Source organism: Chromobacterium sp. FG89 (genome assembly GCF_057808735.1).
Genome location: NZ_JBMDIQ010000014.1, coordinates 1 through 57,671, shown reverse-complemented (window position 1 = coordinate 57,671; position 57,671 = coordinate 1). Strand labels below are relative to the sequence as shown.

Annotated in this window: 44 protein-coding genes and 1 tRNA gene (1 of these 45 running past the window's edge); 32 read left to right on the top strand and 13 right to left on the bottom strand. The window is 67.0% G+C overall.

Annotation, left to right across the window (positions count from 1 at the left end):
* The 9 genes in view from ACODRW_RS14885 to ACODRW_RS14845 are tightly spaced (at most 49 nt apart) and all read left to right on the top strand, a layout consistent with a single transcriptional unit that may run on beyond the window.
* Positions 1-787, top strand: partial view of an SDR family NAD(P)-dependent oxidoreductase gene (locus tag ACODRW_RS14885; protein ID WP_488906077.1) — the 3' portion only. The gene continues 3,881 nt to the left of window position 1, outside the view; only the last 787 of its 4,668 coding nucleotides appear in the window; its start codon lies off the left edge, out of view; its stop codon occupies positions 785-787.
* Positions 784-4,332: a type I polyketide synthase gene (locus tag ACODRW_RS14880; RefSeq protein WP_488906076.1), complete on the top strand. Its 3,549-nt coding sequence runs from the start codon at positions 784-786 to the stop codon at positions 4,330-4,332. Before ACODRW_RS14885 ends, ACODRW_RS14880 begins: the two co-directional genes overlap by 4 nt.
* Positions 4,333-4,346: 14 nt before the next feature.
* Complete coding sequence (locus ACODRW_RS14875; protein WP_488906075.1) at positions 4,347-13,496, top strand: amino acid adenylation domain-containing protein; 9,150 nt, start codon at positions 4,347-4,349, stop codon at positions 13,494-13,496.
* On the top strand, positions 13,493-19,213 hold the full coding sequence (locus tag ACODRW_RS14870) for an amino acid adenylation domain-containing protein (RefSeq protein ID WP_488906074.1): 5,721 nt from the start codon (positions 13,493-13,495) through the stop codon (positions 19,211-19,213). Before ACODRW_RS14875 ends, ACODRW_RS14870 begins: the two co-directional genes overlap by 4 nt.
* Complete coding sequence (locus tag ACODRW_RS14865; protein ID WP_107798537.1) at positions 19,210-20,382, top strand: acyl-CoA dehydrogenase family protein; 1,173 nt, start codon at positions 19,210-19,212, stop codon at positions 20,380-20,382. The genes ACODRW_RS14870 and ACODRW_RS14865 overlap by 4 nt, the downstream gene beginning before the upstream one ends.
* On the top strand, positions 20,379-21,344 hold the full coding sequence (locus ACODRW_RS14860) for a phosphotransferase family protein (protein ID WP_107798538.1): 966 nt from the start codon (positions 20,379-20,381) through the stop codon (positions 21,342-21,344). The genes ACODRW_RS14865 and ACODRW_RS14860 overlap by 4 nt, the downstream gene beginning before the upstream one ends.
* 47 nt (positions 21,345-21,391) lie before the next feature.
* Positions 21,392-22,297, top strand: coding sequence for an NAD(P)/FAD-dependent oxidoreductase (locus ACODRW_RS14855; RefSeq protein ID WP_235087339.1), 906 nt, complete (start codon positions 21,392-21,394; stop codon positions 22,295-22,297).
* A 49-nt stretch (positions 22,298-22,346) separates the two neighbouring features.
* Positions 22,347-23,261: an alpha/beta hydrolase gene (locus tag ACODRW_RS14850; protein WP_235087341.1), complete on the top strand. Its 915-nt coding sequence runs from the start codon at positions 22,347-22,349 to the stop codon at positions 23,259-23,261.
* Entirely contained in the window at positions 23,258-23,998 is a 741-nt protein-coding gene (locus ACODRW_RS14845; RefSeq protein ID WP_488878390.1) for a thioesterase II family protein, read from the top strand. Before ACODRW_RS14850 ends, ACODRW_RS14845 begins: the two co-directional genes overlap by 4 nt.
* A gap of 19 nt (positions 23,999-24,017) precedes the next feature.
* Here the strand turns inward: ACODRW_RS14845 and ACODRW_RS14840 are convergent, their stop codons facing one another.
* From ACODRW_RS14840 to minC, 5 genes are all read right to left on the bottom strand, one after another.
* Positions 24,018-24,383, bottom strand: a complete 366-nt coding sequence (locus ACODRW_RS14840) for a VOC family protein (RefSeq protein WP_227104384.1) — start codon at positions 24,381-24,383, stop codon at positions 24,018-24,020.
* Positions 24,384-24,469: 86 nt separating this feature from the next.
* Positions 24,470-25,408 (bottom strand): LysR substrate-binding domain-containing protein, encoded by a 939-nt coding sequence (locus ACODRW_RS14835; RefSeq protein ID WP_107798540.1) that lies wholly within the window; start codon positions 25,406-25,408, stop codon positions 24,470-24,472.
* Between the two features lie 3 nt (positions 25,409-25,411).
* A complete protein-coding gene (gene minE, locus ACODRW_RS14830; protein WP_019104116.1) occupies positions 25,412-25,669 on the bottom strand; it encodes a cell division topological specificity factor MinE in 258 nt (85 codons plus the stop codon).
* A 3-nt stretch (positions 25,670-25,672) separates the two neighbouring features.
* Positions 25,673-26,485 carry a septum site-determining protein MinD gene (gene minD, locus ACODRW_RS14825; protein ID WP_048409059.1) on the bottom strand — a complete coding sequence of 271 codons (813 nt, stop codon included), beginning with the start codon at positions 26,483-26,485 and terminating at the stop codon, positions 25,673-25,675.
* Positions 26,486-26,511: 26 nt separating this feature from the next.
* Entirely contained in the window at positions 26,512-27,228 is a 717-nt protein-coding gene (gene minC / locus ACODRW_RS14820; protein ID WP_107798541.1) for a septum site-determining protein MinC, read from the bottom strand.
* Positions 27,229-27,260: 32 nt separating this feature from the next.
* Here minC and ACODRW_RS14815 point away from each other — a divergent pair, with 32 nt between their 5' ends.
* Both ACODRW_RS14815 and ACODRW_RS14810 read left to right on the top strand, forming a co-directional pair.
* Complete coding sequence (locus ACODRW_RS14815) at positions 27,261-27,602, top strand: hypothetical protein (RefSeq protein ID WP_227104382.1); 342 nt, start codon at positions 27,261-27,263, stop codon at positions 27,600-27,602.
* Between the two features lie 8 nt (positions 27,603-27,610).
* Positions 27,611-28,177 carry a phasin family protein gene (locus tag ACODRW_RS14810; protein WP_107798542.1) on the top strand — a complete coding sequence of 189 codons (567 nt, stop codon included), beginning with the start codon at positions 27,611-27,613 and terminating at the stop codon, positions 28,175-28,177.
* Between the two features lie 44 nt (positions 28,178-28,221).
* On the opposite strand, the gene ACODRW_RS14805 is transcribed toward ACODRW_RS14810, so the two are convergent.
* Together ACODRW_RS14805 and ppa are read right to left on the bottom strand one after the other, a co-directional pair.
* Positions 28,222-28,950 carry a hypothetical protein gene (locus tag ACODRW_RS14805; protein WP_107798543.1) on the bottom strand — a complete coding sequence of 243 codons (729 nt, stop codon included), beginning with the start codon at positions 28,948-28,950 and terminating at the stop codon, positions 28,222-28,224.
* Positions 28,951-29,423: 473 nt separating this feature from the next.
* Positions 29,424-29,951, bottom strand: coding sequence for an inorganic diphosphatase (ppa, locus tag ACODRW_RS14800; RefSeq protein ID WP_107798544.1), 528 nt, complete (start codon positions 29,949-29,951; stop codon positions 29,424-29,426).
* A 130-nt stretch (positions 29,952-30,081) separates the two neighbouring features.
* On the opposite strand from ppa, the gene coq7 reads away from it, so the two are divergent.
* Positions 30,082-30,702, top strand: coding sequence for a 2-polyprenyl-3-methyl-6-methoxy-1,4-benzoquinone monooxygenase (gene coq7, locus ACODRW_RS14795; protein WP_488906073.1), 621 nt, complete (start codon positions 30,082-30,084; stop codon positions 30,700-30,702).
* Positions 30,703-30,826: 124 nt separating this feature from the next.
* On the opposite strand, the gene ACODRW_RS14790 is transcribed toward coq7, so the two are convergent.
* The 4 genes from ACODRW_RS14790 to ACODRW_RS14775 all read right to left on the bottom strand — a co-directional run bounded on the left by ACODRW_RS14790 (position 30,827) and on the right by ACODRW_RS14775 (position 34,830).
* A complete protein-coding gene (locus tag ACODRW_RS14790) occupies positions 30,827-31,861 on the bottom strand; it encodes a DUF475 domain-containing protein (protein ID WP_107798546.1) in 1,035 nt (344 codons plus the stop codon).
* A 108-nt stretch (positions 31,862-31,969) separates the two neighbouring features.
* Positions 31,970-33,166: a DUF1615 domain-containing protein gene (locus ACODRW_RS14785; RefSeq protein WP_488906072.1), complete on the bottom strand. Its 1,197-nt coding sequence runs from the start codon at positions 33,164-33,166 to the stop codon at positions 31,970-31,972.
* 82 nt (positions 33,167-33,248) lie between these two features.
* Entirely contained in the window at positions 33,249-33,983 is a 735-nt protein-coding gene (locus ACODRW_RS14780) for a substrate-binding periplasmic protein (RefSeq protein ID WP_158274244.1), read from the bottom strand.
* A gap of 139 nt (positions 33,984-34,122) precedes the next feature.
* The gene (locus ACODRW_RS14775) at positions 34,123-34,830 is read right to left on the bottom strand and encodes a peptidoglycan DD-metalloendopeptidase family protein (protein WP_235087353.1); all 708 of its coding nucleotides are present in this window, start codon (positions 34,828-34,830) and stop codon (positions 34,123-34,125) included.
* Between the two features lie 119 nt (positions 34,831-34,949).
* Here ACODRW_RS14775 and ACODRW_RS14770 point away from each other — a divergent pair, with 119 nt between their 5' ends.
* From ACODRW_RS14770 to tdh, 3 genes are all read left to right on the top strand, one after another.
* The gene (locus tag ACODRW_RS14770; RefSeq protein ID WP_235087355.1) at positions 34,950-35,672 is read left to right on the top strand and encodes a substrate-binding periplasmic protein; all 723 of its coding nucleotides are present in this window, start codon (positions 34,950-34,952) and stop codon (positions 35,670-35,672) included.
* Between the two features lie 198 nt (positions 35,673-35,870).
* Positions 35,871-37,070 (top strand): glycine C-acetyltransferase, encoded by a 1,200-nt coding sequence (locus tag ACODRW_RS14765; RefSeq protein WP_235087358.1) that lies wholly within the window; start codon positions 35,871-35,873, stop codon positions 37,068-37,070.
* Positions 37,071-37,119: 49 nt separating this feature from the next.
* Positions 37,120-38,145, top strand: coding sequence for an L-threonine 3-dehydrogenase (gene tdh / locus ACODRW_RS14760; RefSeq protein ID WP_107798552.1), 1,026 nt, complete (start codon positions 37,120-37,122; stop codon positions 38,143-38,145).
* A gap of 270 nt (positions 38,146-38,415) precedes the next feature.
* Here the strand turns inward: tdh and ACODRW_RS14755 are convergent, their stop codons facing one another.
* The gene (locus ACODRW_RS14755; RefSeq protein ID WP_235087360.1) at positions 38,416-39,213 is read right to left on the bottom strand and encodes an SPOR domain-containing protein; all 798 of its coding nucleotides are present in this window, start codon (positions 39,211-39,213) and stop codon (positions 38,416-38,418) included.
* Between the two features lie 137 nt (positions 39,214-39,350).
* Between ACODRW_RS14755 and ndk the strand changes: the two genes are divergently transcribed.
* The 17 genes from ndk (at position 39,351) to ACODRW_RS14670 (ending at position 57,414) form a co-directional block, all read left to right on the top strand.
* Positions 39,351-39,776 (top strand): nucleoside-diphosphate kinase, encoded by a 426-nt coding sequence (gene ndk / locus ACODRW_RS14750; protein ID WP_107798554.1) that lies wholly within the window; start codon positions 39,351-39,353, stop codon positions 39,774-39,776.
* Positions 39,777-39,877: 101 nt separating this feature from the next.
* Positions 39,878-40,972, top strand: a complete 1,095-nt coding sequence (gene rlmN / locus ACODRW_RS14745; RefSeq protein WP_019104100.1) for a dual-specificity RNA methyltransferase RlmN — start codon at positions 39,878-39,880, stop codon at positions 40,970-40,972.
* Positions 40,969-41,712, top strand: a complete 744-nt coding sequence (pilW, locus tag ACODRW_RS14740; protein WP_227104368.1) for a type IV pilus biogenesis/stability protein PilW — start codon at positions 40,969-40,971, stop codon at positions 41,710-41,712. The genes rlmN and pilW overlap by 4 nt, the downstream gene beginning before the upstream one ends.
* Positions 41,713-41,714: 2 nt before the next feature.
* On the top strand, positions 41,715-42,644 hold the full coding sequence (locus ACODRW_RS14735; RefSeq protein ID WP_488906071.1) for a RodZ domain-containing protein: 930 nt from the start codon (positions 41,715-41,717) through the stop codon (positions 42,642-42,644).
* A gap of 13 nt (positions 42,645-42,657) precedes the next feature.
* Entirely contained in the window at positions 42,658-43,941 is a 1,284-nt protein-coding gene (gene ispG / locus ACODRW_RS14730) for a flavodoxin-dependent (E)-4-hydroxy-3-methylbut-2-enyl-diphosphate synthase (RefSeq protein ID WP_107798556.1), read from the top strand.
* Positions 43,942-43,997: 56 nt separating this feature from the next.
* Positions 43,998-45,269: a histidine--tRNA ligase gene (hisS, locus tag ACODRW_RS14725; RefSeq protein WP_488906070.1), complete on the top strand. Its 1,272-nt coding sequence runs from the start codon at positions 43,998-44,000 to the stop codon at positions 45,267-45,269.
* A gap of 14 nt (positions 45,270-45,283) precedes the next feature.
* Positions 45,284-45,913, top strand: coding sequence for a YfgM family protein (locus ACODRW_RS14720; RefSeq protein WP_488906069.1), 630 nt, complete (start codon positions 45,284-45,286; stop codon positions 45,911-45,913).
* A gap of 4 nt (positions 45,914-45,917) precedes the next feature.
* The gene (gene bamB / locus ACODRW_RS14715) at positions 45,918-47,057 is read left to right on the top strand and encodes an outer membrane protein assembly factor BamB (RefSeq protein ID WP_488906068.1); all 1,140 of its coding nucleotides are present in this window, start codon (positions 45,918-45,920) and stop codon (positions 47,055-47,057) included.
* 13 nt (positions 47,058-47,070) lie between these two features.
* Positions 47,071-48,498: a ribosome biogenesis GTPase Der gene (gene der / locus ACODRW_RS14710; protein ID WP_107798560.1), complete on the top strand. Its 1,428-nt coding sequence runs from the start codon at positions 47,071-47,073 to the stop codon at positions 48,496-48,498.
* Between the two features lie 89 nt (positions 48,499-48,587).
* Positions 48,588-48,845, top strand: a complete 258-nt coding sequence (gene hfq / locus ACODRW_RS14705; protein WP_039756760.1) for an RNA chaperone Hfq — start codon at positions 48,588-48,590, stop codon at positions 48,843-48,845.
* A 97-nt stretch (positions 48,846-48,942) separates the two neighbouring features.
* Complete coding sequence (hflX, locus tag ACODRW_RS14700) at positions 48,943-50,073, top strand: ribosome rescue GTPase HflX (protein ID WP_107798561.1); 1,131 nt, start codon at positions 48,943-48,945, stop codon at positions 50,071-50,073.
* Positions 50,060-51,274, top strand: coding sequence for an FtsH protease activity modulator HflK (hflK, locus tag ACODRW_RS14695; protein WP_227104357.1), 1,215 nt, complete (start codon positions 50,060-50,062; stop codon positions 51,272-51,274). The genes hflX and hflK overlap by 14 nt, the downstream gene beginning before the upstream one ends.
* 3 nt (positions 51,275-51,277) lie before the next feature.
* A complete protein-coding gene (gene hflC / locus ACODRW_RS14690) occupies positions 51,278-52,159 on the top strand; it encodes a protease modulator HflC (protein ID WP_081547400.1) in 882 nt (293 codons plus the stop codon).
* A 126-nt stretch (positions 52,160-52,285) separates the two neighbouring features.
* The gene (locus tag ACODRW_RS14685; protein WP_253315651.1) at positions 52,286-53,437 is read left to right on the top strand and encodes an ATP phosphoribosyltransferase regulatory subunit; all 1,152 of its coding nucleotides are present in this window, start codon (positions 52,286-52,288) and stop codon (positions 53,435-53,437) included.
* A 34-nt stretch (positions 53,438-53,471) separates the two neighbouring features.
* A complete protein-coding gene (locus ACODRW_RS14680) occupies positions 53,472-54,767 on the top strand; it encodes an adenylosuccinate synthase (protein ID WP_488906067.1) in 1,296 nt (431 codons plus the stop codon).
* A 102-nt stretch (positions 54,768-54,869) separates the two neighbouring features.
* Entirely contained in the window at positions 54,870-55,919 is a 1,050-nt protein-coding gene (locus ACODRW_RS14675; protein ID WP_488906066.1) for an oxidoreductase, read from the top strand.
* A 103-nt stretch (positions 55,920-56,022) separates the two neighbouring features.
* Entirely contained in the window at positions 56,023-57,414 is a 1,392-nt protein-coding gene (locus tag ACODRW_RS14670; RefSeq protein ID WP_488906065.1) for an MFS transporter, read from the top strand.
* 51 nt (positions 57,415-57,465) lie between these two features.
* Here ACODRW_RS14670 and ACODRW_RS14665 read toward each other — a convergent pair.
* Positions 57,466-57,552: transfer RNA gene (locus ACODRW_RS14665), tRNA-Leu, on the bottom strand.
* Positions 57,553-57,671 lie beyond the last annotated feature (119 nt).

Sequence of the window (57,671 nt, the reverse complement as noted above, 5' to 3'; positions counted from 1 at the left end):
CGCCGCCGCCGCCTTCGGCGCGCCGGGGCAATCGACCTACGCGATGGCCAACGCCTACCTAGACGCGCTGGCCGCGCGCCGCCGCGCGCAAGGCTTGCCGGCGCTGTCCATCGCCTGGGGGCCGTGGCAGGACGTGGGCATGCTGGCCCGCTCCAGCGCCAACGCCAAGCGGCGGCTCGCGCAGCTGGGCATCGGCCAGATCGAGGCCGAATGCGGCCGCGCCACTTTCGAGATCGCGCTGGGGGCGGACCTGCCGGCCCACCTCGTGCTGCTGCCCATCGATTGGGGGCGCTTGATCGAGCAATGGCCGCCGCATGTGCCGGCCAGCCGCTTCGCCGGCATCGCCACCGCCCAGCCGGGCGCGGGCTCCACCTCCTCGGTCAGCGAGCTGCTGGCGCTGCCGGCGGAGGAAAGACGACATCGTCTGTTCCAATTGCTGGCCGAGGACGCCGCACTGGTGACCGGCACGCCGCTGGCCTCGCTGGACCCCGAGCGCTCGCTGTTCGACTACGACCTGGACTCCTTGCTGATCACCGATCTGCGCGTGCTGCTGGAAAAGCGTTTCGGCCGCGCGATACCGACCACGGTGATTTTCTCGAATCCGACCATAGCCGCCTTGGCGGACCATCTGGCGCGGACGGTGTTCGGCATGGCCGAGGCGGAGGTGACGCCCGCCGCGCCCGCCGCCGAGCCCGACGCGCCGGCGGACGCCGCGATGTCGCAGGAGGAGATCGTGGAAATGCTGTCCGCGAAACTGAAGGAACTGAATAGAAAGGACGCGCGATGAGCCAGATCGACACGACCGCGCTGATGCGGAACGCGCTGCGCGAGATCGAACGCCTGCAGCGCGAACTGGACGGCGCCGAACAGCGCCGGCACGCGCCCATCGCCGTGGTCGGCATGGGCTGCCGTTTCGCCGGCGTCGACTCGCCGGAGGCGCTGTGGCAGCGGCTGCTCGACGGCGCGGACGGCGTGAGCGAGGTGCCGGCCGAGCGTTGGGACGTCGAGCGCTACTTCGACGCCGACCCGGACGCGAGCGGCCGCATCTACTGCCGCACCGGCAGTTTTTTGGACGATATCGCCTCCTTCGACGCCGGCTTCTTCGGCATTTCGGCACGCGAGGCGGCGATGCTGGATCCGCAGCAGCGCATGCTGCTTGAAGTGAGCTGGGAAGCGGTGGAGCGCGCCGGCATGACGGCGGCGGAACTGAAGGGCTCAGCCACCGGAGTGTTCGCCGGCGTCATGCATCAGGACTATGCGCACCGTTTCCGCCGGGCGGATGAGGTCGACCTCTACACCGCCTCGGGCAACGCGCCCAGCGTGCTGGCGGGCCGCGTGTCGCACGCGCTCGGCCTGCACGGGCCGACGCTGACGATAGACACCGCGTGCTCGTCGTCGCTGGTCGCCGTGCACCTGGCTTGCAACGCGCTGCGCGCCGGCGAGTGCGACATCGCCATCGTCGGCGGCGTCAATGTGGTGCTGTCGCCGTTGTCCACCGCCGCCGAATGCCGGGCGCACATGCTGTCGCCCAGCGGCCGCTGCCGCTCCTTCGACGACGGCGCGGACGGCTTCGTGCGCGGCGAGGGCTGCGGCGTGGTGGTGCTGCAGCGGCTCGCCGACGCCGAGGCCGCCGGGCGGACCATAGACGCGCTGATCGCCGGCTCGGCGGTCAATCACGATGGCCGCAGCGCGGGCCTGACGGTGCCTAACGAGCACGCGCAGCGCGAGCTGGTGCGGGCGGCCTTGCGCGCCGCGCGCATCGACGCGGCGCAGGTGAATTATATCGAGGCGCACGGCACCGGCACCGCGCTGGGCGACCCGATAGAGGCGGCGGCGCTGGCCTCCGTGTTCGCCGGCCGCGGCCGCGAGGAGCGCGTGCTGCTGGGCTCGATCAAGAGCAATTTCGGCCATCTGGAAGGCGCGGCGGGGATAGCCGGGCTGATCAAGGCGGCGCTGACGGTGCGCCATGGCGTGGTGCCCGCCACCCTGCATGTGCGCACGCCCAACCGCGGCATCGACTGGGACACGCTGCCGCTGCGCCTCGCGCTCGGCGCGGAACGCATAGACGCCGGCGGCGCGCCCTGCGTCGCCGGGGTCAGCTCCTTCGGCTTCAGCGGCACCAATGCGCACGCGGTGCTGCTCGCGCCGCCGCGCGCGGCCGCCGGCGAAACGGCGGCCGGCGCGGACGAAGGCGCGCAATTGCTGGTCGTTTCCGCGAAATCCGACGCCTCGCTGCGCGGCAACGCGGCGCGGCTGGCCGCCCATCTGGCCGGGCTCGACGCCGCGGCGTGGGCGGCCGCCTGCCACGCGTCGCGGGCGGCGCGCTCGCATTTCCCGCATCGGCTCGCGCTGACGGCCGTCAGCGCGGAAGAGATGGCGCGCGAGCTGAGCCGCTTCGCGCGCGGCGAGGACGCCGCCGTTCACAGCGGCGTGTGCGGCGGGATGCCGCCCAGCCGCGACGCGTCGCCGGAGACGGCGGACGCGGGACGCGAACCGGCCGAGCGGCTGGACGCCTTGGCGCGGCGCTATGTGGCCGGCCTGCCGGTCGACTGGCCGACGCCGGCCGGCGCCGGGCGCCGCGTCGCGCGGCTGCCGAGCTACGCTTTTGATCGCCAGCCTTACTGGGTGGACGAAGGGCGGGCGCAGGCGGAGTCGCCGCTGTACCGCATCGCCTGGCAGCCGCTGCCGGCCCCGGCCGGCGCGCGCCGCTCGGGCGAGCGCATCGTCGCCGGCGATCCGGCCTTGTGCGCGGAAGTGGCGCGCGCGCTGGAAGCCGCCGGCGAGCGCTGCGCGATTGCGCCCGCCGAGATCGACGCCATCCGCCGCGCGGGCGACGCCGGCCTGGTGCTCGCCTTCGACCGCGCGGCCGGAGACGAGGACGCGCTGGCGGCCGTCGCGCGCCGCGGCGCCTTGCTGAGCGCGCTGGCGCGAGAGCGCGCCGCGACGCCGTCGGCGGCGCCGATCACGGTTGTCACGCGCGGCGGGGCGGCCACCGGGCCGGCGGAGGAGCTCGATCCCGTCCTCGCCGCCTTGAGCGCGGCCGTGCGCGTCGCGCGGCGGGAACAGGGCCGGAGCTGGCGCGGCACGATAGATATCGACGGTTCGCCGGCGTCCTTCGACGCGCTGGCGGCCTTGCTCGCCGATGAAGCCGCCGAGGAACAATTGGCGGTGCGCGGCGCCACCGTGCTGGCGCCGCGGCTGCGGCGCGCCGGCGCGGCCGGCGCGCTCCCCGCGCTGGACGGCGACGCCGTCTATGTGGTGACCGGCGGCACCGGCGCCTTGGGCCTCGCCACCGCGCGCTGGCTGGCCGGGCGCGGCGCGCGCCATCTGCTGTTGATCAGCCGCGGCGGCGAAGCCGGCGCGGCGGCGCAGGCCGCTTGCGCCCGTCTGCGCGGCGACGGCGTCGAGGTCCGCGTGGCGGCCGCCGACGTCGCCGACGAGGCCGCCTTGCGCGGGGCGCTCGCCGCGGCCGGCCGGCCGATACGCGGCGTCGCGCACTGCGCGGGCATTGTGCGCGACGCGACGCTGGACGCGCTGGACGCCGCGGCCTTCGCCGAGACCCTGCGCGCCAAGGTGGGCGGCGCGGTCTTGCTGGACCGGCTGACCGAGGCCGAGCCGCTGGACTTCTTCCTGTTGTATTCGTCCATCTCCGCGGCGGTCGGCCGTCACGGCCAGGCCGCCTACGCCGCCGCCAACGGTTATCTCGACGCGCTGGCGCAGCGGCGGCGCTTGCGCGCGCGGCCGGCGCTGTCCATAGGCTGGGGATCGTGGGCGGCCGGCATGGGCGCGGCCGACGCGAAGACGGCGGAACGGATTCGCGCCGGCGGCCTGAACCCGCTGAGCGAGGGCGAGGCCTTCGCCGCGCTGGAACGGGCGTTCACCGGCGAGCCGCATCTGGTGGTGGCCGCGATCGATCTTGCGCGGATCGCGGCGCAGCCCGATCTGCCGCCGCTGATCGAAGGCCTGGTCGGCCGCGCGCCGGCGGCGAATGCGCGGACCCTGTCTTTCGACCAACTGCGCGGCCGTCCCGCCGGCGAGCGCCGCGCGCGGGTCGCCGACTATCTGGACGCGGAATTGCGCGCGGTGCTGTCCAGCCCGGCCGCCTTGCCGCGTCAGACTTCGCTGCTGGATCTGGGCGTGGACTCGCTGACCGGCGCGGAACTGCGCAACGCGCTTGAGCGCGCGCTGGGGGTGTCCGTCGCGATCTCGCACCTGATCGACGGCTCCTCGCTGGACGAGCTGATCGACCAGGTGATGGCGCAACTGGAGCGCAAGCTGGTGACGGAACAACATTCGGCCGCGGGCGCCGACACGGAGGAAATCACGCTATGACCATGGCACGGCTCATGACCGATCTTGCCGACGCGGGCGTCACGCTGCATCGTCGCGGCGACCAGCTTCAGGTACAGGCGCCGCAGGGCGCGCTCGACGCCGCGCTGGTCGCGCGGCTGCGCGAGGCCAAGGAGGCGCTGCTGAGCGTGCTCGACGACGAAGGCGCGCGCGCCGCGCCGCTGGCGCCGGCGCTGCCGGGCGAGGCCGGCGACGCGGCGGCGCTGTCGCCGGGGCAGGCCCGTCTGGTCGCGGCGACGCGGCTGGGCGATCCGGCGATGTACAACGAACAGGCGGCGATCGAACTCGCGGACGCCGTCGACGAAGAGGCCGTCGCCCGCGCCTTCGCGGCGCTCGCGCGCCGGCACGACATCCTGCGCACCGTCTTCAGCGACGGCGAGCCGGAACTGCAGCGGGTGCTGCCCGAGCCGCTCGTCGCCTTGCAAGCGTGGGCGGTGGACGGCGACGACGCCTTGCGCGCGCGCGCCGCGGAACTGGCGCGACAGCCCTTCGCCGCCGGCGCGCCGATGTGGCGCGTCGATCTGTTCTCGACGCCCGAGCGCGCCGCGGTGCTGGTGCTGACCATCCATCACGCCATCTTCGACCGCTGGTCGATGAGCGTGCTGATCCGCGATTTCAGCGCCTATCTCGCGTCGCCGGACGCGGCCGAGCCCTCGGCGCCCCGCCTCAGTTATCGAGACTATGCCGCCTGGCAGCGCCGCTGGATGGCGTCGCCGGACTACGCCGCGCAACTGGACGCCTGGACGGAGGCGCTGGCGGAGGTGGACGAGGTGCCGGCGATACGCGGCGACCGCGCGCGTCCGCCGGCGCTGAGCGGGCGCGGCGGCACCGAGCGCTTCGAGATTCCGGCCGCGTGCATGGACGCGGCGGCCGCGTTCTCCCGCGGCCATAACACCACGCTGTTCACCACCTTGTTCAGCGCCTTCGCGCTGCTGCAGCAGCGTTACACCGGCGAAGCGCGCGGGCTGACGCTGACGCCGGCGGCCAACCGGCCCTTCCAGGCGGCGGAGGACATCGCCGGCTACTTCGTCAACCTGGTGGCGCTGGCCACCGAGGTGGGCGAGGGCGACAGCTTCGGCGCGCTGGTGGACCGGGTCCGCGACGCCAGCGCGCAGGCCTTCGCGCGCCAGGGCGTGCCGCTGGACGCCATCGTGGAGCGGCTGCGCGCGCGCGGCGGCCCCCGGCACGAGCAGCTGGCGCAGACCGTGTTCGCCTTCCAGAACGTCCGCCTGCCGGCGGTGCGCACCGCGAGCGGCGCGGCCGTGCCCTTCGACCTGGACAGCCCGTTCGCGCGCTTCGATCTTTATCTGTCGATCGAGGGTGACGAGCGCGGCACTTTCGCGGTGTGGCAGTACAACACCGATCTGTACGACGCGGCCACCATCCGCCAGCTGGGCGAACATTATCTGGCGCTGCTGCGCGCGGCGCTGGCCGCGCCGGACGCGGACGCGCGCGGCTTGCCCATCCTGTCCGAGGCCGAAGAAGCGCGCCTGCGCGGATGGGGGCGGCATGAGCGGCCGTATCGGGCGGACGCCGCGATCGACGCGTTGTTCCGCGAATGCGCGGCCGCCCATCCCGGACGCGTCGCGCTGGAACAGGGCGGCGAGCGCTGGACTTACGCGGAGCTCGATCAGTGGTCGGACCGTGCGGCCGGCGCGCTGCGCGCGGCCGGCGTCGAGGCCGGCGCGGTGGTGGGCGTGGCGGGCGAGCGTTCGCCGCGGCTGCTGGCCGCCTTCCTCGCGGCGCTGAAGGCGGGCGCCGCCTATCTGCCGCTGGATCCGACTTATCCGGCCGCGCGCCTGAGCGCGATGACGGCCGACGCCGCGCCGGCCTTGATGATCGTCGCCGACGGTCTGGACGCCGGCTGGCTCGGCGATTACGCCGGACCGGTGCTGAGCCTGGCCGACTGCGAGGCCGGCGACGCGCGGCCCGTGTCGTCCGCGGCGCGGCGCGCAGAGGACCTGGCTTATGTGATGTACACCTCGGGCTCCACCGGGCGGCCCAAGGGCGTGGCGGTGCCGCATCGCGCGGTGGTCCGGCTCGCCGTCGGCGGCGGCTACGCGCGCTTGGACGCGTCGACGGTGATGCTGCAGCAATCGCCGCTGGGCTTCGACGCCTCGACCTTCGAAATCTGGGGCTGCTGGCTGAACGGCGGGCGGCTGGTGCTGGCCGAGCCCGGCATGCCCTTCCTGGACGCGGCGTCGCGCGACGGCGTCACCACGATGTGGCTGACCGTCGACCTGTTCCGCATGATGGTGGAAGAGGAGCCGGCCGCGCTCGGCGGCCTGCGCGAACTGCTGACCGGCGGCGACGCGCTGCCGGTGGCGAGCTGCCGCGCCTTTCTCGAGGCCTGCCCGGGCGTCGCGCTGATCAACGGCTACGGCCCGACGGAAAACACCACTTTCACCTGCAGCCATCGGGTGACGGCCGGCGACGTGAAACGCGGCTCGATTCCGATTGGGCGGCCGATAGGCAATACCGAGGTGCGCGTGGTCGACGCCGGCGGCCGGCTGGTGCCGGTCGGCGTGCCCGGCGAATTGTGGGCGGGCGGCGACGGACTCGCGCTCGGCTATCTGGGGCGCGCCGACTTGACGGCGGACCGCTTCGTCGCGGCGCCGCCGCCGGACGGCGGGCGCTGGTATCGCACCGGCGACCGCGTGCGCTGGCGGCGCGACGGGGCGCTGGAGTTCCTCGGCCGAGTGGATGAGCAGATCAAGCTGCGCGGCTACCGGATCGAGCTGGGCGAGATCGAGGCGACGCTGGGCCATCACCCCGGCTTGAGCGGCTGCGCCGTCGCGCTGCGGCGCAGCGCCGCGGACGAGAAGCAATTGGTCGGCTATCTGGTGGCGCGGCAAGATTCGGCCGAAGCCGCGGACGCGGCGGCGGTGCAGGCATGGCTGGAGACGCGGCTGCCGGGCTATATGGTGCCGCGCGCCTGGGTGTGGCTGGACGCCTTGCCGCAGTCCGCCAACGGCAAGGTGGACCGCAAGCGGCTGCCGGAGCCGCAGATCGAGGCGGGAGCGGCGGCGGCGGAGAACGCGGCCGAGGCGGCGCTGGTGGAGATCTGGCAAGGCCTGCTGGGGCTGGAACGCGTGGGGGTGAGGGACAACTTCTTCGCGCTGGGCGGCGACTCCATCCTGAGCATACAGATGGCGTCGCGGGCGGCGGAGCACGGCTTGCGCATCAGCCCGCAGCAAGTATTCCGCTATCCGACCATCGCCGAGCTGGCGGCGGAAAGCGGCGCGGCGGAAGAAACCGGCGCGCCGGCGGAGCAGGGCGAGGTGAGGGGCGAAGTGAGGCCAGGCCCGATCCAGGCCTGGTATCTGGACTGGCCGGGCACGGACTGGCAACAGTTCAGCCAGGGAGCTTATCTGGGCCTGAGCGGCCCACTCGACGCCGAGGTGCTGATCGGCGCGCTGCAGGCGGTGGCACAGCGGCACGACGCGCTGCGGATAGGCTGGCGGCGGGACGGCGAGCGCTGGATTCAGGAAAGCGGCGCCGGCGCGCCGGCGGAAGTGAAGATAGCGGACCTGCGCGGCCTGGCCGACGCCGAGGCCGCGCTGGAGCGCGACGCGGCCGAACTGCAGGCCGGTCTGCGCCTGGACGGCGCCAGCCTGTGGGCGGCGCGGCTGTACCGGCTGGACCAAGGCTGGCGCCTGCTGTGGCTGGCGCATCACGCCTCGGTGGACGGGGTGTCGTGGCGGATTCTGCTGGAAGACCTGTGGCGGGCCTACGCGGCGCTGAGCCGGGGCGAAGCGACGTCGTGGCCGGCCAAGACGGTGTCGTACCAGGCGTGGTCGCAGCGGCTGTGGGCCTGGGCGGACAGCTTGCCGGAATCGACGCTGGACTACTGGCGGGAGATGGACGCGCCGGGGATGTCTCTGCCCGGCGTCGGCGCGGGCGAAGACACGGTGGCGGCGGAATCGCGGGTGTCGCTGCAATGGGACGCGGCGACCACGGAACGCTGGCTGCGGCAGGCGGGCGAGGCCTATCGGATGCGTCCGGAGGAATTGCTGCTGGCCGCGCTGGCGCGGGCCTTGCGCCAATGGACGGGCGCGGAGGAATGCGTGCTGGACCTGGAAGGCCACGGCCGCGACGGACTGGCGGGCGTGGACGTGTCGCGCACCGTGGGCTGGTTCACCAGCTTGTATCCGCTGCGGCTGCCGCTGAGCGGCGACTTGCCGCGGGATCTGAAGTCGGTGAAGGAGCGGATGCGCGGCGTGCCGGACAGCGGCATCGCCTACCAGGCGCTGCGTTACGGCGGCCGTGGATCGGAGCTGGGCGGCCATGCGCGCACGGTGTGCTTCAACTACCTGGGCCAATGGCGGCTGGAAGAAGGCGGCGCGCCGGGCGCGGCTTGGCTGGGCGAGCCGCCGGGCGGCGCGCGCTCGGGCGGGATGAGGCGTCGCTACGCGCTGGACGTGGTGGCGCAGGTGCACGAAGGACGGCTGCGGGTGGACTGGCTGTACAACGCGGCGCTGCAAGCGGCGGACGCGATGACGGCGCTGGCGGAGCGCTTCCGCGCCGAGCTGGACGCGGTGCTGACGCATTGCCTGTCGCCGCAGTCGGGCGGCCTGACGCCGTCAGACCTGCCGCTCGCCCAACTGGAGCAGAGCGATATCGACGCGATCGAGCGCGAGCATCCCGGGCTGGAGGCCTTGTACGGCGTCACGCCGTTGCAGCAGGGCATTCTGTTTCACTCCATCGCGGACGAGGACGCGCCGCTCTATATAGAACAACTGCACTGGAAAATGAGCGGCGTCTTCGACGCGGAACGCTTCCGTCAAGCCTGGTTCGACGTCGCGGCGGCGCACGCCGCGCTGCGCACCACCTTCCGCTGGCGGCAGTTGCAGAGCCCGGTCCAAATCGTCCATCCCCGTCTGGACCCGGACTGGGACACGCTGGATTGGCGAGCGCTGTCCGCCGAGGCCTGCGTCAGCCGCTTCGACGCGCTGCGCGAGCTGGACCGTCAACGCGGCTTCGATCTGGAACGCGGGCCCTTGCTGCGCGGCACCCTGATCCGCGAACCCGGCGACGCCTGGCGCTTCCTGTGGAGCTACCACCATGCGGTGGTCGACGGCTGGTCGGTGCCCTTGATCCTGAAGCAGGTGATCGGCCGCTACGCCGAGCTGGGCGCCGGCGACGTCGCTCCGTTGCTGGGCAGCCGTTTTCTGCCCTTCGTCAATTGGCTGGCGGCGCGGGACGAGAGCGAGCAGGCCGCGTACTGGCAACAGGTGCTGGCCGGCATAGAAGAGCCCACGCCGATAGGCTTCGCCGCGCCGGCGCGCGGCGCGCGAGCGCGGGGCCAGGGCCGGCGCGCCTTCGTGTTCGACGCGGGGCTGAACGAGCAGGTCGACCGCGCCGCGCGGCGGGCCGGCGTCACCCGCGCCAGCCTGTTGACCGGCGCCTGGGCGCTGACCCTGGGCTACGCCGGCGGCGGGCGCGAGGTGGTGTTCGGCACCACGCTGTCCGGCCGGCCGGCGACGCTGCCGGGCGTCGAGCGGATGGTGGGGCTGTTCATCAACACGGTGCCGGTGCGCGTCGGCATCGACGACGACGCGCGCGTGTCGCAATGGCTGCAGCAATTGCATGGACAGCAGAGCGAACGGGCCAGACTGGGCGCCGCCTCGCTGACCGACATCCGGCGCTGGGCGGGCTACGAGGGCGGCGAGCTCTTGAGCAGCCTGTTCGTGGTGGAAAACTATCCGGTGGACCGCCAGTTGGCCCGAGGCGACGCCGGTTTCGACGTCAGCGAGTTCGCGGCGGCCGAGACGCGCACCAATTATCCGCTGGTCGGCCAACTGATTCCGGGCGAGGAGACCGTGCTCTATGTCGATTTCGACGCCTCGCGCTACGACGAGGAGGGCATAGGCCGGCTGGGCGCGAGCTTCCTGCATCTGCTGGCCCAGCTCGCCGCGCAGCCGGACGCGCGGCTGGGCGATCTGAGCCTGGTCGACGACGACGAGGCGCGCCGGCTGATTCACGACTGGAACGCGACGCCGCCGGTCGGCGACGGCTATCTGCTGCACGCCGGCATAGAGCGGCACGCCGAGCTGACGCCGCTGGCGCCGGCGATCATAGGCGTGGACGAGGCGATGAACTACCGCGAACTGGCCGACGAGACGCTGCGCGTCGCCAGGGTGGTGGCGGCGGCGGGCGCGCGGCGCGAACCGGTGGCGGTGCTGCTGCCGAGGAGCGCGCGCGCGGTCGCCGCCTACTCGGGCGTGATGCGCGCCGGCTGCGCCTATGTGCCGGCCGATCCGGCGATGCCGCCGGGACGCTTGCGCGATCTGCTGGCCACGGTCGGCCATGTGCTGACGACGCGTGAGCATCTGCCGCTGCTGGACGGCGTCGCGGCGCGCGCGATCCTGATTGACGAAACGCCGCCGGCCGAGGTCGCGCTGCCGGAGGCGGCGCCCGACGATCTGGCCTATGTGATGTTCACCTCGGGCTCCACCGGCAAGCCCAAGGGCGTGATGATCAGCCACCGCGCGGCGGCGCTGACGATGGAAGTCTTCCTGCGCCGTTATGAGATCGGCGCGTCCGACCGCTTGATGTGCGTGTCGGCGGCGGGCTTCGACCTGTCGGTATTCGATTTCTTCGGCGCGTTCGCGGCGGGCGCCGCCGTCTTGCTGGCGCCGGAGTCGTCGACGATCGCGCCGGCGGCGTGGCTGGATCTGATGGCGCGCGAGGGGGCGACGGTTTGGGAATCCGTGCCGGCGGTGATGGAGCTGCTGTTGCTGGAGTGCCGGCAGAGCGGGCGCGCGCTGCCGCCCTCGCTGAAGCTGGCGATGTTGAGCGGCGACCGCGTGCCGGTGGGGCTGCCCGCGCAGATCCGCGCGGCGGCGACGTCCGATCCGGAGGTGCTGGCGCTGGGCGGCGCCACCGAGGCGGCCATCTGGTCGTGCTGGTACGACACGCGGGGACTGGCGGCCGACGCCGCCTTCGTGCCCTATGGCCGCCATCTGCCGGGGCAGCGGCTCTATGTGCTGTCTTCCTCGCTGCAGGCGGTGCCGGTGGGCGTGCCGGGCGATCTGTGGATCGCCGGCGCGGGCGTGGCGCTGGGCTATCTGGGCCAGCCGGATCTCACTGCTTACCGCTTTGTCGACAATCCCTTTGTGCCGGGCGAACGGATGTACCGGACCGGCGACCGCGCGCGCGCGCTTGCCGACGGCAATCTGGAGTTCCTGGGCCGAGTGGACGATCAGGTCAAGATCGGCGGCTTCCGGATCGAGATCGGCGAAATCGAGGCCGCGCTGGCGGCCGCGCCGGGCGTGGAGCGCGGTGTGGCCTCGGTGGTCGAGCGCGACGGGCGGCGGATCATCGCCGGCTATGTGCTGTTGCTGCCGGGCGCGAGCCTGGATTCCGCCGCGATTCGCGACGCGCTGGCGCGGCGGCTGCCGCCATACATGCTGCCGGCGTCGATCATGGCGCTGGACAGCGTGCCGCTGAGCGCCAACGGCAAGGTGGACCGCAAGCGGCTGCCGGAGCCGCAGATCGAGGCGGGCGCGGCGGCGGCGGAGAACGCGGCCGAGGCGGCGCTGGTGGAGATCTGGCAAGGCCTGCTGGGGCTGGAACGCGTGGGGGTGAGGGACAACTTCTTCGCGCTGGGCGGCGACTCCATCCTGAGCATACAGATGGCGTCGCGGGCGGCGGAGCACGGCTTGCGCATCAGCCCGCAGCAAGTATTCCGCTATCCGACCATCGCCGAGCTGGCGGCGGAAAGCGGCGCGGCGGAAGAAACCGGCGCGCCGGCGGAGCAGGGCGAGGTGAGGGGCGAAGTGAGGCCAGGCCCGATCCAGGCCTGGTATCTGGACTGGCCGGGCACGGACTGGCAACAGTTCAGCCAGGGAGCTTATCTGGGCCTGAGCGGCCCACTCGACGCCGAGGTGCTGATCGGCGCGCTGCAGGCGGTGGCACAGCGGCACGACGCGCTGCGGATAGGCTGGCGGCGGGACGGCGAGCGCTGGATTCAGGAAAGCGGCGCCGGCGCGCCGGCGGAAGTGAAGATAGCGGACCTGCGCGGCCTGGCCGACGCCGAGGCCGCGCTGGAGCGCGACGCGGCCGAACTGCAGGCCGGTCTGCGCCTGGACGGCGCCAGCCTGTGGGCGGCGCGGCTGTACCGGCTGGACCAAGGCTGGCGCCTGCTGTGGCTGGCGCATCACGCCTCGGTGGACGGGGTGTCGTGGCGGATTCTGCTGGAAGACCTGTGGCGGGCCTACGCGGCGCTGAGCCGGGGCGAAGCGACGTCGTGGCCGGCCAAGACGGTGTCGTACCAGGCGTGGTCGCAGCGGCTGTGGGCCTGGGCGGACAGCTTGCCGGAATCGACGCTGGACTACTGGCGGGAGATGGACGCGCCGGGGATGTCTCTGCCCGGCGTCGGCGCGGGCGAAGACACGGTGGCGGCGGAATCGCGGGTGTCGCTGCAATGGGACGCGGCGACCACGGAACGCTGGCTGCGGCAGGCGGGCGAGGCCTATCGGATGCGTCCGGAGGAATTGCTGCTGGCCGCGCTGGCGCGGGCCTTGCGCCAATGGACGGGCGCGGAGGAATGCGTGCTGGACCTGGAAGGCCACGGCCGCGACGGACTGGCGGGCGTGGACGTGTCGCGCACCGTGGGCTGGTTCACCAGCTTGTATCCGCTGCGGCTGCCGCTGAGCGGCGACTTGCCGCGGGATCTGAAGTCGGTGAAGGAGCGGATGCGCGGCGTGCCGGACAGCGGCATCGCCTACCAGGCGCTGCGTTACGGCGGCCGTGGATCGGAGCTGGGCGGCCATGCGCGCACGGTGTGCTTCAACTACCTGGGCCAATGGCGGCTGGAAGAAGGCGGCGCGCCGGGCGCGGCTTGGCTGGGCGAGCCGCCGGGCGGCGCGCGCTCGGGCGGGATGAGGCGTCGCTACGCGCTGGACGTGGTGGCGCAGGTGCACGAAGGACGGCTGCGGGTGGACTGGCTGTACAACGCGGCGCTGCAAGCGGCGGACGCGATGACGGCGCTGGCGGAGCGCTTCCGCGCCGAGCTGGACGCGGTGCTGACGCATTGCCTGTCGCCGCAGTCGGGCGGCCTGACGCCGTCGGACCTGCCGCTCGCCCATCTTGACCAGAACGATATCGACGAAGTGTTACAGCTACTGAACGAACAGCCATGAACAAAACATTATCAAACGCCGCGCAGCAAGCCGGCTCGAAAGTCGAGACCATGCTGCCGTTGACGCCGACGCAGCAGGGCCTGCTGTTTCATACGCTGAAAGCGCCGGAGTCCGGCGTCTATTACGAACAGGTCGCTTGCGCCTTCCAGGTCGCGCTAGACGCGGCCGATTACCGGCGCGCGCTGGAAGCGGTGATCGCGCGCCACGGCGTGCTGCGCACCGGCTTTCTGTGGGACGGGCCGTCCAAGCCGGTGCAGGTGGTCTTCCGCGACGTCGAACTGCCGTGGGTGGAGGAGGACTGGCGGGATTTCGATTCCGAGGAACAGCGGCGGCGTCTCGCCGCCTACCGGGACGCGGACCGGCGTCCGGGCTTTCACCTGAGCCGCGCGCCGCTGATGCGCTGCGCCTTGTTCCGCACCGGCGAAGAACGCTATGAGTTCGTGTGGAGCTATCACCATCTGCTGCTGGACGGCTGGTCGGTGCAGATCGTGCTGGGTGAAGCGCTCGCCTGCTACGACGCCTACCGGCGCGGGGCCGATCCGGCCTTGCCGCCGCCCCAGCCCTACAGCGCTTTTCTGCGCTGGCTGGACCAGCAGGACGGCGCGGCGGCCGAGGCCTTCTGGCGCGAGCGGCTGGGCGATGTGCGTGCGGCCACGCCCTTGCCGCTGGCCGAGGAGGCGGGCCCGGAACGCGAGTGCGGCCACGGCCTGCTGGAACGCGAGCTGGACCCGCGGACGAGCGAGGGCCTGCAGCGGCTGGCGCGCGCCTGCGAGCTGACGCAGAGCACGGTGATCCAGGCCGCCTGGGCCTTGCTGCTGGCGCGAGCGAGCGGCCGCGACGACGTAGTGTTCGGCACCACCGTGTCCGGCCGGCCGGCCGCGCTGCGCGGGGTCGAGCAGATGGTGGGGCTCTTCGTCAACGCGCTGCCGACGCGCGCGACCGTGGACGCCGCGCAGACGCTGGGCGACTGGCTCAGACAGCTGCATCGCCGGCATGTGGGCGCCGAAGCTTACGCCTATACGCCGCTGCACGCGATTCCGGGCTGGAGCGGCGTGGCTCCGGGCGCGCCCTTGTTCGAGAGCCTGGTGGTGTTCGAGAACTATCCGGCGCGCGCGGACGCGACGCGCTATCGGGAACGGCTGGGCGTCGGCGACGTCGAGGTGGTGGAACAGACCAACTATCCGCTGACCGTGGTCGCGATTCCCGGCGAGCGTCTGCGCTTGCGCCTGCATTACGATCGCCAGCGCGTGTCGGAGGCGTCGGCGGAGCGGATCGTCGCGATGCTGGCGCGGCTGCTGGAGCAGTTTGAACGCGGCGGCGCCGCGCTGCGCATCGGCGCGGCGTCGCTGCTGGGCGCGGAGGCGGGCGGCGCGCTGGTCGCGGGCTGGAACGCGGCGGCCCGGCGCGCGGACGAGACGGCGCGCCAGTGCCTGCATCGCCGTTTTGAGGCGCAGGCGCGCGCGCGGCCCGACGCCGTCGCGCTGCAATGCGAGGGCGAGGCGCTGACTTACGCCGAACTGGATCGCCGCGCCAACCGGCTGGCCTGGCGGCTGGACGCCGCCGGCGTGCGCGGCGACACGCCGGTTGCGCTGGCGTTCGGGCGCGGCGTGGACAGCATCGTCGCGATACTGGCGGTGTTGAAGGCGGGCGCCTTCTATGTGCCGCTCGATCTCGACCATCCGCCGGAACGTCTCGCCTGGATACTGGAGGATATCGGCGCCGGCGCGCTGATTTGCGGCGAGGAAGCGCGCGAGCGTTTCGGGGACTTCGGTGGGGTTCTGATCGGGATGGGGGATGCGGCGGAGTCCGGCGAGCGCGAAGACGCGCCGCCGCCGCGCGACACTTCGCCCGCCGACCTGTGCTACGTGATCTACACCTCGGGCTCGACCGGACAGCCCAAGGGCGTGTGCGTGGAGCACCGCAATGTGGACCATCTGTTCGCGGCGACGCGCCGGAGCTACGGCATCGGACCGTCGGACGTGTGGACCCTGTTCCATTCCTACGCCTTCGACTTCTCGGTATGGGAAATCTGGGGCGCCCTGCTGCACGGCGGGCGGCTGGAAATCGTGCCTTACCGCTGCTCGCGCACGCCGGAGGAATTTCTCGCGCTGCTGGAGCGCGAGGGCGTCACGATGCTGAGCCAGACCCCCAGCGCCTTCAAGCAGCTGCTGCGCGCGCTGGGCGACGCGCGGCGGCCCTTGCCGGCCGGCTTGCGCCATGTGTTCTTCGGCGGCGAGGTGCTGATTCCCAGCCAGTTCGCCGCCTGCCTGGGCGAGGAGAGCGGCGTCGCGCTGGTCAATCTCTACGGCATCACCGAAACCACGGTGCACGTGACCGAGCGCGTGCTGGGCGCGGGCGACGCGCTCTCCTCGCGCAGCCCGGTGGGCCGGCCCTTGCCTGGCTACCGTATCTACCTGCTCGACGCCGCCGGGCATCCGGTGCCGCCGGGCGTGCCGGGCGAGATTTACGTGGGCGGGGAGGGCGTGGCGCGCGGTTATCACAAGCGTCCCGAGCTCGACCGCGAACGCTTCATCGCCGACCCCTTCCTGCCCGGCGAGCGGCTTTACCGCAGCGGGGACCTCGGGCGCTGGGACGCGGACGGCGAGCTGGACTATCTGGGCCGCATCGACGAGCAGGTCAAGATCCGCGGCTTCCGCATCGAGCTGGGCGAGGTGGAGGCGGCGCTGGCCCGGCACCCGGACGTCGCCGCCGCGGCGGTGATGGTGGACGAGGCGAGCATAGACGGCCACGCGCAGCTGGCGGGTTTCGCGGCGCCGCGCGAGGGCGCGTCGCTCTCTCCCGCCGCGCTGCGGGACTGGCTGGCGCAGCGCCTGCCGCCGCACGCGATTCCGGCGCGCCTGATCGAGGTGGACGCGATCCCGCTGACCCCTAACGGCAAGCTCGATCGCCGCCGGCTGGCCGACGCGCTGGCGGCGGACGGCGACGTGGCGCGTCCGCATGTCGCGCCGCGCGATGCGGTGGAACAGGCGCTGGTCGGCGTGTTCGAATCCGTGCTCAAGCGCTCGCCGGTCGGCGTCACCGACAACTTCTTCGAGCTGGGCGGGGACTCCATCCTGAGCATCCAGATCCTGTCGGCCGCGCACAAGGTCGGCATCGACTTCACGCTGGACGAGTTGATGCGCTCGCTGACCATAGCAAGCCTGGCGCCGCGGGTCCGGCGCACGGACTCGCCGCCGCCGGCCGCGAGCGCGCCGCCGCCTCCGCCGCTGGACGCCGCCTACGAGGACGCGTATCCGCTCAGCGCGATGCAGATGGCGATGCTGGCCAACGAGATGCGGCACGGCCAGGACTCCGCCTATCACAACGTCAACGATCAGCGGCTGGCCCTGCCCTTCGACGCGGCCGCGCTCGAGGCGGCGTTGCGCGGCGCCTTCGAACGCCATCCGGCGCTGCGCACCGCCTTCGATCTGGCCGCCGACGAGGAGCCGCTGCAGTACGTGCACCGCCAAGTGCCCTTGCCGCTGGCGGTCAGCGACTGGCGTGGCCTGGACGCGGCGCGGCAGGACGCGCGGATTCTGGATTGGCGCGAGGCCGAGCGGCGCCGGCGCTTCGACGTCGAGCATCCGCCGCTGATCCGCTTCGCCGTGCATCGCCTGAGCGAGGCGGAGATGCATATCGGCGTGACCAAGCACCACGCGATTCTGGACGGCTGGAGCTTCAACCTGCTGCTCTCCGAGCTGATCTCGGACTATTCGGCGCGGCTGGCCGGCCGGCCGCTGGCGCTGACGGCGCCCGCCAGCCGCTACCGCGACTTCGTCGAGCGCGAGCGCGAGGCGGCGCGTTCGGACGCGCTGCGCGACTGGTGGCGCGCGCGGCTGCAATCCTTGCCGGCCACGCGGCTGGCGCTGGAGCCGGACGGCGACGCGGCGCCGGCGGAGGTGCCGATTTCGGCCGCTGAGTCCGCCGGCCTGGAAGCGCTCGCCGCGCGCGCGGGCGCCTCGGTGAAGAGCGTGCTGCTGACGGCGCATCTGCTCGCCTTGTCGCGCATCTGCGGCAGGCCGGCGGTGACGAGCGGCGTGGTGTTCAACGGCCGCAGCGAGGGCGCGGACGGCGACCGGGTGCTGGGCCTGTTCCTGAACAGCCTGCCGCTCGGCTTCGACTTCCCGGCCGGCGTCTTCGACGCCGTCGCGCTGGTGCGCGCGGTGCAGGCGGCCGAGCTGGAGGTGTTCAGCCGCCGGCGCTATCCGCTGATCGAACTGCATCGGCAGGTGGGCACGGTGTTCGACGCGCTGTTCAACTTCACGCACTTCCGCGCGCTGGAGGACGCGGTGCGCGACATCGAGGTGTCCGACGGCTACGCGAGCGACACGACCAATGTGCCGCTGGTGGTGCAAAGCAGCTTCGACGGCAGGCAAGGCGTATTGCGGATCACCCTGGTGCCGTCGCGCGGGCATTTCTCGACGGAGACCGTGCTCCGCTTCGTCGCGGAGTACGCGGCGGCCTTGCGCGCGCTGCTCGGGGAAACCACGGCGGGGGACGCGGCCGCCGGCGGCGCGAGCAGGGCGGACGGCGGCGAGCGCCGGAGCCTGGCCTCGGCGGCCGCCACGCCGGCGGCGGCCAAGGCGCCCGCCGCCGCGCGGCCCAGCGGCGCGGCGTTGCGACGCGAGCTGAGCGCCTTGTGGACGGCCGTGCTCAAGCGCGAACCGCCGTCGGAGGACAGCGATTTCAGCGCGCTGGGCGGGGATTCTTTGCTGATGCTGCGGATCTGCTCCCGCGCCGGCCGGGCCTTTGGCCTGGACGCGGCGGTGGTGGCCCGTCTGTTGACGGCGCAGACCGTGGCCGAGCAGGCCCGGATCATCGAGACCGAGGGCGCGGACGCGGACGGCGTCCGGGTCGGCGCGCTCGTCGCGCTGTCCGCGCCGGGCGACGCGCCGCCGCTGTTCTTCGCGCCGGGCGCGGGCGGGCATGTGCCGTATCTGCGCGCGCTCGCGGCCGAGCTGTCCAAGGACTTCTCGGTATGGGGCATGGAGCTGCCCGGGTCCGGCGAGGCCGACGCGGCCGGCGTCGAAGCCATCGCGACGGCGCTGATCGCCGACATCCGGCGGGTGCGGCCTTACGGGCCTTATCGCCTGGGCGGCCATTCTTTCGGCGGCTGGGTCGCGCTTGAGATTGCGCGGCAACTGGCCGGCCAGGGCGAGGCGGTGGCTTGGGTCTCCATCGTGGACAGCCTGCCGCCGGGGTCGGCGGCGCGGCCGCACAAGCGGGACTGGCGGGACAGCCGCTGGATGGCGGAGATCGGCAACAGCTTCGCGCGTCTGGCCGACGCCAAGCCGCTATTCGACGCCGATGAATTCGACGCGCTGGACGATGCGCGGAGAGTGGAACGTTTGCGCGAGCGCTTGATAGCGGCGGGCGTGCTGCCGGAGGAGCTTGGCCTGCCCGAGTTCGCGGCGCGCGTGCGCGCCTTCATCGCGCATTCGCTGACGGATTACGCGCCGGCGACGCCTTATGCCGGCGCGCTGCATTTGATTGTGGCCGCGGACAGGGACGGCGAGGCGGACGCGCCCGACGACGACGCGCTCATCGACGGCTGGCGCGCGGCGGCGCCGGCCGCGGCGACGCCGCTGCGCCTGCCCGGCGATCACGTCGGCATCATGCGCCCCCCCTTCGTCAGCGGGCTGGCCGGCGCCTTGCGCGCCATGGAGGCCGCCGCGCGGCGGGCCGTTTCAGACATGGAAACCGAGGAAGAACAATGAACACCAGAGTCAAGGCATTCGCCGCCGTCGAGGCGGCGCTGGCGGAACCGGAGGCGGCGCTCGCCAACGGCGATTTCGAAACCGTGGAACAGTTGATGAGCGGCATCCGCGCGGCCAACCGGGCGCACGGCCTGTGGCTGCCGCAGGTGCCGCGAGCCGACGGCGGCCTGGGCCTGAACCTGCTTGAGCTGGTGGAGGTGGGCGAGCTGCTGGGCGCCTCGCCGCTGGGCCATTACGCGGTCAACTACCAGGCGCCCGACGCCGGCAATATCGACGTGCTGCTGGAGTACGCGACTCCCGCGCAGCGCCGGCGCTGGCTGGAGCCGCTATTGCGCGGCGAGCTGCGCAGCTGCTTCGCGGCGACGGAGCCGGAGTCCGCCGGATCGAATCCCTCCTCGCTGAAAACGACGGCGGTGTACAGGGACGGCGCCTGGCATCTAAACGGCCGCAAGTGGTTCGCGTCCGGCGCCGACGGCGCGGGCTTCGCCATCGTGCTGGCCGTCACCGACGAGGCCGCGCCGCTGCACGCGCGCACCAGCACCTTCATCGTGCCCACCGACGCGCCCGGCTTCCGCCACGTCCGCAATCTGCGGGTGATGGGGGACGAGGGCTGCGGCTGGGCCAGCCACGGCGAACTGGTGCTGGACGATTGCCGGGTGGGCGAGGACGCGATGCTGGGCAAGCCCGGCGAGGGCTTCGTCGTGCTGCAGGCCAGGCTCGCCACCGGGCGGCTGCACCATTGCGCGCGCTGGATAGGCGTGTGCGAGCGCGCCTTCGCCATCATGTGCCGGCGCGCCTGCCGCCGGGAACTGGCCGCGGGCGAGCTGCTGTCCTCGCGCCAGACGGTGCAGAACTGGATCGCCGAGAGCCGCGCGTCGATAGACGCGGCGCGCCTGCTGGTGACCCAGGCTGCGACGCGGCTGCAAAACCGCCACGAGCGCGCGCAGATCGACATCTCGATCGCGAAGTTCTTCGTGGCCGGCGTGACGCAGACCGTGCTCGATCACGCGCTGCAGGTGCAGGGCGCGTTGGGCGTCAGCGGCGACACGATTCTCAATGTGCTGTGGCGGCACGAACGCGCGGGGCGGATTTACGACGGCCCGGACGAAGTGCACAAGAGCCTGGTGGCGCGCCATGCGCTGGCCGGCTTCCGGCGGGAGCTGGCATGAGCGCGCGGATCGCGGAGCGCGCGATGGCGGCGCTGGGCCGCCCCCGCGTCGGCGCGCGCGCGACGCGGGTGGGCGGCGGCCGGGCCAGCGAGGTGTTCCTGGTGCAGGGCGGCGACAGCGAACTCATCGCCTACTGGCTGCCGGAGGGCGGCGCGCGCGAGGCGAGACGCCGCTACGCGCTGCTGGAGCGGCTGTCCGGCCAGTTCCGGCTGGCGCCCAGGCCGCTGGCGGTGGACGAGGACGGCGACGCCGCGCTGCTGCTGGTTGAAAAGCTGGACGGCGTCGCGCCGGCCGCCTGCGGGGCGCTCGGCCCCGACACCGTGCGCCGGCTCGCGGAAAACTTCATCGAGACGCTGGCGAGCCTGCATGCGCTGGAGGTCGCGCCGGCCGACCGGCCCCCCGACTATCTGCGCCGCATCCTGAGCGAATGGCGGCGACGCTGGAACGCGGAGGAGGCGGGCGCGGCGGCCGACGCCGACTTCCGGGCGGTGGCCGACTGGCTGAGCGAGCGGATGCCGCAGACCGCGCCCTCCGCCTGGCTGCACAACGACTACAAGCTGGACAACATCCTCGTCGACCCGGGCGATCCGGCGCGGCTGGTGGGCGTCGTCGATTGGGAGCTGGCCGCGGTCGGCCATCCGCTGGCCGATCTCGGCGCCGCGCTCGCTTACTGGATAGAGGGCCGGGATTCGTCGCTGCTGCGGCTGGACGCGCCCGGGCCGAGCTGCGCGCCGGGCGCGCCGACGCGCGCGGCGCTGGTGGATCTGTACGCCGCCGCGGCCGGACGCGAGGTGACGGAACCCGCCTACTGGTACGCCTACGGCCTGCTGCGGCTGGCGGTGATCACGCAACAACTGGCGCTGCGGCGCCGCGACGAAGGGCAGCGCGTGCCGCGCGCCAAGCTGATCGTGCGCTGGCTGCTGGACCGCGCGGCGGAAGCCTGCGGCGGCGGCCGGCTGTGACGGCCGTCCGCGCGCCCTCCGATTCATCCCGATAAGGACATCCCATCATGAATACCGAAACTTCCACGACTGTATTCGACGTCATCGTGATCGGCGGCAGTCACGCCGGACAATCCGCCGCCTTGCAGATCGCGCGCGCGCGCCGCCGCGTGCTGGTGATCGACGCCGGCGCGCGCCGCAATCGCTTCGCCGCCCAATCCCACGGCGTGATCGGCCTGGACGGACGCTCGCCCGACGCGATCGCCGCGGACGGCAAGGCGCAATTGCTGGCCTATCCCAACGCGCAATGGCGCGCGGACACCGTGGTCCGGGCCGAGAGCGGCGAGGCCGGCTACGCGTTGCGCTGCGCCTCCGGCCAAAGCTACGCGGCGCGCCAGCTGGTGCTGGCCTTCGGCGTGGTGGACGAATTGCCTGAGCTGGAGGGCCTGCGCGAGCGCTGGGGCGAAAGCGTGTTCCACTGCCCTTACTGCCACGGCTACGAACTGAAGCAGGGCCGCATCGGCGTGCTCGGCGGCGGCCCCCTGTCCTATCTGTCGGCGATGCTGATGCCGGAATGGGGCCCGACCGTCTTCCTGAGCGGCGGCGGCTTCGAGCCGGACGCGGCGCAGCGCGAGGCGCTGGCGCAGCGGGGCGTCGACATCGTGCGCGAACGGATCGCGCGCATCGTGGAGCGCGCCACCGTCGAGCTGGCCGATGGCCGCCGGCTGGCCTTTGACGGGCTGTTCATGATGAACCGCTTCCGCCTGTCCAGCCCGGTGGCGGAGCAGCTGGGCTGCGCGATCGAGGAGGGGCCGCTGGGGCCTTATGTGCGGACCGACGACGCGATGGAGACATCGGCGCCGGGCGTATTCGCCTGCGGCGACATCACGCAGCGGGGCGGCACCGTGGCGCTGGCCATCGGCAACGGCGCGCTGGCGGGCATCGCCGCGCATCGCAAACTGGTGTTCGGATAAGCCGCGCGCGACGGCAGACTTCTTTCTCTTCATGACTGGAAAGCGATTCATGAGTTGGCAAAACCTATGTTTCTCCTGGCTGTTGCGCAGAACGGCCAAATCCCTGACCCGCAAGCCCGGCCTGACCGCCCAGGAAATGCGCGAGCGCAGCGCGAAATGGGCGCGCGGCGAAATCAAGCCGCCGCGCGGCTGGCGGGTGCGCAAGCTGGACGCGGAGGCGCTGCGCGGCGAGTGGATAGAGCCTGAGACCGCCGCGCGGCGCGAGGCGAGCGGGCGGGTGATCCTGTATTTGCACGGCGGCGGCTATTGCTTCTGCTCGCCGCTGACGCACCGGGGCGTGGCCGCCGCGCTGGCGCGGGAGGCGGACGCGCGCGCGTTTTCGCTGGCTTACCGGCTGGCGCCGGAACATCCGTTCCCGGCCGCCGTCGACGACGCGCTGGCGGCGTATCGGGGGCTGTTGGACGAGGGCGTGGCGCCTGAGCGCATCGTGGTCGCCGGCGATTCCTCCGGCGGCGGGCTGGCGCTGGCGCTGCTGCTGTCGCTGCGCGACGCGGGCGCGCCGATGCCGGCCGGCGCGGTCTTGTTCTCGCCGTGGACGGATCTGGCGGCGACCGGGGCCTCGCTGGAAGCGAACGACGCGTCCGACGTGATGCTGAGCGCGGTGGCGGTGAGGAATTTCTCGCGCTACTACCTTGGCGACGCCGCCGCCGATCATCCCATCGCTTCGCCGCTCTACGGCGAGTACGCGGGCCTGCCGGACCTGTTCATCCAGGCCAGCGACAGCGAGGTGCTGCTGGACGACGCCGCGCGCGTGGCCAGCAAGGCGAGCGCGGCCGGCGTCGGCGTGGATTTCAAAGTGTGGCGGCGGCTGCCGCACGCCTGGGCCACCCTGACGCCCATGCTGCCGGAAGCGAGGGCGGCGATCAAAGAAGCCGGCGGCTTCATCCGCAAGGTGGCGCCGTGAACCGCGGCTGGGTGGACGCCGCGCCGGCCGGCCAAGCCGCGGCCTTGCGCCTGTTCTGCTTCCCTTACGCCGGCGGCAGCGCGGCGGTGTACCGCGGCTGGGCGGAGCGCTTGCCGGCCGCGGTCGATGTGCTGCCCATGCATCCGCCGGGGCGGGGGCGGCGCTTTCACGATCCGCTGCGCTACCGGCTGGATCAGCAGGCCGAGGAGGCGACGGACGCGATCGCGCCGCTGCTGGACCGGCCTTACGCCTTGTTCGGGCACAGCATGGGGGCGAGCCTGGCTTTCGAGGTGGCCCAGCGGGCGCGGGCGCGCGGCCTGCCGGCGCCCTGCTGCCTGATCGTGTCCGGGCGCGCCGCGCCGCATCTGCCGCCGAGAGAGCGGCCGATACACGGTTTGCCGGACGATGAGTTTCTGGACGAGGTGATGCGCATGAACGGCACGCCTGCGGAAGTGCTGGCCCATCCGGAACTGGTCCAGGTCATCCTGCCGGTGCTGCACGCCGACTTCGAGGCGATAGAGACTTACCGTCCCGCGCCGCGTCCCCCTTTGAGCTGCCGCATCGTCGCCCTGGGCGGCAGCGAAGAAGAGGGCGGCGTCGAGGCGGCCGCTTCCTGGCAGGGCTATGCCACCGGCGGTTTTCGCAGCGAGATCCTGCCCGGCGATCACTTCTTCCTGAACGGGAGGCCGGAAAGCCTGTTCGCGATACTGAAGGAGGAGCTTGGCCGCGCTGTGTGAGGGCCCGGCCCGCGGCGGCTTACAGGTTCTGGCCGACGCGCCACAGCACGCCGGAGGGATCGTGCAGGCAGAAGTCGCGCATGCCCCAGGGCTGGTCCACGAGCGGGCCTATCTTGGCCGGATAGCGCTCGGTGACGCCCTGGGCCAGCCATTGGCGGTGCCAGGCGTCGACATCGTCGACCAGCAAGTGCAAGACCAGGTTTTCCGCCAATTGCGGATGATAGAAGTCCTGCAGCAGGAAGCTGCACTGGCCATGGACGAAATAGCTGACGCCGTGGCTGTCCGACTTTTGCTCGAAGCCCAGATCGGCGTAAAAGCGCTGCGACAGCGCGTAGTCGCGGGCGGGCACGAAGGCTTTGATTTCAATGCTGCGCAATTGAGACACGGGGAAACTCCTTGCGGTGGTGGGGCGGAAAAAAACCGCTGCGGCAGGGCGCGCAGCGGTTGTCTCGTTTGGGGGCGGGAGCCGGCTTATTGTGCCGGCGCTTCGCCTTCCAGCATGGCGACGCCTTCCAGCCCGGAGCGGAAGACCGCCTGTTGCAGGGTGTCTATCGCCTTCTTGCGGAAGAACTGCTTGCGCGTCACCAACAGCACGCGGCGCTGCGGCGCCGGCGTCTTGAACGGCACCACCGACAATAAGGATTCGTCGGTGGGGCCTATCGAGGTGGACGGCATCACGGTGACGCCCATGCCGCTGGCCACCATGTGGCGGATGGTGTTGAGCGAGCTGCCCTGCAGATTGGCGGCCAGTGTGCCGCCGTGGCTCTGCCGGCTGGCCAGATCGCTGCAGGCCTGCAGCACCTGATCGCGGAAGCAATTGCCCTGGGTCAGCAGCAGGACGCTTTCGTCGGCCAGCTGATTGGCGGCGATGGCGCCCAGCTTTTCCCAGGGATGGCCCTTGGGCGTGGCGACGACGAAGGGCTCGTCGTACAGCGGGCTCGCCACGGTACCGGCCTCGTCGAAGGGGTCGGCCACGATGATGGCGTCCACTTCGCCGCGCTTGAGCATTTCCGAAAGCCGGGAGGTGTAGTTCTCCTCCAGGATCAAGGGCATGTCCGGCGCCAGGATGCGCAAGGCCGGGATCAGCCGCGGCAGCAGATAGGGGCTGATGGTGAAAATCACCCCCAGCTTCAGCGGGCCCACCAATTCGTTCTGATGTTCGCCGGCCAGGCGTTTGACGGTTTCGGCCTCCTCCAGCACGCGTTGCGATTGCTCGATGATGCGTTCGCCGATCTCGGTGACGCTGACTTCCTGGCCGCCGCGCTCAAACAGCGTGACGCCCAGTTCGTCCTCCAGCTTCTTGATGGCGATGGACAGCGTCGGCTGGCTGACGAAGCAGCTTTGCGCGGCGCGGCCGAAGTGGCGCTCCCGCGCCACCGCGACGATATAGCGAAGTTCGGTCAGCGTCATGGCTCAGCGCTGGTGCTCCGGCAGCACGATATTGACTTCCAGCACTTCGAAGTCGTCCTGGCGCTCCACTTGCACCTTGATGTCGTCCAGATTGACCGCGACGTATTTGGAGATCACTTCCATCAATTCGCGCTGCAGCGCCGGCAGATAGTCGGGCGCGCTGCGGCCGTTGCGTTCGTGGGCCAGGATGATTTGCAGGCGTTCTCTGGCAATGGCCGCGGTTTTCTGGCGCTTGCCAAAGATCATTTCGATCAGGGACATGACTTAACCTCCAAAGAGGCGCTTCAGAATGCCCACTTTGGGGGCATCGAGGAAACGCATCGGGCGCTCTTCGCCCAGGAAACGGGCCACCACGTCGGAATAGGCGTCGGCGACGTCCGAGCCTTTCAGGTGGATGGCCGGGGTGCCGGAGTTGGAGGCTTGCAGAACGGTCTGCGACTCCGGAATCACGCCCAGCAGCGGCACGCGCAGAATCTCCTTCACATCGTCCACCGACAGCATTTCGCCCTTGTCGACGCGGCCGGCGGAGTAGCGGGTGATCAGCAGGTGTTCCTTGACCGGCTCGCGGCTTTCTTCCGCGCGCTTGGACTTGGAGGACAGAATGCCCAGGATGCGGTCGGAATCGCGCACCGAGGAGACTTCCGGATTGGTGACGATCAGCGCTTCGTCGGCGAAGTACAGCGCCATCAGCGCGCCTTTTTCAATGCCGGCCGGCGAGTCGCAGACAATGTATTCGAAGCCGGCTTCGGCCAGGTCGTTCAACACCTTCTCCACGCCGTCCAGCGTCAAGGCGTCTTTGTCGCGGGTTTGCGAGGCGGGGATGATGTAGAGGTTGTCGCAGTTCTTGTCCTTGATCAGCGCTTGGTTCAGGCTGGCTTCGCCGTTGACGACATTGATCAGGTCATAGACCACGCGGCGTTCGCAACCCATGATCAGGTCCAGGTTGCGCAAACCGACGTCGAAGTCGATGACGACGGTTTTGTGACCGCGCAACGCCAGGCCGGAGGAGAAGCTGGCACTGGTAGTGGTTTTACCGACGCCACCCTTGCCGGACGTCACAACGATGATTTTTGCCACAGTCGATCCCTTTGAATAATGGCTTGTTACTCGCCGAGCGCGGTCATGACCAGGCGCTCGTTCTCGAGATAGATTTGAGTTGGCTTGCCCAGAATGCTGTCGGGCAAGGCTTGTTCGATAGTTCGATAGACTCCGGCGATGGACACCAGTTCGGCCTCCATGCTGCGGGCGAAAATGCGGGCGCCGGCGTTGCCGCGCGCGCCGGCGAGAGCGCGGCCGCGCAAGGGCGCGTAGATATGGATATTGCCGTCGGCGATCACTTCCGCGCCGGCGCTGACCATGGCCAGCACGATCAGATCGCAGCCCTTGGCGTAGATTTGCTGGCCGGCGCGCACAGGACGGTCGACGATCATGGCGCCGGTGGCCGGAGCCGGTTCCGGCGCGGCGGGCTTGTCGGCGGGTTCCGGCGCGCTTTGCGCCGAGCGCGCCGGCGTGGCGCTGCTGGTGTAGGCCAGGCCGAACTGGCTGGCGACGCCGGCCAGCGCGGTGCTGGGGTGGCGCAGGGCCACCGCGCGGATGCCGCGGCGGCTGAGCATGGGCAGCAGGCGGCCGTAATCCAGCTCGGCCGGGGCGGGCAAGGCTTCCACGTCGAGGACGAAGGCTTCCGCCGGCGCGTCGTGGCCGGTGCCGAAACGCGCGTCCAGCGCCTGGCTCAGTTCGTCCAGGTCGTCGGTGCGCAGCAAGAGCGCCAGCAGATCCAGGCTGGCGGATTTTATGTCGAATGCGTTGGCCGCAGGGCTCATTGTACTTGGCTTCATGTAGATAGATTTATTCTATGGGGCGAGTGTACTGGGTTGCTGACAGGCTTTCAATGGCGTTGCTCGGCTTGGGGCCAAAAGGCCGAAATCGGCCGAGGCGGCGGGCTTGGACGCAGGCAAGTGTTGCAATTGAGGGAATTGTCGCGCGGAGAAGAAAGGAAGCGCGTTTCCGTAATGTCTTTGGAATGTTTGTGTTGCAAAAATTCATGAAAAATAGCGGTTTAGCCGCTTGTGCATTGCAACATTTTCTTGACTCGAGAGAGCCGACCCGCCAGAATGGCAATTGTTGCGATGCAACATCAAGGGCGCAGGTTAAGTTCGCTGTCGTTGCTGAGCTGTCAATTTTGGATATTTTTTAGGAGTCGTCATGTTTACCACTACTCAAGAATTCTCCGCTCTCGGCCAGTCGCAGTTCGACAAGGCCGTGCGTTTCTCCTCCATCGTGCTGGCCGGCGCCGAGCGTCTGGCCGCGCTGCAACTGGACCTGTCGCGCAAGCTGTTGGCCGACAACGCCCAGGCGATCAAGGCGCTGAGCGAAGCCAAGGATCCCAAGGCCTTCGCCGAAGTGCAGAGCAGCCTGGCTCAGCCGTCCATCGATCAGGCTTTCTCCGTGGCGCGCAATGTCTACGACGCCGCGCTGACCACCCAGAATGAACTGGCTGCTTTTGTTGAAGAGCAGATCGCCGAAGGCAATCAGACCCTGCTGAGCAATCTGGACCGTCTGTCCAAGAACGCGCCGGCCGGCTCCGACGCCGCGGTGTCCGCTCTGAAAAGCCTGGTGAACACCTCCAACGCCGCTTTCGAAAGCGTGTCCAAGACCGCCAAGAAAGTCAGCGCGGAAATCGCCGAAGCCAGCGTGGAAGCCGCCACCAACTCCGCCAAGGCCGCCAGCGCCGCCGTCGCCCGCGGCAAGAAGGCGACCAGCGCCGCCTGATTCCGGCCTTGTCGTGAAAAAAAGCCCGCGTTCTCGCGGGCTTTTTAGTTTTTGGGGCTCAGCGGAGCTTGGGCGGCGAAGTCGTCCCATAATTGCCGCCAGGCCTGCTGGCAGCCGTCCGCCTGCACGATCAGCCCGGCCAGGCTGGCGGCGTAGTGTTCTTGCTCCCGCGGCGGTTCGGCGAAGTCCCGCCGCGCCGTCGGATTGTCCTCGGGCAGCTTGCGTTCCCGCAGATAGCGTTGCGACAGGCGCACCAGTTGTTCCCACAGCCGCCATTGCCCGCGCAGCCCGGTTTCCCAGTCCGGCGCGGTTTGCGTGGCCGGGCTGGGCGGCGTCTGCCGTCTCAGCATGAACAGCAGCGCTTCCCAGACCTGGCGGGTGTAGCGCGCGCTGCCCGTCGGGCCGCAGCGCAGCCAGGCGGCCGGCAGCGGCGCCAGCGCGTCCAGCAAGGCCAAGGCGTCGGCGGTCGGCGCGCGGTCGGCGCCCAGCAACAGCATGAAGCCGAAGTCCGAGCCCAGCGCCTGCCAGGCGCCGTCCAGCTCCAGCAACTGGACCTCGTGCTTGCGGCAGAGCCGCAGGCGGGGAGGCAGCGGAGCTTGATGCAGGGGGTCGATATTGATCCAGCAGCCGGAAGACAGGTAAAAGCCTTGCCAATCGCCAGGCAGCCAGGACGGCGGACCGCTCGCGCCGGCGGACGCGGGCAAACCCCGGCTGGCCAGGCGCTGCTGGAGCCAGTGGAGTTGCGGTGCTGAGCCTTGGGCGATATAGGTCACTATGGTTCCGGTTGGGCTGCCCGACGCCATGGCGACGACAGGCGGCGGGGCATGGGGGCCATGTTCGGGGCATTGCGGTCCTGGACGCGGGCGGGCACCCGGAAGCGGTTCACGATCCGCCGCGCGCCGGCGTACGGTCTTTGAGAACCCCTTCGAAGCGCCTATCTGCCGTATGCGCATTCCGCTTTTCAGCCGCAAGGCCTTGTTTTACTTTAGCCCGCGGGGCCGTCGCAGGTTCTAATGGAACGATACCTGCAATGCGGCGACGGGTAAAAGAATTATTTATGGTATTTAGTAACAATCACTTGCTTTTCTAACTGCGGGCGGCCGCGGTGTCCAAGCCTCAGCGATTGTAGCAAATAATGATGGCATATTGCGTTGCAATATCAGCGTTGGCGAATGTGCGGAGGCAAACGCCGGGCATGAAAAAACCGGCGACGCGCGCCGGTTGTCTTGGGATAAGCGCCGAGCGCTTATTTTTCGAAGTTGGCGATGCCGTCGACCAGTTCGGTCTTGGCGTCGTCCAGCGTGCCCCAGCCTTGCACTTTGACCCACTTGCCTTTTTCCAGGTCTTTGTAGTGTTCGAAGAAGTGCACCATCTGGTTGCGCAGCAGTTCCGGCAGGTCTTCCAGTTTCTGGATGGACTTGTACATCGGGCACAGTTTTTCCACCGGCACGGCCACCAGTTTGGCGTCAACGCCGGACTCGTCTTCCATCTTGATCAGGCCCAGCGCGCGACAGCGCACCACCACGCCCGGAGGCAGCGGGAAGGGGGTCACCACCAGCACGTCAACCGGATCGCCGTCGCCGGCGAGGGTTTGCGGCACGAAACCGTAGTTGGCCGGATACATCATGGAAGTACCCATGAAGCGGTCAACCACCAGCGCGTTCCAGTCTTTGTCGAATTCGTACTTGATCGGGGCGGCGTTGGCGGAGATTTCGATGACGACGTTGAAGTCGCCCGGCATGTCTTTGCCCGGGCCGATGCTAGCGAGATCCATCAGGGAATCCTTGTTGAGCGTGTTGAACACAATGTTTCGATAAACCGCGCAATTATAGCAGTAGCTGCCGCGTCGCGTATCGGGCGGGTATAATCGCCGGCGATTGAGTGAGCGCGAGAAAGAGCGATTGATGCTGGACAAATGGATCGTCGAGTTCGACAAGGGGCTGCGCACCCTGTTTGCTTCCGCGCAAAGCCTGCGGCCGCATCCTGACGCGGCGCTGGACGAGGCGGAGCTGGCTGCGGAGGAGAAGCGGCACGCTTTGGGCCTGATGCGGGTGAACCATTGCGGCGAGGTGTGCGCCCAGGCTTTATACCAGGGGCAGGCGCTGACGGCGCGCACGCCGCAGGCGCGCGAAGCCTTGTGCCAAGCGGCGCAGGAGGAGGTGGAGCATCTGGCCTGGACCGAGCGGCGCATTCGCGAGCTGGGCGGCCGGCCCAGCGTGTTCAACCCGCTGTGGTACACCGGTTCGCTGGCGATAGGCGTGGCCGCCGGGGTGTTGGGCGATAAGTGGAATCTGGGCTTTCTGGAGGAAACCGAGCAACAGGTGGGCGCGCATCTGGACAGCCATCTGAAGCTGTTGCCGGAGGCGGACGCCAAGAGTCGCGCCATCGTCGAGCAGATGCGCGACGACGAATTGAAGCATGCGGACATGGCCCACGATCTGGGCGCGGCCCCATTGCCGGCTCCGGTCAAGGGGGCGATGAAGCTGTCCGCCAAGCTGATGACGGGAGCCAGTTATCGGCTTTGACGGATAAGAGCGGCTAACAAAAGTCGGTTTCACGGCCGAAGCAAGGCGCGCCGGCGCAAGGAAGTCGCCGCTCTAAACGAACAGGCCTGGATTCCAGGCCTGTTCGCATGGCGGAGCGGGCGTTTCAGTCGCGCCGGCGCTTGCGCCCCGGCAGGCTGGTGACGATGCCCAGACCGATGATGGCGACGCTGATCAGGCCGGTGAGCACTTCGCCCAGCTCTACATGGAGCGCGGCGGCGAACATGATGGCGACCAGGGCGCCGATGGCCCAGAACGCGGACGTCTCCAGGTATTTGAACTGGCCGATGATGTTGCGCTCCACCAGCAGAATGGTCATCGAACGCACGAACATCGCGCCTATGCCGAGCCCGGCGGCGATCAGCCAGAAATTATTGGTGATGGCGAAGGCGGCGATCACGCCGTCCATGGAGAAACTGGCGTCCAGCGTTTCCAGATAGACGAAGCCGATCAGGCCGTTTTTGGCCGCGGCGGTCTGAATGTCCATGCCGCCGAACAGCTGCTTGAACACATGCAGCGCCATGAACACCACATAGCCCCAGAAACAGCTGCTGAGAAACTCCATCTTCTGCCCGGCGGGAATGGCGGCGGCCACCAGCGCGATCAACAGGATGGCGATCATCGACTGCGCGTTTTCAACCGAGCCCAATCGGGCCAGCAGCGGCTCGACGGCCGGCAGCCAGTGTTCGTCCTTTTCCTTTTTGACGAAGTATTCCACCACCACCATCAGCAGGAAGGTGGCGCCGAAGCCCATGATCATCAGATGCGAGTCGTGCATGATCTGCTGGTAGCGCAGCGGTTCGCGGGTGGCGATGGAGAAGGCCTCGAGCAAGGGCGTGTCGCCGGCGACGGCGACGATGAGCAGCGGAAACAGGATGCGCATGCCGAACACGGCGACGGCGATGCCCACCGTCATGAAGAGTTTGCGCCACAAGGAGCTCATCGCCTGCAGCACGCTGGCGTTGACGACCGCGTTGTCGAAGGAAACGCTGGTTTCCAGAATCGCCAGCACCAGGGCGGTGACCAGGAAAGAGCTGGCCATGGCGGGGCCGCCCAGCTGGAAGCCGTACCAGCCGGCGGCGGCCAGCACGACGACGCTGAACAGCAGCGAGCCGGTGAAGTAGGAGAGCGTGGTGCGCATGAATGAATTCGCCTTGTTGTGCAGGACGAGCCAGGCCCGCCCGGCGCCGGCGTCGGGAGCGGCGCCGGCGGGTGATGACGTGGGATTATAATCGCGGCGGTTTTGAGGTCAACGCGCGCGGGCCAGGCAGCTCTGATAGCGGCCGTCCACGCGCTTGGCGAACCACTCTGTGGTCAGCTTGCGGGTGATCTTGGGGCTTTTCAGATCGATCTGCGGCAGTTGTTCGCGCGCCGCGGGCTTGCCGAAGCGCTGGTCCGCCAGCGCGTAGGTTTTGCGGTAGAGCTCGCTTTGGCCGAAGGCGGCGCTTTTTTCCAGTTTCAGGTCGCGTAGAATCTCGCCCTGGCCCATGCCCAGTTTGCCGCCCTGGCTGATGACCGCGCTCTGGGTGGTGCTGGGGTAGACCTTGCCGTCCTTGTAGCTGAGCAGGTCGCCGTCCAGCGTCAGGTCCTTGCCGCTGAGTTTCTCCATCACGGCTTGGAAGGCCGCGTTGCGGCTGCTGTAGCGGCCGGCGTTGAAGTCGGCGAAACGGTACAGCATCTGGCTGTAAGGCGCAGGGTATTGCAGCAGGATGGCCGCGCCGAAGTAGACGCCGCCGCGGCGGGTGAACACTTCCTGGCGCACGCTGCCGCTGCGCGGATAGGGATAGGGCCAGACTCGGACGTGGCCTTCGGCGAACTCGACGCTGACCTGCATCGGCCCGCCGGTGCGGATCGGGTTCTTCATGCTCATCGGCAGGCCCAGCTTGCTGGCCTCGCGCGCCATGTCTTCGAACAGATCGTTCATTTCCCTTTCGGTGCGCAGGCTGTCGATGCGCGCCTTATAGCTTTTGCCGTTGGGCGATGTCTTCATCAGCGCGGCTTTGACCACCGGCAGCGGGATCAGATAGCCGTGGGCCCGCTCGGCGATCTTGTCCCAGACGATGGCGGGCAGATTGGGCACGGTGGGATCGGCCTGCCAGCTGGACTCCTGTTCGATCACCGCCGCCAGCGCGCAGAAATTCTCCGCGGTGTAGGGGATCTTCAGGTGGGCGAAGGCCGAGAGCATGTCGTTGCTCCAGCCCTGGCGGTCGCGGATCTTGGCCGGCAGCAGGCGGTTGAGCAACAGGCGCCCGGCCTGCGGATCGTTGTAGGCGGGCCTGAGCGGCGGCGCGCTCACCGGCGGAGGCGAGGGCGGCGCTTCGACCGCCGGCGCAGGGGCCTCCGGCTCGGGGGAGACAGGCGCGACGACGACGGGAGCGGCGACCGGGGCCGGCGGACTGACGTTGGCGCAGGCGCTCAGCAGCGCGGGCAAAAGGGCAAACAGCAAACGGGACGGTTTCACGGTGCGCGGGACGGTGCGGAATCAAACCGTGAAGGTTAGGCTATCTTGCTGTCATCGGCAATCGCGCTCAGAGGTTCTGGTAACGATTCACGATTTGCTTGTAGGCGCCGCTTTTTTGTATCGCGCGCAAGCCCAGGTTGAACTCGTCCTTCAGGGGGGCGCTGCGGAAGGCCATCCGGTACACGGTGGGGGCGAACAGCCGGTGAATGTCCACCGGCGCAGTTTTTTCCTTGAACTGGGTGGCGAGCTTGTGGTTCATCCAGGCGAAGATGTTGCGGTCGGCCACCACCACGTCCACGGAGCCGCGATACAGCAGCCGGTTTTGATCCACCTGGTTGGCGGTTTCCGCGTAGTTGGGATTGCTTCGGGCCATGTCCTTGAAGGCTTCGCCCAGATATTGCCTGGCCAGGGAAAAGGCCAGCACCCGATAGGCGCCCAACTCCTTGGCTTGGTGCAACTGGATGCGGCGGCTGCTGAGGGTGATGGCCACATCCTCGTAGCTGATGTAAACGTCGGAATACTCGGCTTGCAATCCGGCCTGCTCGCCCACGGTGGCCACCGCGTCGATGTCCTTGTTCTTCAGCGCCATCGGCAGCCGGGGTTGGGAAAAGAAAACCGGTTCTATCCGGTAGCCGCGCTCTTGCAAGGCGGCGCGCACGATCTCCACTTCAAGCCCGCTCTTGCCGCCCTCCATCACATAGGGCTCCAGCGATTCGCCAAAGGCCACCTTGACGATCTTGGCGGCGTGGGCGTTGGCGGCGAGGGCCAGCAGCAAGCTGCCAAGTAACAGTAATCTCCCCATCGGCTTGCCTTCTCGACTTCCTCGCTTCGGGCCCGCGCAGTGGAAACCGTGCTGTCCGGGCGATAGGTTGCGCATCAGATAAGGAATGTATTTTGCGCGTACGCCGCCGGCGCTGACAAGCGCTCCGCCGCCGTGCGGCTCAGTCCGTCAGATAGGGCAGGGGATCGACCGCCGAAGAGCGGACGCGCAGTTCAAAGTGCAGCTTGACCCGGGTGGTGCCGGAACTGCCCATGGTGGCGATGGTGTCGCCGGCCTTGACCGCTTGCCCTTCCTTGACCAGCAAGGACTGATTGTGAGCATAGACGGTGAGGTGGGCATTGTCATGCTGGATGATCAATAGATTGCCGTAACTGCGGATGCCTTTGCCGGAGTAGGTGACCTTGCCGCCGGCCGCCGCGCGGATGGGGGCGCCCGCCTCGCCGGCGATGTCGATGCCCTTGCTGCCCTGGCCGTTGAACTTGGCGATGACGGGGCCCTTGGCCGGCCAGATCAGCTTGATATTGGCCGTCGGCCGAGGCGCGGGCTTGCTGGGCTCGGAGGCGGAAGGCTTGGCCGCGGGCCGGCTGGGCTGCGGACGGCCGGGCTTGGCGGAGGCTTGCGCGGAGCCGCCGGGGGGCGATACGCGCAGCAATTGCCCTGCATTGATGCTGCCCGGGTCTTTCAGCCCGTTCCAGCGCACCAGGTTCGCCACGCTGACCCGGTGGTTCTGGGCAATGCGAAACAGGGTGTCTCCCGGTTTGACGCGGTAAAAGCCGGCGGACTCCACCGCGGCGGGTTGCGAGGTGCTGGCGCAGGCGGCAAGCAGCAGGGACAGGGAGCTGGAAATAAGGCGGACGCGCAAGGACATGGCGCCGATTTTAGCATCGCAGCCCGCGGCTGCGCGGTTTCTGTGCGCAAACGCCGGCGGCTGGACTAAAAATCATGTTAAGGACTGTGACGGGCATGGGCATCGGGCGGAGGTGCGGGATGAAACTGGGGTGGGCGATAAGCGGCTTGTGGTGCATGGCGGCGTTGGCGGCGGAGCCGTCGACGCTCTCCGTCTACAGCGTGGAGTATCCGCCGCTGGTGTTGAAAGGAGAGGGCGGCAAATTGAGCGGCATCGCCGCAGAGGCGGTGGCCCAGGCGCTGCAACTGACTGGTTTGGGCGTGCGCATGCCGGAGATCCCCTGGAAGCGGGCCCAAATGCAGGTGCAGCAAGACGCGGACAGCTGCCTGATGCCTTTTACCCGCTCCCCGGAGAGAGAGAAAATGTATCGCTGGGTGGGGCTGGTGATGGAAAGCAAGCAATCCCTGTTCATCAATACGCATCATCCCGTGGTCTTGAACTCGCTGGACGACGCCAAGGGCAAGCGCGTCGTGGTGCTGCTGGGCTCCTCGTTGGCGGAGTATCTGAAAAAAAACAATATAGGGTATTCGGTCAGACCTACGCCGGAGGAGGCCGAGCGCGAACTGGCGGCGGGCGTGGCGGACATCTGGGCGGTGCATGACGTGGTGGCCAACTACACCATCAAACAGGTGGGCACGCCGACGGACAGCATCCGCGAGGCCTTGCAGGTGCAAACCACCAGTATTTATCTGGCCTGCAGTCCGAAAATGTCGGATGCGACCGCGCTGAGGCTGAGCAGGGCGTTTCAGCAATTGCGCGAAAGCGGGAAGCTGGAAAAAATCATCGCCAAATATTTGAAGTGACGATAGTTGTCGTGCGGTATTTTATGGTGACAGTGTTGGTTCGTATTAATTTATCAAGGTTACAGTATCTTGGAAAAACGCATTGAACTGTCACTGATGGCTGTGAAATGGCTGGGCTAGAATGGTGCCAGTTTTTGAGTCGCCGCGGATCCGGCGGCGCAATGGTGATTCTTTTGTCATCCCTGGACAAGGACAGTCATGAACCGAACCTACTTAGCCCACCTAGAAGCCACGCTGGCGCAGATTCGCGCCGACGGTTTTGAAAAGCCCGAGCGCGTGATCGCCACGCCGCAGCGCGCGGACATCGCCTTGAGCAACGGCAGCAATGTGCTGAATTTCTGCGCCAACAACTACCTGGGCCTGGCCGACGACCCGCGCCTGATCGAGGCGGCGAAGAAGGGCATGGACGACTTCGGCTACGGCTGCGCCTCGGTCCGCTTCATCTGCGGCACCCAGCAAGTGCACAAGGACCTGGAGCAAGCGATTTCCGGCTTTCTGGGCACCGACGACACCATTCTGTATTCCAGCTGCTTCGACGCCAACGGCGGCGTGTTCGAAACCCTGCTGGGCGAAGAAGACGCGGTGATTTCCGATGAGCTCAATCACGCGTCCATCATCGACGGCGTGCGCCTGTCCAAGGCCAAGCGCTTCCGTTACAAGAACAACGACATGGCCGATCTGGAGGCGCAGCTGGTCGCCGCCGAGCAGGCCGGCGCGCGCTTCAAGCTGATCGTCACCGACGGCGTGTTCTCCATGGACGGCATCATCGCCGATCTGAAAACCCTGTGCGAAGTGGCCGAACGCCACGGCGCGCTGGTGATGGTGGACGATTCCCACGCCGTCGGCTTCATCGGCGACAGCGGCGCCGGCACGCCGGAGCTGTGCGGCGTGGCCGATCGCATCGACATCTACACCGGCACCCTGGGCAAGGCCCTGGGCGGCGCGTCCGGCGGCTATGTGTCCGGCCGCAAAGCCGTCATCGATCTGCTGCGTCAGCGTTCGCGTCCGTATCTGTTCTCCAACACCCTGGCCCCGGCCATCGCCGCCGCCAGCCTGGAAGTGCTGAACATCCTCAAGGGCGGGGAAGGCGCGGAGCTGCGCGCCAAGGTGCGCCACAACGCCGAAGTGTTCCGCCAGGAAATGAGCGCGGCCGGCTTCACCCTGGTGCCGGGCCAGCATCCCATCGTGCCGGTGATGCTGGGCGATGCGCGGCTGGCGGGCGAGATGGCGGCCAAGCTGTTGGAAGAGGGCGTGTACGTGATCGGCTTCTCCTTCCCGGTGGTGCCCAAGGGCAAGGCGCGTATCCGCACCCAGATGTCGGCGCGCCACAGCGAAGAACAGGTTAGGCTGGCGGTGGCGGCTTTCATCAAAGTGGGCCGCGAGCTCGGCGTGATCTGAGGCGTAGCGCCGCGCGCCCAAGAGGGCGCCGCGGCGGATAGGAACAGCAATGAAAGCATTATCCAAACTGAAGGCCGAGCGCGGCCTGTGGATGACCGATGTGGCCAAGCCGGAAATCGGCCACAACGATCTATTGATCCGTATTCGCAAGACCGCGATCTGCGGAACGGACATTCATATCTGGAACTGGGACGATTGGGCGCAAAAAACCATCCCGGTGCCGATGCACGTCGGCCATGAATACGTCGGCGTGATCGAGGACATCGGCTCGGAAGTGCAGGGCTTCAGCATTGGCCAGCGCGTGTCGGGCGAAGGACACATCACCTGTGGCCATTGCCGCAACTGTCGCGCCGGCCGCCGCCACCTGTGCCGCAACACCTTCGGCGTGGGCGTCAATCGCGAGGGCGCGTTCGCCGAGTATCTGGTGATTCCGGCCTTCAACGCCTTCCCGATTCCGGACGACATTTCCGACGATCTGGCGTCCATCTTCGACCCCTTCGGCAATGCGGTGCACACCGCGCTCAGCTTCAACCTGGTGGGCGAGGACGTGTTGATCACCGGCGCGGGTCCGATCGGCATCATGGCGGTGGCGATTGCGCGCCATGTCGGCGCGCGCCACGTGGTGATCACCGACGTCAACGAATACCGCTTGGAACTGGCGCGCAAAATGGGCGCGACCCGCGCGGTGAACGTGGCCAAGCAGGACCTCAAGCAAGTGATGGCCGAATTGCACATGAGCGAGGGCTTCGACGTCGGCCTGGAAATGTCCGGCAACCCGCAGGCCTTCCGTCAGATGCTGGACACCATGAACCACGGCGGCAAAGTGGCCTTGCTGGGGATTCCCCCGGCCGACACCGCCATCGACTGGAACCACGTCATCTTCAAGGGCCTGGAAATCAAGGGCATCTACGGTCGCGAAATGTTTGAGACCTGGTACAAGATGGTGGCCCTGATCCAGTCCGGTCTGGACATCACCCCCATCATCACCCACCACTTCCCGGTGGCGGAGTTCCAGCAGGGCTTTGACGCCATGTTGTCCGGCCAGAGCGGCAAGGTGATTCTGGACTGGAGTTGACGGCCGGAAAGGATTGGACGCATCAACCCTCTTCGCCGGCGAAGAGGGTTTTTCACATGGGGGGTGCGGCTTGAGCCTGCTTTGAGATTGTTTGAGTCTTGGGGGCCGGCCGGCGAGAATGCGCTGACAAAAGGGATGGGGCGGAGGGCCGCTGGCCGGTCTTCGCGGCTTGGGCCGCGCCGCGCGCGGCGGTGCGTTCCGTTCCGATTGTTTGAGTGAGTTCAGAGCTTGCCCTCTCCGCATTGCGGAGAGGGCTTTTTTTATTTCGTCTTATTGTCCGGCGGGCGCCAGCAAGGGCGCATAACCCAGGCCGCGCAACTTCTCCATGGTTTCGTCGGCTTCGGCGCGGCTCTTGAACGGACCGACCTGCACGCGGGTGACGGTGTGGGCCGGGATGCCGTGCTGTTTCAGCTCCTTCACCAGCTTTTCGGCATTGCCGATGCTGGAGAACAGGCCCAGCTGGACTTGATAACCGATGGAGCTGCCGGCCGGCTTGGCCTTGACTGGGGCTTCCTTGACCGGCGCGACGGGCTTGTCCGCCGCGATGGCGGCGGCGGGCGGGGCGGCCTTGACGGCTTCGGCCGGCGCGGCTTTGGCGGCTGCCGTCTGCGGCGGAGCCGCTGCGGCGCTTGGCGCGGGAGGCGCTTTCGCCGCCGCGCGCTCGTGCGCCGGTGCCGGCGCGGCGGCATGGACCGGCGGGCGGTTGTTGACCACGGCCGGAGTCTTGTCCAGGTCCGGGCTGGCCGGGCTGGCTACGCTGGGCGCTTGCGGCGCGCCGGCGGGCTCCGTCGCGGGCGCGCTGCTTTCCGCCGTCGGCGCGCTGGCGGGCGCGGGCGCCGGCGGCGCTTCCGCCGGGGCGGAGGCGGGCTTGATGATCTTGCCGGAGCTGGGGCTCTGGCTGCTGGCGGTCATTTCCACCTTGGGTTTGTTGAAACTGTCGGTCAGCGGAATGGCGGCCAGCGCCACGGCGACCAGGCCGCCGGCGATCAGCAAACGCTTTTTCAGTTTGCTGTTGAGTTCGGCCTCGCCGCCGGTCTTGTCGGGGTCTTGTTGATTTTGTTCGCGCATGGTCCGTGAGACTTGAGAAATGTGCAGCACATGGTTGAAAACACTGCTAAAATATCGGGTTCGTCAAAATTGGGTAACCCGAGTGGCTGCATAATACTCAAGTTTAGCCACTTGTCTTGATGTTTGGGAGAATTTATATGGCAATTGAACGCACCTTGTCCATCGTTAAGCCGGACGCCGTTGGTAAAAACGTCATCGGCAAAATCTACGATCGTTTCGAATCCGCCGGCCTGAAAATCGTGGCCGCCAAGATGAAGCAACTGTCCCGCGCCGAAGCCGAAGGCTTCTACGCCGTGCACAAAGAACGTCCGTTCTTCAAGGACCTGGTTGACTTCATGGTGTCCGGCCCGGTGATGATCCAGGCGCTGGAAGGCGAGAACGCCGTGCTGAAAAACCGCGAACTGATGGGCGCGACCGATCCGAAGAAGGCTGAAGCCGGCACCATCCGCGCCGATTTCGCCGACTCCATCGACGCCAACGCCGTTCATGGTTCCGACAGCGCGGAAAACGCCGCGATCGAAGTGGCTTATTTCTTTGCTGCATCCGAGATCAGCGCCCGCTAATCTCTAAAGAGTACTCCGTTGTTTGCGGAGCCCGTCGTCATGGACGGGCTCCGTCTAAAAGGCGGTCGTCCACACCGCCTTTGCTTTATCCCGAGGAATGCATGAAAACCAACCTGCTCGACTTCAATCTGGACCAGCTGACCCGGCATTTCGCCGAAATGGGCGAGAAACCGTTTCGCGCCAAGCAAGTGATGCGCTGGATGCACCAGATGGCGGAAGCCGACTTCGACGCGATGACCGATCTGGCCAAGAGCCTGCGCGCCAAGCTGCATGAGCGCGCCGAAGTAAAGGTCCCCTCGCTGATGACCGGGCAGGCGTCCAGTGATGGCACCCGCAAGTGGCTGCTCGACGTAGGCACCGGCAACGGCGTCGAAACCGTCTTCATCCCCGAGGATGAACGCGGCACCTTGTGCGTGTCATCCCAGGTAGGCTGTGCGCTGGAGTGCACGTTCTGCTCCACCGGCCGCCAAGGCTTCAACCGCAATCTGTCCACCGCGGAAATCATCGGTCAGCTGTGGTGGGCCAATAAGGCGATGGGCGTTACGCCCAAGAACGAACGCGTGGTGTCCAATGTGGTAATGATGGGCATGGGCGAGCCGCTGGCCAACTTCGACAATGTGGTCAGCGCGATGCAGATCATGCTGGATGACCACGGCTACGGCTTGTCCCGCAGACGCGTGACCCTGTCCACTTCCGGCCTGGTGCCGCAGATGGACAGGCTGCGCGAAGAATGCCCGGTGGCGCTGGCGGTGTCGCTGCACGCGCCCAATGACGCCATTCGCGACGTGATTGTGCCTATAAACAAGAAATACCCGCTGGCGCAGCTGATGGCGGCCTGTCAGCGCTATCTGGAAAAGGCGCCGCGCGACTTCATCACTTTCGAGTACGTGATGCTTGACGGTGTCAACGATAGGCCGGAACATGCTCGCCAACTGCTGGAACTGGTGCGGGACGTGCCGTGCAAGTTCAATCTGATACCGTTCAATCCGTTCCCGAACTCGGGTTACGAGCGTTCCAGCAATAATGCGATTCGAGCGTTCCGCGAAATTCTGCAGGAGCGCGGTTATGTGGTGACGGTGCGGAAAACGCGCGGCGACGACATCGACGCCGCCTGTGGCCAGCTGGCCGGCCAGGTGATGGACAAAACCCGCCGTCAAGCCAAATGGATGCAGCTCGTAGAGGACAATAAGCAATGACGATACGGCAAATGGGGTTGATGGCCTGCTTATGGATGGCTGTGAGTTCAACCGCATTTGCCGCCGATCCTGAAACGTCGCGCGAGCTGGCGACGATACGCAGCCAGCTGGCGATCGAATACGCCAAGATCGGCAACTACAAAGTGGCGCTGGAAACGGCGGATCTGGCCGTCGCCGCGGACCCGGCCTATGTCCCGGCCTATGTGTCCCGCGCCTATGTTTTGACCCAGCTGCGCGAAGAAGGGCCCGCCGAAGCCAATTACCGCAAAGCCCTGCAACTGGATCCAAACAACCCGGAAGCGAACAATAATTACGGTTTGTTTCTGTGCGACCGAAACCGGCTGCAGGATTCTTTGTCCTATTTTCAGAAAGCGCTGGCCAACCCGCTGTATGATTCGCCTCAGACGGCTTATTTGAACCTGGGGCATTGCAGCGCCAAGGCCGGCAATCAAGAGCAGGCCAATGATTACTTGCTGGCGGCGCTGCGCGCCGCGCCCAATTTCGCGCCCGCGTTGCGGGAATTAGCACAGTTGCATCTTGGGCTGGGTAATGCCAAATTGGCTGCTTTCTATTTCGAACGGATGGGCAAGGGCGCGGCGCTGCAAGCCGACGACCTGTGGCTTGGCGTGCAGATCGGACGCAAAAGCGGCAACAGGGCGTTGGAGAGCGAATGTTCCGTCGCGCTCAAGAACCGCTATCCGGATTCCAAAGAAACACAACTGCTGTTGAGTGGAAGCTGAGGATGGAGCAACAATTCGAACAACAGGGACAACCGACGGGTTCCAGCGTCGGCGCCCGGCTGAAAGCCGCCCGAGAGGCGGCAGGCATGGGCTTGGGGGAAGTCGCGGATAGGCTGAAACTGTCGATGCGGCAGCTGGAGGCGATAGAACGCGACGATTTCACAATCTTGCCGGGCGCGACCTTCGTGCGCGGCTTTGTCCGTAATTACGCCCGCTTTTTGCAGATTGACCCCGAACCGTTGATGCATGCGCTGGACAGGCAGTTTCCTTCCGCGGTCAACGACGTGGCCAATCTGGTGCGCGACGGCGCGCACGAGGCGCCCGGGCATTCCGGCGAGACGCCTGCGTCGGACGAGGGCGGATCTTCCGGCAAATGGATCGTAGGCTTGCTGGTGGCGGCGGCGCTGGGCGGCGGCGTGGCGTGGCTGGCCAGCAGCCGTGGCGGCGAAGGCCGGGCGGCCGAGGACGCATCCTCGGCCATGGCGACCGAACTGTCTTCGGCGCCGACGGGCGAGGCTTCCGTTCCCGCCGCCTTCGTCGCGGAGACGCCCGCCTCGGCGCCGGCTGTCGCTCCTGCGCCCGCTCCGGCCTCCGCGCCGCAGCCGGTCAAGGCGGCCAGCGTGGCCAGCGCCCCGGTCCTGTCGGCGCCGCCGCTCGCCAAACCGCAGGCCAGCGCCGGCGTGGCGGCGGCCAGCGGCAAGCTGGTGTTGACGGTCAAGGAGGCGGAAGCCTGGGTGTCGGTGGTGGACGCCACCGGCAAGAAGCTGGTGTTCCAGACCTTGCAGCCGGGCAGCACCCAGGAAGCGGTCGGTACGCCGCCGTTCAAACTGGTGATCGGCAACGCCTCGCAAGTGGCGGTGAATTTCAATGGCCAAGCGGTGGACCTCACGGACAAGATCCGCGGCACCACGGCAAAGCTGGAACTCAAGTAATTCAAGGTAGCGAATGGATAGCGTGAACATCGCGCGACGCCCCACCCTGCAGGCTAGGGTGGGGCATGTCATTGTAGGATCGGACGCTCCGGTGGTGGTGCAGTCCATGACCAACACCGACACCGCGGACGCGGCGGCCACGGTGCGGCAAGTGCTGGAGCTGGCGGAAGCCGGCTCGGAACTGGTGCGCATCACCGTCAACTCGCCGGAGGCGGCGGCCAAGGTGGCGGAAATCCGCCAACGGCTGGACGATGCCGGCTGTGCCGTTCCCTTGGTCGGCGATTTTCATTTCAACGGCGATCGCCTGCTGAAGGAATATCCCGATTGCGCGCGCGCGCTGGCCAAATACCGGATCAATCCGGGCAATGTGGGCAAGGGCGCCAAGGGCGACGACAAGTTCGCCTTCATGATCCGCACCGCCATCGAATACGGCAAGCCGGTGCGCATCGGCGTCAACTGGGGCAGCCTGGATCAGGCTTTGCTGGCCAGAATGATGGACGCCAACAACCGCGTCGCCCAGCCGCTGCCCTTGGAGCGGCTGATGCGCGAAGCCTTGATCGTTTCCGCGCTGGAGTCCGCCGACAAGGCGATGGAACTGGGGCTGCCGGCCGAGCAGATCCTGCTGTCCTGCAAGGTCAGCAATGTGCAGGACCTGATCACCGTGTACCGCGATCTGGGCAGCCGCTGCGATTTCCCGCTGCACCTGGGCCTGACCGAGGCCGGCATGGGCTCCAAGGGCATCGTCGCCTCCAGCGCCGCGTTGGCGATCTTGCTGCAGCAAGGCATAGGCGACACCATCCGCATCTCGCTGACGCCGCAGCCGGGCGAGGCGCGCACCAAGGAAGTGGTGGTGGCGCAGGAGTTGCTGCAGACCATGGGCCTGCGCAGCTTTACCCCGCTGGTGACCGCTTGTCCGGGCTGCGGCCGCACCACCAGCACCTTCTTCCAGGAGCTGGCGGATCAGATTCAGACGTATCTGCGCACGCAGATGCCGGTATGGCGTTTGCAATACCCGGGCGTGGAAGACATGAAGGTGGCGGTGATGGGCTGCGTGGTCAACGGCCCGGGGGAGAGCAAGCTGGCCGATATCGGCATCTCGCTGCCCGGCACCGGCGAAGTGCCGGTGGCGCCGGTTTACGTCGACGGTCAAAAGGATGTTACCCTCAAGGGCGACAACATCGCCTCCGAGTTCACGGCCTTGGTTGATCGCTATGTGCAAAGCCGTTACGGCGAAGGCGGCGCCAAGCGCCGCGAGGGCGGGAGCCGCACCATTCCGATTCGTCCGGTAGGCGTTTGAGCGCGTTTGGCGCAATGACCGGGCACTGATTCAAGCGATACACAAGAAAACAAGCAATGGCTCAAAAATATCAAGCGGTCAAAGGCATGAATGACGTGCTGCCGGCCGAGTCCTATCAGTGGGAGTTCTTTGAAGGCAAGCTGCGCGAACTGCTGGCCGACTACGGCTATCAGAATATCCGCACCCCCATCGTCGAAACCACGCCGCTGTTCGTCCGCGCCATCGGCGAAGTCACCGACGTGGTGGAGAAGGAGATGTACACCTTCATCGACAGCCTGAACGGCGACAGCCTGACGCTGCGGCCCGAAGGCACCGCCGGCACCCTGCGCGCGGTGGTCGAGCACAACCTTCTGTACAATGCCACCCAGAAACTGTGGTACATGGGGCCGATGTTCCGCCATGAGCGTCCGCAGAAGGGCCGCTATCGTCAGTTCCACCAGATGGGCGTGGAAGCGCTGGGCTTCGCCGGTCCGGATATCGACGCCGAAATCATCGCGATGACCGCCGATCTGTGGCGTCGCCTGGGCCTGTCCCAGTATGTGCGCCTGGAAATCAATTCTCTGGGTAACCAGGAAGAGCGCGCCGCGCACCGTCAGGCGCTGATCGCCTATCTGGAACGGCATGTGGACATCCTGGACGAAGACGGCAAGCGCCGGATGTACAGCAATCCGCTGCGGGTGCTGGACACCAAGAACCCGGCGCTGCAGCAGATGGCCGACGAGGCGCCCAAGCTGTCCGACTACCTGGGCGAGGCGTCCCGCGCGCATTACGAAGGCTGGAAGGCGATGATCCGCGAACTGGGCGTCGACTTCGTGGAGAATCCGCGTCTGGTGCGCGGGCTCGACTACTACAACCAGTCGGTGTTCGAATGGGTGACCAGCGAGCTGGGCGCCCAAGGCACGATTTGCGCCGGCGGCCGCTATGACGGCCTGATCGAGCAACTGGGCGGCAAGCCCGCGGCCGGCATCGGCTTCGGCATGGGCCTGGAGCGCGTGGTGCTGCTATTGCAGGACAAGCAGCTCTTGCCGGCGCAACGCAGCGTCGACGTCTACCTGGTGAACCAGGGCGAGGGCGCAGGGCTGTACGCGATGAAGCTGGCGCAGACTTTGCGCGCCGCCGGTCTGTCGGTGGTGCAGCACTTGGGCGAAGGCAGCTTCAAGTCGCAAATGAAAAAAGCCGACAGCTGCGGCGCGCAGTTCGCCGTCATCGTTGGCGAAGATGAAATAAAAACGGGTCAGGCGGTGATCAAGGCGCTGCGCGCCGAGATGGACCAACACACTGTGGCGGCGGAAGCGGTGGCCGCCACGCTGATCTCACTGAAAGCTTAAGGGAGAGGGGCGCAATGGCGTTCGACTTGCAGGAACAGGAACAGATTGATTCGATCAAGGCCTTCTGGCAGCAGTGGGGCAAGCTGATCGCCGGCGTGCTGGCGGCGTCCGCCATTGCCTATCTGGGCTTCAAGGGCTACCGCTATTACCAGGAGCAGCAGGCGCAGAAAGCCGCGGCCGCTTACGAGAACATCGACGCGGCGGTGGCGTCCAAGGACATCGCCAAGCTGAAGTCCGCGGTGACGCTGTTGCAGAACGACTTCGGCTCTTCGGCCTACGCCACCCGCGGCTCGCTGATTCTGGCCAAGGCCGCCTTCGACAAGAACGAGCTCGCGCTGGCCAAGAGCCAGCTGGAATGGGTGCTGGCCAATAGCAAGGACGAAGCGGTAAGCGCCATCGCGCGACTGCGTCTGGCCTCCCTGTTGCTGGACCAGAAAACCTACGATGCGGCGATCGCCGAACTGAACAAGGCGCATCCGGCCGGCTTCGACGCGCTGTTCCTGGATTTGAAGGGCGACGTGCTGGTCGCCAAGGGCGACGCCGCCGCCGCGCGCGACGCCTATAAATCCGCTTTGGCCAAACTGGTGGGCGATTCCCCGAATCGCCAGTTCATCCAGACCAAACTCGACGCGCTGGGAGGCTGATCGCATGCGCCGCCAATTGTTGCTGACCGCTGTGCTGTCCTCCTCCTTGCTGGCCGGCTGCGCCAGCTGGTTTGAAAGCAATACCCAGTTCAAGCCCACCCCGCTCGTCGCGATCAAGCCCTTGCAAGGGCTAGAGGTCAAATGGACGACGGGACAGGCCGCGCCGGCCGCCGGCTTCCTGCCGGTCTACGCCAACGGCCTAGTGGTGAGCGCCGACGCCGACGGCCGCGTGCGCAGCATCGACTCCCTCAGCGGCCGCGTCAGCGCGGACGTGGATCTGAAGCGCAAGCTGAGCGCCGGCGTCGCCGTGGCCGGCGACATGGTGCTGGTGGGCACTCAGGACGCCAAGTTGCTGGCGGTGGAGCGCGCCAGCGGCAAAGTGCTGTGGCAGCAGCCGCTGACCAGCCTGATGCTGGAGGGGCCGCAAGTGGCCGGCGATATGGTGCTGGTGCGCACCAACGACGCGCGCCTGACCGGCTTCTCTCTGAGCGAAGGCGGCAAGCAGCTGTGGTCCAGCGGCAATGTGCTGCCGCAGCTGACCGTGCGCAACAACGGCTCGATGCAGGCGGTGGGCAAGGAGGCGGTGATGGTGGGGCAGGCCGGCGGCCGCCTGGACATCGTCAACCCGCAAACCGGCAACGCTTTGTGGCAGGGCGCGGTGGCCAACCCCCGCGGCGCCACCGAACTGGAACGGATGACCGACGTGACTTCGCGGCCGGTCTTCGACGCCGGTCAGGTGTGCGCGGTCGCCTATCAGGGGCGCGTGGCCTGCTTCGAAGCGCGTTCCGGCAATCTGTTGTGGGCGCGCGAAATCTCGTCCAGCCGCGGCCTGGCCGTGGACGGCCGCAATGTCTACGTCAGCGCGGAAGACGGTTCGGTCTGGGCGTTTGATCGCGGCACCGGCCGCAATATTTGGAAAACCGACGACCTGAAATATCGGGACGTCACCGGCCCCGCTCTGTTGGGCCGCTTTGTGCTGGTGGGAGATGGCGAAGGTTACGCCCATCTGCTATCCAATGAGAGCGGCAGCATCGTGGGCCGAGTCAAGGTCGGGCCCGCCCTGACCAATCAACCGGTGTCGCTGGGTTCGTCCGCCTTGATGCAAGGCAAGGACGGCCGTCTGGCGATGCTGACTTTGGGATAATAAAGCAGTACTCATGAAACCTACCGTAGCTCTGGTCGGCCGCCCCAATGTGGGCAAGTCGACCTTATTCAACCGGCTGACCCGCAGCCGCGACGCCCTGGTCGCCGACCAGCCCGGCCTGACGCGCGATCGCCACTATGGCCATGGCCGCGTGGGCGAAAAGCCGTATCTTGTGGTTGATACCGGCGGTTTCGAGCCGGTGGTGGACGAAGGCATTCTGTTCGAAATGGCCAAGCAGACGCTGCAGGCCGTGGACGAAGCCGATGCCGTGGTGTTCCTGGTGGACGGCCGCAACGGCCTGACGCCGCAAGACAAAATCATCGCCAACCGTCTGCGCCAGCTGCAGCGTCCGGTCTTCCTCGCCGTCAACAAGGCGGAAGGCATGCGGCACGCCATCGCCGGCGCCGAGTTCCACGAACTCGCGCTGGGCGAGCCGCTGGTGATCTCCGCCGCCCATGGCGACGGCGTGCGCGAATTGATGGAACTGGTGCTGGCGGACTTCCCGGAAGAAGTGGAAGAAGAAGCCTCGCGCCATCCCAAGTTCGCGGTGATCGGCCGGCCCAACGTCGGCAAGTCCACCCTGGTCAACGCCATCCTGGGCGAGGAGCGCGTCATCGCCTTCGACCAGGCCGGCACCACTCGTGACAGCATATATATTGATTTTGAGCGAGATGGCCATACCTACACCATCATTGACACCGCGGGCGTGCGTCGCCGGGCCAAGGTCAGCGAGATGCTTGAGAAGTTCTCGGTGATCAAGACCATGAAGGCGATCGAAGACGCCAACGTGGCGGTGCTGGTGCTGGACGCTCAACTGGACATTTCCGAGCAAGACGCCACCATCGCGGGTTTCGCGTTGGAAGCGGGCCGGGCGCTGGTGGTGGCGGTGAACAAATGGGACAACCTGGACGGGGAGCAAAAGGAAACGGTGCGTCGCGAGATCGCGCGCAAGCTGAACTTCCTGGATTTTGCAAAGTTCCATTACATCTCCGCCATTGAAGGCCGCGGCGTGGCAGACTTGTTCAAGTCCATCGACGAGGCCTACCGGGCGGCCATGGCCAAGCTGGCCACGCCCAAGCTGACCCGGGTGCTGCAAGTGGCGCTGGAGCGGCAGCAGCCGCCGCGCTCCGGTTTGATCCGCCCGAAAATGCGCTATGCGCACCAAGGCGGCCAGAACCCGCCCATCATCGTGGTGCACGGCAATGCGCTGGATGCGGTGCCGAACAGTTATACCCGCTATCTGGAACATACCTTCCGGAAGGTGTTCAAGCTGCAGGGCACGCCGCTGCGCGTACAGTACAAGTCTTCGGAGAATCCGTTCGACACCGACGACGGCAAGGAGAAGTCCAGAGCCAAGCCCAAGCCGATGTCCAAGATGCGCGGACGCGAAAAAGAAGTGCGTTACGGCAAGAGCGGCAAGGGCAGCAGCAGTAAAAAATAGTACGCCGGGATGTTTTCTGCTAATAATAAGCAGACAACCGGGCTGTAAGGTTCAGTTAATACAACAATCAACGATTCGGAGAATAACGAATGAGCTCTAAAGGGCAAATGTTACAAGACCCGTTCCTGAACATCCTGCGTAAGGAACATGTGCCGGTGTCCATCTACCTGGTCAACGGTATTAAACTTCAGGGTCAGGTAGAATCCTTTGACCAGTACGTGGTGCTGTTGAAAAACACGGTGACTCAGATGGTGTACAAACACGCCATTTCCACCGTCGTGCCCGCCCGTCCGGTCAATCTTCCCCATGAACACCCGGTGCAAAAGCAGGAGCAGCAAGACGCCTAAAGCGTTGCTGTGCTTGTGACCGGGCCGATCGGCCGCGCCAAACCGGCGCGGCTTGTCGGCCTTTTATCTTTTGCGCCCCAACTATGGTTTCCGAATAGTGTTTGATCGTCCCGACTTAGGCGACCAGGCGGTTCTGGTCTGTCTGGATTTTGGAGATGCCGATTACCAGGAAAACATCGCCGAGTGCGCCGAGCTGGTCAAGAGCGCCGGCGTAGAGGTGATGGGCGTGGTGCAGGGCAAGCGGCAGCGCCCGGACGCCGCGCTGTTCGCGGGCAAGGGCAAGGTCGAGGAAATCGGCCTGCTGGTGCGCGCCACCGATGCCAATGTAGTGATATTCAACCATGCTTTGGCGCCTGGCCAGGAGCGTAATCTGGAGCGGGCGCTGCAGTGTCGCGTCATCGACCGCAATAGCCTGATCCTGGACATCTTCGCCCAGCGCGCGCGCAGTCACGAAGGCAAGCTGCAAGTCGAACTGGCCCAGCTGTCGCACATGTCCACCCGCCTGGTGCGGGGCTGGACCCACTTGGAGCGCCAGAAAGGCGGCATAGGCTTGCGCGGCCCCGGCGAAACCCAGCTCGAAACCGACCGCCGGCTGCTCGGCATCCGCGTCAAGGCGCTGAAAGAGCGGCTGGCCCAGGTGCAAAAGCAGCGCAATACCCAGCGCAAGGGGCGCGGCCGGGCCGGTATCGCCTCGGTGTCCATCGTCGGTTACACCAACGCGGGCAAGTCCACCTTGTTCAACGCGCTGACCAAGGCGCGCATCTACGCGGCGGACCAATTGTTCGCCACGCTGGACACCACCAGCCGCAAGCTGTTCCTCAATCACCAGACATCCATCGTGATTTCGGATACTGTGGGCTTTATCCGCGATCTGCCGCACACCCTGGTGGCGGCGTTCCGCGCCACACTGGAGGAAACCGTGCGCGCGGATCTCCTGCTGCACGTGGTGGATGGCTCCAGCGATATGCGCGACGTGCAGATCGAGGAGGTCAACAAGGTGTTGGCCGAGATCGGCGCGGACGGCATTCCGCAGCTGCTGGTCTGGAACAAATGCGATCTGCGCGAGATGGAGCCGGAGATCGAGCGCGACGCGGCGGGTCGTCCGGTTTCGGTGCGGGTTTCGGCCCTGACCGGGGCCGGCTTGGAACTCTTGCGCGCGGCGATTGCCGAATGCGTGCATCCTTCCCAAAACAACCATAAAGACTATTACGAGCATGTCGCAGAATGACCCTAACCGAGGCCGCCGAGGCAATGAAGGGCCGCCGGACCTCGATGAAGTATTCCGCAACCTAAATCAGAAGCTGTCGCGGCTGCTGGGCGCCAAAGGCAGCGGCGCCGGCGGCAGTCCCGCGTCCGGCGTCAAACCGCCGTTCAAGGGCGGCGCCATCGCCGTGGTGGGCGTATTGGCGGCCTTGTGGCTGGCCAGCGGTTTCTACGTGGTGGACGCGCGCGAGCAAGGCGTGGTGCTGCGCCTGGGCAGCTTCAACCGGGTGACCGAGCCGGGCCTGCAATGGCACGCGCCGTTCCCGATTGAAAAGGTGGAGATCGTGAACCTGACCGAGGTGCGCAGCGTGGAAGTGGGCTACCGCAACACCGCCCAGACGCGAGTGGCGGAAGAGTCGCTGATGCTGACTTCGGACCAGAACATCATCGACGTCCAATTGTCGGTGCAGTACGACATCAAGGACGCGCGCGCCTTCCTGTTCAACAACGCCTCGCGCGAGCGGGACGCCAAGGACATCGTCAAGCAGGCGACCGAAACCGCGATTCGCGAAGTGGTGGGCCGCAACAAGGTCGACTTCGTGTTGAACGAAGGGCGGACGCAGATCGCGGTGGAAACCCAGAAACTGATTCAGGAAGTGCTGGATCGTTATTCGCTGGGCGTGCGCATCGCCAAGGTCAACATCAACGCGGTGCAGCCGCCCGAGCAAGTGCTGGCGGCCTTCGACGACGCGGTGAAGGCCGGTCAGGACAAGGACAAGCTGCGCAACGAAGGCCTGGCTTACGCCAACGAGGTGCTGCCCAAGGCCCAGGGTCTGGCCGCGCGCCTGCAGCAGGAGGCCGAAGCCTACGAGCAGAAAGTCGTTTCCCGCGCGGAAGGCGACGCTTCGCGCTTCAAGCAAGTGTTGTCTGAATACAACAAAGCGCCCAAGGTCATGCGCGATCGTCTGTATCTGGACATGATGCAGCAGATCATGAGCAGCACCACCAAGGTGGTGGTGGACCAGAAGGGCGGCAACAATCTCTTGTACCTGCCTTTGGACAAGCTGATCCAGCAGAGCAATCCGGGCGCTTCCGGCGCGGCGGCGCCCGCCGCCAGCGCGGTTCCGCAGCAGACGGAGCCGGCTGCGCCGGCCGCTCAGGCCGGCAATGCCAAAGGGGGGCGGGACGTGACCCGCGGGCGTGATTTTTTTGGGGCGGAGCGATAAGCAATGGATAGACTGATTCCGACTGTAGTTGCCATAGCCGGTGTGCTATTTGTTGCCAGCCTGTCGCTGTTCACCGTGGATCAGCGCCAATACGCGCTGGTTTTCCAGTTTGGCGAAGTGGTGCGCATCATTAAGGAGCCGGGCATTCAGTTCAAGGTGCCGCTGCTGCAGAACGTGCGTTACTTCGACCGCCGCGTGCAGACCATCGACGCCGAGGCGCCGGAACTGTTCAACACCCGCGAGAAAAAGAACGTGTTGGTGGACAGCTTCGTCAAATGGCGCGTGGTGGACGTTGAGCAGTTTTACAAGAGCGTGGGCTCTGAGGCCGCCGCTGTGGCGCGTTTGAAACAGACCATCAATGACGGGTTGCGCGCGGAATTCGGCCAAAAGATGGTTGCCGACGTCATTTCCGGCAAGCGCGATCAGGTGATGGATACGGTTCGCAAGCGCGCGGACGCGGATGCGCGTAAAATAGGCGTACAAATTCTCGACGTGCGCTTAAAACGAGTCGATTTTCCGGATAAAATAAGCAGTTCGGTCTTCGATCGCATGCAGTCCGAGCGCCGCACCGTCGCCAGCCAGTTGCGCAGCGAGGGCGCCGCGGACGCGGAACGCATCCGCGCCGAAGCGGACAAGCAGCGCGAAGTGGTGCTGGCCGAAGCGTATCGTCAGGCTCAGGAGCTGAAGGGCAAGGGCGACGCGAAGGCGGCGGCGATTTACGCCGAGGCTTACGGCAAGAACCCGGACTTCTACGCTTTCTGGCGCAGCATGGACGCGTACAAGGAGTCGTTCAAGAACAAGAGCGACGTCCTGGTGCTGGAGCCGAGCAGCGAGTTCTTCAAGTACTTCAAGAACCCGCAGTCGGGAGCGGCCAAGGCCAAGTAAGCGGCCAAGGCAGGCGGAAGACGCCGCGCAAGACAATCGAGTATGGAACACTGGCCGGGGCGACCTGGCCAGTTTGCTGATAACAAGGCGGGACGCTTCCCGCCTTTTATTCTGTTGAAAAGAATCATGCGTAATTGGCTGTTACCGGAATACATCGCGGATATTCTGCCCGCCACCGCGCGCCAGGTGGAGTCCGCCAAGGCGGCGATGCTGGAAGGCTTTCGCGTGGCGGGCTACGAGTTGGTGTTGCCGCCGCTGATCGAGTACATCGATTCGCTGGTCAGCGAGGAAGACGCTTCGCTCGAGCTCAAGACCTTCAAGCTGGACGATCAGTTGTCCGGCCGGCAAATGGGCTTGCGCGCCGACATCACGCCCCAAGTGTCGCGCATAGACGCGCACTTGCTCGGCGAGCGCACCGGCGTGACTCGGCTGTGCTACGCCGGCAGCGTGGTGCATACCCGGCCGGACGGCCTGGCCGGCTCCCGCGAGCCGCTGCAAGTGGGGGCGGAGCTGTACGGCTACGCCGGCATCGAGGCCGACCTGGAAATCATTGAGTTGATGCTGGGCGCCTTGGAGCGCGCCGGAGTGTCCGGTCTGCGGCTGGACATCGGCCATATGGCGATTTATCGCGGCATCGCTTCCGCCGCCGGTTTGTCGGCGGAGGCCAGCCGGGCGTTGTTCGCCAAGCTGCAGAGCAAGGACGTGGCCAGCATCCGCGAGTTGGTCCGCGATGTGGCCGAACCGTACCGCAGCGCTTTTCTGGCTTTGCCGGAGCTCTATGGTCCGATCGAGGAGCTGGACCGGGCGCGTTCCCGTCTGCCGTCCTTGCCCGAGGTGGAGCTTGGCCTGATGCAGCTGTCCGCTGTGGCCAAGGCGCTGGAGGGCCGGGTGGCCCTGAGCTTCGACCTGACCGAACTGCGCGGCACGCAGTATCACAACGGCCTGCTGTTCGCCGCCTATGCTGAGGGCTGGGCCGAAGAGCTGGCGCGCGGCGGCCGCTACGACAATGTGGGTCGTCGTTTCGGCCGCGCCCGGCCGGCCACCGGCTTCAGTCTGGATTTGCGCGACCTGATCCGCATCCTGCCGGAGCAAGGCTCGGTCAGGGGCATCCGCCTGGCCGCCAGGCACTGGCCGCAGGCGCGGGCTGAAGTGGCCCGTCTGCGCGCAGCGGGCGAAATGGTGGTGATTGATTATCTGGGCGAGTCCGCCCAGGCCTTGAATTGCGATCGCGAGCTGACTTCGGACGGCTCGGATTGGCATGTGGTTTCATTTAACTGATTTTTGAATCTGACTGAAGAAGAGGTTTTTTCCAATGTCCAAGAACGTTGTCGTGATCGGTACCCAGTGGGGTGATGAAGGCAAGGGCAAGATCGTTGACTGGCTGACCGACCACGCGCGTGCCGTGGTTCGCTTCCAGGGCGGCCACAACGCGGGCCACACTCTGGTGGTGGGCGGCAAGAAAACCGTGCTGCGCCTGATTCCGTCCGGCATTCTGCGCGACGATGTCGAGTGCTTCATCGGCAATGGCGTGGTGTTGTCTCCGGAAGCCTTGCTCAAAGAGATCGACGAGCTGGAAACCGCCGGCGTGAATGTCGCCGCCCGCCTGAAGATTTCCGAAGGCTGCCCGCTGATCCTGCCTTACCACGTCGCTCTGGACCAGGCGCGCGAAGCCGCCAAGGGCGCAGGCAAGATCGGCACCACCGGCCGCGGCATCGGCCCCTGCTATGAAGACAAGGTGGCGCGCCGCGCTTTGAAGGTGATCGACTTGTTCGATACCGCCCGCTTTGCCGAGAAGCTGAAGGAAAACGTCGAATACTACAACTTCATGCTGACCCAGTTGTTCCAGGCCGAGCCGGTGAGTTTCGACGTCATCCTGGCCGACACCCTGAAACTGGCCGAGCGCATCAAGCCCATGGTGGCCGATGTGTCCCGCACCCTGTACGACATGAACCAGGCGGGCATTCCGCTGCTGTTCGAAGGCGCGCAAGGCACACTGCTGGACATCGACCACGGTACTTATCCGTACGTGACGTCGTCCAACTGCGTGGCCGGCGCCGCGGCACCGGGCGCTGGCGTGGCTCCGCAAATGCTCAACTACGTGCTGGGCATCGTTAAGGGCTACACCACCCGCGTGGGTTCCGGTCCGTTCCCGACCGAGCAGGAAAACGAGATCGGCATGTTCCTGGCCAAGCGCGGCAACGAGTTCGGCTCGGTGACCGGCCGTCCGCGTCGCTGTGGCTGGTTCGACGCCGCCGCGCTCAAGCGCTCTATCCAGATCAACGGCGTGTCCGGTCTGTGCGTGACCAAGCTGGACGTGATGGATGGTCTGGAAGAGATCAAGCTGTGCGTGGGCTACACCCTGGACGGCGAGAAAGTGGACATCCTGCCGTTTGGTTCCGACGCGGTCAGCCAGTGCGTGCCGGTTTATGAAACCATGCCGGGCTGGACCGAAAGCACGTTCGGCACCAAGCGCTGGGAAGACCTGCCGGCCAACGCTCAGGCTTATCTGACCCGCATCGCCGAAGTGTGCGGCGCGCCGGTGGACATTATCTCCACTGGTCCGGACCGCGAAGAAACCATTGTGATGCGTCATCCTTTCGGTCTGTAAGCCCGATTCGACCCATCGACGGAAACCCGCCTGCAAGGCGGGTTTTTTCATGCCCGCGGCGGGCGTAGACTGTTTGGATTCTGGTTTCCGAAGGCAATATAAATGCAGCCATTGAATGTCGCCTTGGTGGGCTACGGCTACGCCGGCAAGACTTTTCACGCGCCCTTGATCGCCGCGGTGCCCGAGTTGCGGCTGGCGGCCGTGGTCAGCAGCCGGCCGGACGCGGTGCGGGCCGATTGGCCGCAAGTGCCGGTGCTGGCCGATTTGGAGCGGGCTTTGGCCGATCCGGCTATCGATATGCTCGTTATCGCCAGTCCCAACCAATTGCATTATCCGCAGGCGCGCGCGAGCTTGAAGGCCGGCAAGCACGTGGTGGTGGACAAGCCGTTCACGGTGACGCAGGCGGAGGCGAGGGAGTTGTGCCTGATGGCGGAGCGGCCGGGCGGCCCGCTGTTGTCGGTATTCCACAATCGGCGCTGGGACGCGGACTTTCTGGCGCTCAAGGCCTTGCTGGCCAGCGGCGAGTTGGGGCCGCTCAGCCATTTCGAGTCCCACTTCGATCGTTACCGGCCGCAGGTGCGCGCGCGCTGGCGCGAACAGGACCAGCCGGGTGCGGGGCTGTGGTACGACCTGGGGCCGCATCTGCTGGATCAGGTTCTGCAGTTGCTGGGCTGGCCGCAGACGATTTATGCGAGCTTGTCCAAACAAAGGGTCGGCGCGCAGGCGACGGATTACTTTCACGTTCAGCTGGGATATGGGGAGTGTCAGGCGGTCTTGCATGCCTCTTGCCTGGTCAGCGGCGGCGCTCCGCGCTTTAGTCTGCACGGCGGGCTCGCCAGCTACGTCAAGTTCGGCCTGGACGGCCAGGAGGAGTGCTTGAAGCGGGGCGGCCGCCCCGGCGAGGCGGGCTGGGGCGCGGACCTTGCGCCCGGCGTCTTGTACCGCCAGCGGGACGATGAAGCCCTCAACGAAACTCGGCCGTCCCCTTCGGGCGATTATCGAGATTATTACCGGGCGGTGGCGCTTGCCGCGCGGGGCTTGGGCGCCAACCCGGTGACGGCGCGGGAGGCGTGTCAGGTGATGGCCTTGCTGGAGTTGGGGGAGAGGAGCGCGCGGGAGGGACGGCGCCTGTTTTGCCTGCCGGAGGCTTGAGCGAGCCCGTTTCACCTTCGACATCATTTGCGCGGCCCAGGTCCGTCGTTCCGGCGGCGGCGGGTGCTACACTGCTGTTTCCATTTCCAGAAGTTTGATCGTCATGCAGCTCAAGCTCGCCGCCGGCATGGTGACCCCGTTGATCGTGGCCACCGCCTTGTTCATGGAAAACATGGACGCCACCGTGATTTCCACCTCTTTGCCGGAGATCGCGCGCGATCTATTGGTGGATCCAATTGGCTTGAAATTGGCGCTGACGTCTTATCTGGTCAGTCTGGCCGTGTTCATTCCTATCAGCGGTTGGATGGCGGACCGTTTCGGCTCGCGGCGTATTTTTCGCGCCGCCATCGCCGTTTTCGTCGCGGGTTCCGTATTGTGCGCGCTCAGCAATACATTGGGCGGCTTTGTGTTGGCGCGCTTTGTGCAGGGCATAGGCGGAGCGATGATGGTGCCGGTGGGGCGCTTGGTGATTCTGCGCACCACCGCGAAAGCGGACTTGGTGCGGGCGCTCAGCTATCTGACGATGCCCGCCTTGCTGGGGCCGGTGATTGGACCGCCCTTGGGCGGTTTCATCAGCACCTATCTGCATTGGCGCTGGATATTCTTGATCAATATCCCGATCGGTGTGCTCGGCTGGGTGCTGGCAAGGCGTCATATCGAAGACTTGAAGGACGAACACGTGCCGCCGCTGGATTGGCTGGGCTTTGCCCTGAGCGGCGTGGGCCTGTCCTTGCTGATGCTTGGCCTGGCCTCCGAGGGCAAGCATTTGGTCTCGGCGCAATGGTCCGTCGTGCTGGCGGCGACAGGCGTGGGCTTGCTGTGGCTTTATCTGCTGCATTACCGCCGCACAGCTCATCCCTTGCTGGATTTGTCCTTGCTGCGGCTGTCGACCTTTCATGCCGGCGTGGTGGGAGGTTTCGTGTTCCGCGTCGGCATTGGCGCCACGCCTTTTTTGCTGCCGCTGATGCTGCAATTGGGTCTGGGCCTCAATCCCTTTGTCTCCGGCTTGTTGACCTGTTCCACCGCGGTGGGCGCCATCTTCATGAAGACCTTGGTGATGCGCATCTTGCGGCGCTACGGTTTTCGCCGGGTCTTGATGGCCAATAGCGTGCTCGCGGGTCTTTCCATCGCCGCGTACGCGTTGTTCTACGAGGCGCCGAGCTATGTCTGGATGTTGCTGGTCTTCGTGCTGGGCGGCTGTCTTCGCTCCTTGCAGTTCACCAGCCTGAACGCGATCTCTTTTGCCGAGGTTGAGCCGGCCGGCATGAGTCATGCCACCAGTCTTTCCGGGGTGGCGCAGCAGCTGGCGGCGGGCTTGGGGGTGACGGTGGGGGCCTTCGTCGTGCAGGGGGTGAGTCTGTTGCAGGGACATGTGCGCTTGACCGTGGTCGACTTCGCCTGGGCTTTCGCCATCATGGGCGCCTTGACCATGTTGTCCAGCCTGATGTTCGCCTCGCTGGATCCGCGCGCTGGCGAAGAGATGGCTTCGCGCTGAGAAGGGGGAAAATGCAAAACCCCCGTTGATCATAAATCAACGGGGGTTTATTGGTGCCCAAGAGAAGACTCGAACTTCCACACCCTTGCGGGCGCTAGGACCTGAACCTAGTGCGTCTACCAATTCCGCCACCTGGGCATAAAACTTAAATTGTTTTGCTGCTCGACTACGATATAAACATCATCGGAGCCGTTGAAACTGTTGGTGCCCAAGAGAAGACTCGAACTTCCACACCCTTGCGGGCGCTAGGACCTGAA

Excerpts from the sequence above, each read along its gene's own strand:
- ACODRW_RS14880 (WP_488906076.1), top strand. The coding sequence starts at position 784 with ATGAGCCAGATCGACACGACCGCGCTGATGCGGAACGCGCTGCGCGAG.
- ACODRW_RS14875 (WP_488906075.1), top strand. The coding sequence starts at position 4,347 with ATGACCGATCTTGCCGACGCGGGCGTCACGCTGCATCGTCGCGGCGAC.
- ACODRW_RS14870 (WP_488906074.1), top strand. The coding sequence starts at position 13,493 with ATGAACAAAACATTATCAAACGCCGCGCAGCAAGCCGGCTCGAAAGTC.
- ACODRW_RS14865 (WP_107798537.1), top strand. The coding sequence starts at position 19,210 with ATGAACACCAGAGTCAAGGCATTCGCCGCCGTCGAGGCGGCGCTGGCG.
- ACODRW_RS14860 (WP_107798538.1), top strand. The coding sequence starts at position 20,379 with ATGAGCGCGCGGATCGCGGAGCGCGCGATGGCGGCGCTGGGCCGCCCC.
- ACODRW_RS14855 (WP_235087339.1), top strand. The coding sequence starts at position 21,392 with ATGAATACCGAAACTTCCACGACTGTATTCGACGTCATCGTGATCGGC.
- ACODRW_RS14850 (WP_235087341.1), top strand. The coding sequence starts at position 22,347 with ATGAGTTGGCAAAACCTATGTTTCTCCTGGCTGTTGCGCAGAACGGCC.
- ACODRW_RS14835 (WP_107798540.1), bottom strand. The coding sequence starts at position 25,408 with ATGACGCTGACCGAACTTCGCTATATCGTCGCGGTGGCGCGGGAGCGC.
- minE (WP_019104116.1), bottom strand. The coding sequence starts at position 25,669 with ATGTCCCTGATCGAAATGATCTTTGGCAAGCGCCAGAAAACCGCGGCC.
- minC (WP_107798541.1), bottom strand. The coding sequence starts at position 27,228 with ATGAGCCCTGCGGCCAACGCATTCGACATAAAATCCGCCAGCCTGGAT.
- ACODRW_RS14815 (WP_227104382.1), top strand. The coding sequence starts at position 27,261 with ATGGGGCGAGTGTACTGGGTTGCTGACAGGCTTTCAATGGCGTTGCTC.
- ACODRW_RS14810 (WP_107798542.1), top strand. The coding sequence starts at position 27,611 with ATGTTTACCACTACTCAAGAATTCTCCGCTCTCGGCCAGTCGCAGTTC.
- ppa (WP_107798544.1), bottom strand. The coding sequence starts at position 29,951 with ATGGATCTCGCTAGCATCGGCCCGGGCAAAGACATGCCGGGCGACTTC.
- coq7 (WP_488906073.1), top strand. The coding sequence starts at position 30,082 with ATGCTGGACAAATGGATCGTCGAGTTCGACAAGGGGCTGCGCACCCTG.
- ACODRW_RS14790 (WP_107798546.1), bottom strand. The coding sequence starts at position 31,861 with ATGCGCACCACGCTCTCCTACTTCACCGGCTCGCTGCTGTTCAGCGTC.
- ACODRW_RS14780 (WP_158274244.1), bottom strand. The coding sequence starts at position 33,983 with ATGGGGAGATTACTGTTACTTGGCAGCTTGCTGCTGGCCCTCGCCGCC.
- ACODRW_RS14775 (WP_235087353.1), bottom strand. The coding sequence starts at position 34,830 with ATGTCCTTGCGCGTCCGCCTTATTTCCAGCTCCCTGTCCCTGCTGCTT.
- ACODRW_RS14770 (WP_235087355.1), top strand. The coding sequence starts at position 34,950 with ATGAAACTGGGGTGGGCGATAAGCGGCTTGTGGTGCATGGCGGCGTTG.
- ACODRW_RS14765 (WP_235087358.1), top strand. The coding sequence starts at position 35,871 with ATGAACCGAACCTACTTAGCCCACCTAGAAGCCACGCTGGCGCAGATT.
- tdh (WP_107798552.1), top strand. The coding sequence starts at position 37,120 with ATGAAAGCATTATCCAAACTGAAGGCCGAGCGCGGCCTGTGGATGACC.
- ACODRW_RS14755 (WP_235087360.1), bottom strand. The coding sequence starts at position 39,213 with ATGCGCGAACAAAATCAACAAGACCCCGACAAGACCGGCGGCGAGGCC.
- ndk (WP_107798554.1), top strand. The coding sequence starts at position 39,351 with ATGGCAATTGAACGCACCTTGTCCATCGTTAAGCCGGACGCCGTTGGT.
- rlmN (WP_019104100.1), top strand. The coding sequence starts at position 39,878 with ATGAAAACCAACCTGCTCGACTTCAATCTGGACCAGCTGACCCGGCAT.
- pilW (WP_227104368.1), top strand. The coding sequence starts at position 40,969 with ATGACGATACGGCAAATGGGGTTGATGGCCTGCTTATGGATGGCTGTG.
- ACODRW_RS14735 (WP_488906071.1), top strand. The coding sequence starts at position 41,715 with ATGGAGCAACAATTCGAACAACAGGGACAACCGACGGGTTCCAGCGTC.
- ispG (WP_107798556.1), top strand. The coding sequence starts at position 42,658 with ATGGATAGCGTGAACATCGCGCGACGCCCCACCCTGCAGGCTAGGGTG.
- hisS (WP_488906070.1), top strand. The coding sequence starts at position 43,998 with ATGGCTCAAAAATATCAAGCGGTCAAAGGCATGAATGACGTGCTGCCG.
- ACODRW_RS14720 (WP_488906069.1), top strand. The coding sequence starts at position 45,284 with ATGGCGTTCGACTTGCAGGAACAGGAACAGATTGATTCGATCAAGGCC.
- bamB (WP_488906068.1), top strand. The coding sequence starts at position 45,918 with ATGCGCCGCCAATTGTTGCTGACCGCTGTGCTGTCCTCCTCCTTGCTG.
- der (WP_107798560.1), top strand. The coding sequence starts at position 47,071 with ATGAAACCTACCGTAGCTCTGGTCGGCCGCCCCAATGTGGGCAAGTCG.
- hfq (WP_039756760.1), top strand. The coding sequence starts at position 48,588 with ATGAGCTCTAAAGGGCAAATGTTACAAGACCCGTTCCTGAACATCCTG.
- hflK (WP_227104357.1), top strand. The coding sequence starts at position 50,060 with ATGTCGCAGAATGACCCTAACCGAGGCCGCCGAGGCAATGAAGGGCCG.
- hflC (WP_081547400.1), top strand. The coding sequence starts at position 51,278 with ATGGATAGACTGATTCCGACTGTAGTTGCCATAGCCGGTGTGCTATTT.
- ACODRW_RS14685 (WP_253315651.1), top strand. The coding sequence starts at position 52,286 with ATGCGTAATTGGCTGTTACCGGAATACATCGCGGATATTCTGCCCGCC.
- ACODRW_RS14680 (WP_488906067.1), top strand. The coding sequence starts at position 53,472 with ATGTCCAAGAACGTTGTCGTGATCGGTACCCAGTGGGGTGATGAAGGC.
- ACODRW_RS14675 (WP_488906066.1), top strand. The coding sequence starts at position 54,870 with ATGCAGCCATTGAATGTCGCCTTGGTGGGCTACGGCTACGCCGGCAAG.
- ACODRW_RS14670 (WP_488906065.1), top strand. The coding sequence starts at position 56,023 with ATGCAGCTCAAGCTCGCCGCCGGCATGGTGACCCCGTTGATCGTGGCC.